Source organism: Burkholderia sp. 567, from assembly GCF_040545115.1.
Lineage (GTDB): Bacteria > Pseudomonadota > Gammaproteobacteria > Burkholderiales > Burkholderiaceae > Burkholderia > Burkholderia ambifaria.
On record NZ_JBEPLG010000002.1, the window covers coordinates 57,672 to 115,342 of the forward strand.

Genomic DNA, 57,671 nt, shown 5'->3' on the forward strand with positions numbered 1-57,671 from the left:
CGGTCAAATCGAACATCGGCCATTGCGAAAGCGCGGCAGGCGTCGCGGGCGTCACGAAGGTGCTGCTGCAGATGAAGCATCGCGAGCTCGTGCCGACGCTGCACGCGGACGAGCCGAACCCCGACATCGATTTCGCGCAATCGCCGTTCGTGCTGCAACGCACGCTCGCGCCGTGGCCGAAGCCGGATCTCGACGGCTGGCCGCGGATCGCGGGCGTGTCGTCGTTCGGCGCGGGCGGCGCGAATGCGCACATCGTGCTCGAAGAGTTTGTCGAGTCGCGCGTCGCGACCGGCGACGACCACGCCGGCCCCGCGATCGTCGTGCTGTCCGCCGCGACCGACGACGCGCTGCGCCGGCGCGCGCAACAATTGCGCGCGGTGCTCGCTGACGGCGAAGTCGATGATGACCACCTGCACGATCTCGCCTACACGCTGCAGCTCGGGCGCGACGCGATGGCTTCGCGTTTCGGCTGCGTCGTCGCGTCGGTCGGCGAGTTGCACGCGATGCTCGGCGCGTTCGTCGAAGGCGATGCATCGCGCGGCTGGCACGCGCACCGGCTCGCCGGCGACCGCCACGGCCTCACCGATCTCGACGCCGATCCCGAATTGCGCGCGTCGCTCGTCGATCAATGCATCGCGACCGGCAAGCTCGACAGGCTCGCGGCACTCTGGTGCAAGGGGCTCGGTGTCGACTGGTCGGCGCTGCATCGCGGCTGCACGCGCCGGCGCGTGCATCTGCCGACTTACCCGTTCGAAGGCCCGCGCTACTGTCTCCGCGACGATGCGACGTTCGCGGCCGAACCCGTGCGCGAATCGACGGCCGATAGCGCGCTTACAACGCACGTCACGAACGCCACCTTGCCGGGTTCGTCGACGCCCGATGTCGCCGCGCTCGTGCGCCGGACGGTCGCGCAGTTGCTTGGCTATCCGGACGTCGATATGAGCGAGTCGTTCCTGTCGCTCGGCGGCGACTCGATCCGCGCGGCGCGCGTGCACCGGTTGCTGCAACAGTCGCTCGGCGTGAAGATCCCGCTCAGCCTGATGCTCGAAGCGCAGACGCTCGCCGAATGCGCGCAAGCGATCGATGCGTTGCTGACGGAGAAGGGACGCTCGACTGCGACCGGCATCTCGTCGGACAGTGCATCGTCAAACCGCATGCCGATCGAGGGCGCGCCCACGCGAGCAACCGCGCCGACGCAGCACCTGGCCCCCGCGCCACGCGATGCTCGCCCGCGCGTGCACACGCTGTCGTCGAACCAGCAGCAGTTCTTCTTCCTCGACCACCTGAACCCCGCGAACCCGGCGTTCAACCTGCCGGGCGCGCTGCGCGTGCGCGGCGAATGGCACGGCGACGCGCTCGAAGCCGCGTATCAGGCGCTCGTCGATTCGCACGACGTGCTGCGCACCCGCTTCGTCGTGCGCGGCGGCGAGCCGTGCGCGGAGGTCGCGCCGCACCGCACGGCGACGATCTGCCGTCACGATCTGTCGGCGCTGTTGCCGAAGCATCAGGTCGCACGCGTCGCCGAGTGCCTGACCGAAGCGAGCCGCGAAGGCTTCGCGCTCGACCAGGGCGAGCCGAGCCGGCTGACCGTGCTCGAATTGCGCGACGACGACCACGTCATCCTGCTGAACCTGCATCACATCGTCGGAGACGCGGTGTCCGTCGTCGTGCTGCTCGACGCGCTCGCGCGCGCCGCGCTGACGGGGCAAGCGTGCGTGCCGAACCCTGCGCAGCCGCAATATGCGCAATGGGCCGCGCGCGAACGCGAAGCCTTGCCGGCAACGGTCGAACGCGAACTGCCGTACTGGCTCGAGCGGCTGCGCGACGTGCCGCCTCCCTTGCCGCTGCCGTGCGACCGCGCGCGACCGTCCGTGCCCAGCTATCGCGGGCAGAGCGTGCCGCTCGCGTTCCCGGCGGAACTGACCGCGCAGCTCGACGCATACTGCAAGACCCACCGGCTGTCGCGCTTCGTCGTGCTGCTCACCTCGTTCAAGGTCGCGCTGCGCGTGCTGTCGGGTCGCGACGACGTCGTCGTCGGCAGCCCTTACGCGAATCGCGCCGACGCCGACACGGCCGACATGATCGGCAGCCTCGCCTACGCGCTCGTGCTGCGCACGCGGCTCGGCGAGGCCGAGACGTTCGCCGACGCCCTCTCGCTCGTGCGGCGCACCGTACACAGCGCGTTCGATCATCTCGGCGTCCCGTATCCGCGGCTCGTCGAAGCGCTGAAACCGGCGCGGCACGGCGGCGCAAATCCGCTCTACCAGATCATGTTCAACGTGATCCCGATGCCGGTGCTGCCCGACGGCGTCGAGCCCGTCGAAGTCGAATCCGGCTGGCTCGACTACGACATGTTCGTGCGACTGCGCGCGTCGGATCGCGCGATCGAGGGCGTGCTGCAATTCAGCGCCGACCTCTTCGATCGAACGACCGCCGAGGCCATCGCCACCTATTACGTCGAACTGCTGCGCACGCTGCTCGCGCATCCGTCGCTGCCGCTCGCCGGTCTCGTGCTGCCCGCCGAACTCGCGCGCGAACGGACGATCGCCGGCGCGATGCCGCCGCTGCGCATCGAGATCGCATCGACGTTCACCGACCGCCCGCTCGCCGGCACGTTGCGCTACTGGGGCACCGCGACCGGCCAGCCGATCGAGCCCAACTTCGCGCCATACGGCCAACTGTTCCAGACGCTCTACGATCCGTCGACGCCGTTCCATGCGAATCGTCACGGCATGAACGTCGTGCTCGTCCGACCATGCGACTGGCTGCGCTATGACGACGCGGACGATGCCGACGCCGGCGACGTCGGCGGCGTGAAAGCCGGACGGATCGCGCGCCATGTCGACGAACTCGCCGACGCGCTGAACGACGCGGCGCCGTCGCTTGCGGTGCAGGTCCTCGTGCTGGTGCTGCCGGACGACGCCGCGTCGCTCGCCGCGCACGATGAACGCATCGACGCGCACGACGGAGACGCCGTGATCGACTCGTCGCTCGCCCCTTACCTCGCGCTCACTGCGGCACTCGCGGATCGGCCGTCGATCACGGTCGTGCACTGGCGCGACGTCGCCGCGATCTATCCGGTTGCCGCCGTGTTCGATCCGCACGCGGACGCGACGGGCCACGTGCCGTTCACGAGCGAGTACTACGCGGCGCTCGCGAGCTACATCGCACGCGTCGCATACCAGCACGCGTCGGTACCGCTCGACGACGCATGGAACCGGCTCGCCGCGCAGATCCGCGACGACGCCGAGCACCTGCTTGCCGCGCCTGCCGATAGCGCACACGCAGGTCGCGCGCCGTACGCGCCGCCGACGAACGAAGCAGAAGCGACGCTCGTGCCGATCTTCTCGGCCGCGCTGAAGCTCGACGCACTCGGCATCGACGACAACTTCTTCGACTGCGGCGGCCACTCGATTCTCGCGATCGGCGTCGTCTACCAGATCAACGCGGCATTCGGCACGTCGCTGTCGGTCGCGGACATCTTCATGGCGCCGACCGTGCGCCGCCTTGCCGAGCGGATGCGCGACGCGCCGGACGGCCCGGAGTACGTCGACCTCGCGAGCGCGGCCGTGTTGCCCGACGACATCGCGCCGCTGCCGGCGCCGGCGGCCGAGACGCCGCACGCGCTGCTGCTGACGGGCGCGACGGGCTTCGTCGGCCGCCATCTGCTGCGCGAGCTGATCGACCGCACCGACGCGACGATCTACTGCCTCGTGCGCTCGCCGGACGCTGCGCAGGGCCTCGCACGCATCCGTGCGACGCTCGAACGATGGTCGATGTGGCGCGACGGCGACGACGCGCGCGTGGTCGCGGTGCCGGGCGATCTCGGCCGCCCGCGGATCGGCCTGTCGGCAGCCGATCGCGCGCGGCTCGTCGCCGAGGTCGACGCGATCTATCACAACGGCACCAGCATGAACCATCTCGAATCGTTCGAGATGGCGCGCGTGGCGAACGTCGACGGCGTGGTCGAGCTACTGCGGATCGCGACCGAAGGTAGGCCGAAGACGTTCAATTACGTGTCGACGCTCGCGGTGTTCAGCATGCGCGAGCGCACAGGAACGCACGTGTTCGCCGAATCCTCGCCGATCGACGCAGAAAGGCACCCGTCCGACCAGGGTTACACGACCAGCAAATGGGTCGGCGAGCAACTTACGCACCTCGCGGCCGCGCGTGGCGTGCCGTGCAACGTGTTCCGCCTCGGCCTCGTGACTGGCGACGTGCGGCACGGCCATTACGACGAGCAGCAGGCGTACTACCGGCTGCTGAAGAGTTGCATGCTGATGGGCGCCGCATTCGACGATTTTCGCTACGACCTGGTGATCACGCCGGTCGACTACGTCGCGCGCGCGCTCGCACATCTCGGCGCGAAACATCCGCGCGGTGGCGGCGTATTCCATCTGTCGACGATGCAGGTCACGCCGATGCGCACGGTGTTCGAGATGATGAACGCGCATCTGGCGACGCCGATGCGCATGCTCACGCACCGCGCGTGGATCGACGAGCTGCGCGTGCGCTACCGGCGCGGCGACGTGCAATCGATCGTGCCCGTCGTGCAATGGATGATGAACATGAGCGACGCGGAACTCGCGAAGCTCGCGCGCGAGCGCGAGGAAACGACGTTCATCTACGACTGCACGGCGACGCATCGCGAGCTCGCAGAAGCCGGCATCGTCGTGCCCGTGTTCGACGACGCACTGCTGCAGCGTTACCTGCGCGGCATGTTCGACGACGACGCGGACCTGCGCGCGCCCGCCAACCGTCCGGACGACGGCGAGCGCGCATCTCCCCTTCACTCCCATACGTGACAACCATGAACGATCTCATCTATCAAGACGAACATGCATCGCTGCAGTCGCTCGAAGGTCTCAACGTGAGCGTGATCGGCTACGGCATCCAGGGCCGCGCGTTCGCCGCGAACCTGCGCGACAGCGGCATCTCCGTGCGCGTCGGCAACGTCGACGACCATTACGGCGAGCTCGCGCGTGCGGAAGGCCATCGCGTGACGAGCATCGCCGAAGCGGTCGCGCACGCGGACATCGTGCTGCTGCTGATCCCGGACGAAGCGCACGGCGGGGTGTTCGACGTCGACATCGCGCCGAACCTGCGCGAAGGCGCGCTGCTGTGCGTCGCGCACGGGCACTCGCTCGTGCAAGGCGAAGTGCGCCCGCTCGCCGGACGCGACCTCGCAATGCTCGCCCCGCGCATGTACGGCGACCCGATCCGTCGCTACTACCTCGCCGGGCAAGGCGCGCCCGCGTATTTCGACATCGTCGCCAACCACACCGGCCGCGCGCGCGACAAGGTGCTCGCGATCGCGCGCGCGGTCGGCTTCACGCGCGCGGGCGTGATGGCGCTGAGCTACCGGCAGGAGACGTTCCTCGACCTGTTCCAGGAGCAGTTCCTCGCGCCGGCGCTCGTCGATCTCGTCGAGATGGGCTTCCAGGTGCTCGTCGAGCGCGGCTTCAGCCCGAAGGCCGCGCTGCTCGAAGTCTACGGCTCGGGCGAAATGGGCAAGATGATGCTCGACGGCGCGGACATCGGGCTCGACGAAGTCGTCGCGCTGCAAGGCTCGCCGACCTGCCAGGTCGGCTATCACCGCTGGCGTGGGCGCACGCTGCCCACCGCCGTGCGCGAGCTCGCCGCGCGCGTGCTCGACCAGATCGACAGCGGCGAATTCTCGGCATACCTTAAGGAACACGCGTCTAACGACTACGCGTCGCTCGACGAGGCGCGACGCGCGGTGCTGAAGCGGCCGCTCAACGTCGCCCACGCGGAAGTCCGCGCGGCGTTCCGGTTCCCGACCGAGGCCGCGGGCGAGCTCTACCAGGCGCCGGCAAAGGCCGCCGATGCCGAACCGGAGGTCGTGCGATGAGCGCCCGGCGCCTATACGTCGGCGCGACGTTCACGGCGTCGCCGCTCGATCCGCTGTTGCGCGCGCGGGGCTTCGAGGAGGTCGCGTTCACGCGCTACAACCAGTTGCTGCAAGCGCTGCTCGCGCCCGATCCCCAGCACGCGGACGACGCGACACTGCTGCTCGTGCGGCTCGCCGACTTCGTGCGCCACGAAGCGAACGACCACGCGCAAACGCCGGACGCACTCGCCGCTCTGCTCGCGCAACGCGCGGATGCGTGGCTCGAAGCGCTATCGTCGTTCGCCGCCGGCCGGGCGACGCCGCCCCGCATCGTCGTGCTGCCGTCGGCCACGCTCGACGCGCGCGGCGCGGCGCTCGCCGACTCTTGCCGGCGGGTCGAACGCGCGCTGCTCGACCTGCCCGGCTTGCGCGTGCTCGATTGGACCGACTTCGTCGCGTCGAGCGCGATCGCACAGCCGTTCGATCCGGTCGCGGACAAGCTCGGCCACGTGCCGCTGACGATCGACGGCTTCGCGGCGTTCGCGCGATGGCTCGCCGAGTGCTTTCGCAGCGAAGCCAGTGCGGTCGGCACGTCGATCGGCACACCGCCCGGTACCGCGGCGCCTGCAACGCCCACGCCGTCGCTCGCCCGCTTCTTCGAGCGCCTGAAATTGCGCATCACGAGCGTTCCGCTCGACGACGAAGCGGCGCTCGCGAAAAGCGCACGCCTGAGCCATACGGCCGCGACATTCCATCTAAGCGGCCATGCGTATCTCGAATCCGACCTGCTCGATGTGACTTCGCGCGATGCGTGCGGACTCGCGCTGACCGTCGCCGACCGCTTCGGCCAATACGGCTACAGCGGCTTCGCGCTCGTGCGCTCCGACGCCGGCCTGCCCATCCTCGCCGAATTCGTGCTGAGCTGCACGGTGCTCGGCAAGCAGGTCGAGCACGCCGTGCTGCTCGCGCTCGCGCTCGCGGCGCAATGCGCCGCACTGCCGGCCATCGCGCTCGACACCATCCGCACGGGCAGTAATCAGCCGGCCGTCGACTTCATTGACGCGATCGCCGCGCAAGCGTGCGTCGCCGTCGATCGAAGCGGCCAGCGTGCGCCGCTACGCATCGCGCCGGCCGCACTCGCCGATGCGGTACTCGCGTGCGCCAAGGCGCCGCAAGCGCTCGCGGCAACCGCGCAGGCACTCGATCTCGCGCCACTCTTCTCCCGCTCAACCGCTTCCTTGGCCACCCATCGATGAACGCAAACCTCGACGCCTTCACGCCCTCCTACACCGCGCCCACCGCCGACTGGTGGGCGCGCGACCGGCTGCACTACCGCGACGGCGTGCTGCATTTCTGCGGCCGCGACGTCGCCGAGCTCGCGGCCGCGTTCGCCGATCCGGTGTTCCTGTACGACCCGCAGCGCGCGGTCGACAACGTCGCGCGCCTGCAACGCGCGCTCGGCGGCCTGCAACGCGGTGACTTCCGCATCCTTTACGCGATGAAGGCGAATCGCTTCCGTCCGTTGCTGTCGGAGCTGCGGCGTTCGCCGATCTTCGGCATCGACGTTTGTTCGCCCGAGGAGTTGTGCGAGGCGCTCGCGTGCGGCTTCGCGCCAGCGCGAATCTCGTACACCTCGCACGGGATAATGCCGGACGAGGCCGAGTTCCTCGCCGCGCTGCCGGACGTGCACGTGAACTGCGACACGCTGAGCGCGATCGCGCTGCTCGGCAGCCGCTCGCCCGGACGCGAGATCGGCATTCGCGTGAATCCCGGCGTCGGCATCGGCTACGGCGACAGCGAGCGCCTGACCTATGCGGGCGCGACCGTCACGAAGTTCGGCATCTACGCGGAGCAGTTCGGCGCGGCGCTCGACCTTGCCGCGCGTTACGGCCTGACCGTGACGTGGCTACATTGCCACGCAGGCTGCGGCTATCTCGATCCGCAGCTCGAGTCGTTCGAGCGCGTGCTCGATGCGCTCGACGCGTTCGTCGCGCGCGTGCCGGGGCTGCGCGGCATCAATCTCGGCGGCGGGCTCGGCCTGCCGCATCGCGCGACCGACCGGCCGCTCGACCTCGAACGCTGGCGCGCGGCCGTGCACGCACGCTTCGGCGCGCGGCCGCTCGCGCTCGCGATCGAGCCCGGCGACTTCATCGCGAAGGACGGCGGCATGCTCGTGCTGCGTGTCGCATACGTCGAGCTCAAGCGCGACCTCCGCTTCGTCGGGCTGAACGGCGGCTTCAATCTCGCTATCGAGCCCGCGTTCTACGACCTGCCGTGCGAACCCGTCCCGTGCGTGCGCCGGCCGGGCGCCGCGCAATCGGTGTGTCTCGCCGGCAACATTAACGAGGCGCTCGATCTGTGGAGCAAGGACGTGAGCCTGCCGCCCGTCGAGCCGGGCGACTTCGTCGCGCTGCTGAACGCGGGCGGCTATGCGTCGTCGATGAGCTCGAACCATTGCCTGCGCGGACAGTTTCGTGAGCTCGCACTGTTCGACGCCGCTCCGCACTGACCCCAACCTCAACGACAAGGAACCCCAGCGTGTCCTCCTTATCAACTCAATTGAGCGCTCTCGGCAGCCGGATCTTCACGAGCGCGCCGTTCGCCCCCGGCGTGTCGATGCAGAATCTCGCCGAATGGTCGTCGCTCGCGCACGTCCAGCTGCTCGGCAAGGTCGCCGCCGAGTTCGGCGTCGACATCGACATCGAAGAAGCCTATCGGCTCGACAGCTTCGAGCGGCTGTTGCAGTACATCGAGCGGCAACGCGGGCCGAGCGGCGACGCGCCGCAGGCATCCGCGGCGCCGGACGCGGAGGCCGGCGCAGAACCCGACACGATCGGCGCGCTGCTGCGCGCGCGCGCCGACACGCTGCCCGACCAGCCGTTCCTGCTCTTCCCGGCCGACGATCGCAGCTACACGTATCGTGCGTTTTACGGGCTCGCACGCGCGGCCGCCGAAACGCTGCGCGAGCACGGGCTGCGGCGCAGTGACCGCCTGTCGGTCGTGCTGCCGAACGGCCCCGAGTTTCTCGCGTACTACTTCGGCGCGCATTTGCTCGGCATCGTGTCGGTGCCGATCAATCCGGCGTTGAGCGCGGCCGAGTGCGCGTACATCGTTCGCAACAGCGGCGCGAAGCTCGTCGTGTTCGACCGGCGAATGACCCATCTGCGAGATGCGGTGCGCGCCGAACTCGGCTGTGGCAATGGCGCCGATAGCGTCACGCGCGTCGCCAGTGCGGACGCCGCCTCCGGCTTCGGTGTCGAAGCGCTCGCGGCCGCGGCCGCACATGCGTCGATCTCGCCCGATCCCGATCTCGCGGCCGATGATGACGCGAGCATCCTCTACACGTCCGGCACGACGGGCCACCCGAAGGGCGTCGTGCTGTCGCACCGCAACCTCCTGTCCGACGCGCGCGCGCTCGTCGACTGGTTCGCGTTCGTGCCCGGCACGCGGACAATGTGCATCCTGCCGCTGTTCCACAACAACGGCCAGGTGATCACGCTGCTGTCGCCGCTGATCGCGGGCGGCAGCTCGGTAATCCTCGAAGGCAAGTCGGCGCTGCCGTCGTTCTGGAAGCTGGTCGACACGTTTCGCGTGAACTGGACGAGCGTGATGCCCGCGTTCCTGTCCGCGTTCCTCGAATACGGGCTGAAGCGCACCGACGACACGCTGCGCGGCATCGTCTGCGGCGGCCAGGTATTGCTCGACGAAGTCCGCAACCGCTTCGAGAGCGAATACCGCGTGCCGGTGTTCGAAGGCTTCGGGCTTACCGAGACGACGTCGTTCGCGACGATGAACCGCCATCCCGCCGAGCGCCGCCGCTTCGGCTCGATCGGCGTCGCGCTGCCGTGCAACGCGCTGCGGATCGTCGATGCGGACGGCCGCGAGGCTGCGGCGGGCGAAACGGGCGAGATTCTGATCCGCGGCGAGAACGTCGCGACGCGCTACCACGCGCGCGCCGAGCTGAGCGCCGAGCGCTTTCGCGACGGCTGGCTGCATACCGGCGACTACGGCTACTGCGACGACAAAGGCAACTACTTCTTCGCGACGCGCGTCGACGACCTCATCATCAAGGGCGGCGAGAACATCTACCCGGCCGAGATCGAGAACGTGCTGCACGGCTGCGACGACGTCGTCGAATGCGCGGCGCTCGGCGTGCCCGATCCAATCCTCGGGCAGGACGTGTGCGTGTACGTGAAGCTGCGCGCGTCGTCGACGCTCGGCCAGGACGACGTTCGCCGCCTGTGCGAAGGCCGCATCGCGAATTACAAGTGCCCGCGACACGTCGTGCTGCTGAACGGGCTCGACGATCTGCCCGAGCTGCCGAAGGGCCCGACGCGCAAGATTCTCCGCCGCAAGCTGCTCGAGCATTTCGCGACGCTGCGCGAACGGGAGCATGTGTTGTCCGGCGACGCCGTCCGATCATGAAGGAGACGCCATGAAGCTCGTACTGTTCCTGCATCTGGTTTTCGTCGCCGCGTGGATGAGCTGCGTGATCGTCGAAGGCATCTTCGAACACGCGATCGATCAGAGCCCGGAGCAGCGTACGTTCATCTCGAACCTGCACTGGGCCACCGACAAGTACGTCGAGATTCCGGCATTCACGATCGTGCTCGTCTCGGGCGCGATCATGCTCGCTCATCGCATGCCGACGCCGCTGTTGCTGACGAAGGTCGGGTTCGGCACGCTAGCGATCGCGTTGAACTCGGCGTGCGTGTGGATCGTCGTGCGGCGCCGCCACTACGCGGCGCGCGACGACTACGCCGCGTGGGAGCGTATCGATCGCGTGCAGCACAAGCTCGGCGGGATCGTCGCGGTTACGATGCTCGCCGCGCTCGGCATCGGTGGCTACATGTTCGCGGGAGCATAAATGAAGGCATTGATTTTTCCCGGCCAGGGCGCGCAGGCGGCAGGCATGGGCGAGGGCCTCTTCGAGCGTTATCCGGCGCTCATCGAAACGGCGGACGACGTGATGGGCCTGTCGGTCGAGCGGCTTTGCCTCGACGATCCGGACGGCCTGCTCGCCGACACCCGCTATGCGCAGCCCGCGATCTTCGTCGTCAACGCGCTGCACCTCACCGCTTGGCGCGACGCGCACGACGACGCCGACGTCTGGCTCGCCGGCCACAGCCTCGGCGAATACAGCGCACTCTTCGCCGCGGGTGCGTTCGACTTCCGCACCGGGCTCGAGATAGTCAAGCGGCGCGGCGAGCTGTTCGCGTCGGTGAACGGCGGCGCGATGGCGGCCGTCGTCGGCGTCACGGCGGCCGAGCTTGGCCGCCGGCTGCACGCCGCCGGCCTCGACGACGTCGATCTCGCGAACTTCAACAGCGCCGAGCAGACCGTGATTGCGGGTCCGGCAGCATCGATCGACGACGCCGCGCGCATGCTCAACGCATGCGGCGACGTCACTGTGCTTCCGTTGAATGTGAGCGGTGCCTTTCACTCGCGCTGCATGACGCCGCTCAAGCCAGCGTTCGAAGCATTCGTCGCGCGCTTCGCGCTCGACCGGCCCGCGCGGCCCGTCGTGTCGAACGTGACAGCGCGCCCCTACCAGCCGCCCGGCACGCCCGCCGACTATCTCGTCGAGCAGCTCGACCAGCCGGTGCGATGGCGCGACAGCGTCCGCACCATGCTGCGCGCGGGCATCGACGAATGGGTCGAGCTCGGCCCCGGCCGCCGAATTCTCACGCGCCTGGTCGACGCGATCCGGCGCGAACCATCCGGGCGCCCCGCCGCGCTGCAACCTATCCCCCTTTGAAGAGGCTCGATCCGACATGTCATCCATTCAGTCCGCCCTCGCCACCTGCCGCTCGCTGACCACGCCGCCGCCGCTCGCGCCCGCAACCCATTTCGCCGACGTGCTGCGCTTTCGCGCCGAGACGACGCCCGACGAGTTCGCGTACGGCTACCTCGGCTTCGGCCGCATGCCCGATCGCGTGATGCGCTACGGCGACATGCATCGCCGCGCGCTCGCAATCGCGCGCGAGATCGTCGCGCATGGCCGTCCGGGCGATCTCGTACTGCTGATCTTCCCGTCCGCAGCCGACTTCATCGAAGCGTTCTTCGGCTGCCTGTACGCGGGCCGCATCGCCGTTCCGGCGCTGCCGCCTCGCACCGAGAAGGAGCGCCGCCGGCTGATCTCGATCTGGCGCGACTGCGCGCCGTCGTTCGCGATATGCGGCAACGGCGAGATGGACGCCGTGCGCGCCGAGCTGAGCGCGGCAGGCGTTGTCGCGCCGCCGTGCCGTGAAGTGGGCGCGATTCCCAACGACATCGGCGACACCGCGCCCGCGCTGCCCGCCCTCGCGCCCGACAGGATCGCGTTCCTCCAGTACACGTCCGGCTCGACGTCCGATCCGAAGGGCGTGATGGTCGGCGATGACAATCTGCTCGCGAACGAGCGACTGCTGTACCGGCATTGCGGAAGCGACCGCGATCGCTGGCTGATCGTGTCGTGGCTGCCGCATTATCACGACATGGGGCTGATTTGCGGGATCCTGCAGCCGATCTATGCGGGGCGGCCCGCGGTATTCATGTCGCCGCAGGATTTCCTGCAACGGCCAGCGCGCTGGCTACATGCGGTGTCCGACTATGGGGCAACCTGCAGCGGCGGACCTAGCTTTGCCTACGATCTTTGCCAAAGACGCGCAGATCGCATGGATGTCCAGGCGCTCGACCTTTCTTCTTGGGAAAATGCGTTCAACGGTGCGGAGCCTGTACAACCGCGAATCATGCGCAAATTTGCCGACTCGTTTGCGTCCGCCGGCTTTCGCTACGACGCATTCGCGCCGTGTTATGGGCTCGCGGAGCTGACGCTCGTCGCGACATCGACGCAGATCGACGCGCCCGTCGTGATCCGCCGCGCGCACTACGCGGCGCTCGCCGACGGACGCTTCGAGCCGCACGAAGGCGACGGCCGGTCGATCGACGTCGTGTCGGTCGGTGCGCTCGCGGATGCGGACCAGACGTTCCGCATCGTCGATCCCGCGACGGGCGAAACGCAGGTTGCGGCCAGGATCGGCGAGATCTGCGTGGCAAGCGACAGCGTCTGCCACGGCTACTTCGGCCGCCCGGAAGCGACCGACGCGACGTTCCGCGCGTACCGCTCGGATGCGTTTCCGAACGGCATGCTGCGCACGGGCGACCTCGGCTTCGTCGACGATCGCGGCCACCTGTTCATCACGGGGCGGATCAAGGACCTGCTTATCCTGAACGGCGTGAACTACTATCCGCAGGACATCGAAGGCGCGGTGCTGAACGTGTCCGACCGGATTCGCCCGAACCGGCTCGCGGCGATCATGGTCGAGCGCGACGGGCAGGCGGGGGTCGTCGTCGTGCTCGAGACGATCGGCCGGTTCGACCTCACCGCGCTCGCGCCGGAAATCAGCCGGGAAGTGTGGGACGCGTGCCAGTTGACGCTGAGCGGCGTCATCCGCGTGAAGAAGGGAGAGATCCATACGACGTCGAGCGGCAAGATCCAGCGTGCGACCTGCGCGAAGATGCTCGCGGACGGCACGTACACGATCGAGGATACGTATCTGCACGACGCCGCGCGGACATGGCTCGCGCCCGTGATCGAACGGTGCACGTCGGCCACGCTCTGATCGTGCGCATCCTCGCATCGCGCGCGCTGCCGGGGTATAGTCCGGCGGGGCGCGGGACCGTTCAATCGCCTTGAACGGTCCCGATTGAAATGGCCCGAAGAAATCAGGCAGGTCAGCCCGAACACGCCCGCGCGAAGTTCGCTATTCGGCTAGTGCCAGAAATCGTCGCCCGCAACTATTGGCATGAACTGCCGTTCTACCATGTGCGCCGGATGGTCATTTCGCACTCTACAACAGTTGGCGTTTACGATAAGAGACTTGCGTGGTGAAGATCGCCAAGCGAGACTGTCTAACAAGCCATCCAATTCCCAAATCTGACCGTATGACTGCTCCCAAATCGTTACCGTTTGATCTTTCGAAGTTCCCGCGTAGTCCTTTACTGGAAGCGGTCACTCCCATTCAGCCCCTTCCTCGCCTTAGTGCTCGCCTCGGCGGCCCAGACATCTTTGTCAAGCGCGAGGATCTCAACGGGATTGGTGCTGGTGGCAACAAGTTGAGGAAGCTGGAGTTTCTCATCGGAGAGGCGTTGGCGGCGGGCGCAGACACCATTATTACCGTTGGTGCTCGACAGTCCAACCATGCACGTCTTACTGCGGCTTCAGCGGCGCGCGTCGGCCTGAAGTGCGAACTTGTCTTGACGCGGGCCGTTCCCCGATTTGACGACGACTACATTAATAATGGAAACATCTTGCTTGATGCGCTGTTTGATGCGCACGTGCATGATCTACCGGGCTCGACTAACGCGCTCGAATTCGCCGAAGACCGTGCCAATGAGCTGCGTAGGCAGGGCCGGCGCGTATATGTGTGTCCATTGGGCGGCTCGAGCCCTATCGGCTGCTTGGGATATGCTGAATGTGCGAGGGAGATCGTGGCCCAATCCGACGCCTCTGGATTGATGTTTGATCGCATCATGCTCGCTAATGGGAGTGGCGGCATGCACGCGGGGCTCGTCGCCGGATATGTAGCGCTTGGGCTTGACCCAGCTCTAATAATCGGCTTCGCTGTTTACGGAAGCGCCCTAAAGTCGACCGAGATTACGGTCGACAAGGCCAATCAGACTGCGCGCCTAATCGATGATGAGCTGAAAGTGGAGGCCAGCTCCATTTCAATCGATGACTCGCAATTGGGTCCCGGTTATGGAGTACCAACGAAAAGTATGCTGGCGGCTGTTCGCCTTATGGCGTCAACAGAAGGAATTCTGCTCGATCCGGTTTACAGCGGGAAGGCGTTTGCCGGCCTCGTAGATAGCGTTCGGGCGGGAAAGTACGTTGCGGGTCAGAAGTTACTATTCGTGATGTCAGGCGGACTCCCGGGGCTATTCGCGTACCGAGCCGAATTTTGAGTTTACAGCATCGTCCATAGGCTGGCCGCCGCTCCGATCACCAGAGACAAGCGGCAATTGAATGGTTCAACGCGGAATTCCGCGGAACGCGGCGCGGATCTTGAGGAAGAAGTACTCCTCGTCGCGGTACCCGTAAGCCCTGCGCTTGATGACCTTGATGGTTTTGTTGATGCCTTCGACAACGCTGGTATTGAGCGGATGGCGGCAGCGGGTCACGATCCCGTGCCAGTAGCCCTGCAAGCGTTCGGCGAACTTTTGCAAGGCAGCGATCCCGCTTTGCTGAGCCCGTTCGAACCATTGCCCTCAAGCCTTGTCCGCCCAGGCTGACTTTCGGTAGAACCAGAGCCGTCTGAGCTCGTCGCGTAGCACGTAGACGCATAACAGCGACTGATTGGCGGCCAGCAACTCCTTAAACTGCACAGCCTGTTCTGGCTTCAGATTGTGCCGGTTGCGCAGAAACAGCCAGCGGCTGGACTTCAGAACCTTCCGGGCCGGCTTGTCATGTCAGAATTGATTGGCCTGATCCACACGTACCCGGTCGATCACTTCGCGGCCGTACTTGGCCACGACGTGGTACAGGTCAAAGACGATTTCCGCTTGCGGGCAATGCTCCTTGATCTCAAGCTCATAGGCCGTGGTCATGTCGATGGCGACCGCTTCGATGCGCTCGGCAACGCCTTCTGGCAACTGTTCGAAGAAGGTTCGAGCCGTCTCGCGCGAGCGTCCAGGGCCCACCCAGAGCACATGTCGGCCGATCGGATCGACCACCACCGTGGCGTAGCGGTGGCCCTTATGCAGCGCAAACTCGTCCATCGCCAGATAGCGGATCGTCGACCAGTCCGGCTCGGCCACGCGCGCCCGCAGGCGCATCTTGTCTATCGATTTGACCGTGTGCCAGCCCAGGTCGTAGAAGGCCGCCACCGCCTGCACGCTGGCGGCCTGCAGCAGCTTCTCGCACGCCTTGGCGAACCGCTCAGTTACTCGCTGGTAGCGGCCCAGCCACGCCAGCTTCTCCAGTCGCGGACCACCGTAGTGTTCGCACCAGACCCGGCGACGAGGCACATGCAACACCACCCGGCATTCGAACAGCGGCAGATCGCACACTCGACGAACCGTCGTCTCGTGGATCTGCTGGCAGCGTGCACCGCATTGCTCGCGGCACATGACCTGCTGATCAGCTTCAGGTGCAGCGATAGCGTGCGGCCTTCGCCTTCCGGCCATTCCACACGCTCTAACCGATAACCCGTCCAGCAACCCAGTGCCTGAAGCGCCTTGCGATCGAGCAATTCTTCCTCCTGACCTCCTTAAAGTCGGGCGTCAGGTTACGCAATCGCTCTCAAACTCTCCACGGTTTTCCGCGATGAACCAATTGAATTGGGTGCGCCTGCCGGTGAGGCAGCATGATGCGTAGCCGTGCGAGCGTTCGAGCGCTCGGACCCACCCGGTCGGCCCATTCGTCGAGCGTGCGCTGTTCAGACTGATCTTCAACAAGCCCATTCGCAATCGCACCGATCCGACGTTCGCGCGGCATCGGCAAATATAACGGCGAGGCGGGCGCCGTCTCGAGTTCGTCGAGCAAGACACGCACCAGCCGTGTTCGGGCTTCGGTCAGCGCGTCATCGGTTGGCCACTCTGCGACACACACGATAAGCTCGCGCAACAACTGGCTCACCTCAATAATGACGGCTGCCCGTGGCAGATCACGGTATGCCTGCACATCGAAATAGAGGCTTCGATATGCGAAGCGGCCCTGCATGACTGCGCGATGCCGCACCCCTTCGGGTAACCAGATCGCCTGCAGCGGTTCGAGGTGGCCAATCCGATCGGCCGTTAGCAGCGTGATCGCGCCTTCGGTCAGATACAGCAGCTGCGTTCGCTGATGGGCGTGCCATTGGGAATCGTGTTCCCTTGATTCGGATGCGATGCCGATGATGGGACACGACGCAGCATCGAGGTCGAACATATGATTCGACTCATAATGTGCCATGTCTGTTCTGCGATGTTTTATGTCATGACATCGCGGTTATCTTCGCTTATGCGTCGGTATGCTATCCACCTCAATTTGGAGGAAATCATGGCGCATCGACAGATCTCGACCCTCGGCGAAACGAGGCTGCTGCCAATATGGATTCTCTGGCCTTGGTGGCACTGCCGCAGATGGCCGAAAAGGTGCTTGCTTCAAGCCTGCCGAACATCGCTCGTGTTTTTCACATGAGCGCAGCCCGAACTCAATGGGCGATGAGCATTTTCTTTTTGGGTTTCACCGTCGGCGTTTTCCTTTGGGGACGCGTATCCGACCACGTCGGACGGCGTCCGGCGATGCTGTGCGGACTCGCGATTGGGATGGGCGGGACACCCTTTGCGGCCCGCGCGCCCAGTTTTGGCCTCGTTCTCGTGTGCGGCTTCGTCCAAGCGGTGGGCCTCGAGACATGTTCGGTCACCACGCAAACAATACTACGGGATTGCCTGAACGGTGCAGCACCCGCCGTTTCGTTACGGTCGCTATGGTCCTTGCCTGGTCACCCGCACCTCGACCGAGGAATTATGAATGTGCGCAGCTCCCTTAATGACGACGTCCATGAGAAGCTTTCTCTGACCAGCGTTTATCATAATCTCGTTCATCACTCTGCAGAGCAGTGAATCCGTTATGAAATCGGAGATACAGGTTCTATTGCAATAAGGAGCGAAGGTCGTGGCGACGGCTTACGGAGTGCGACTTCGTCCATTTCGAAATCGCGGATCGATTTTAGTTTGGCGACAGAAAATCGTCTGCGTCGTTCAGCGCACACAGAGTCAGGAAATCTGATATATGAGAAAACCGATTCTCCCCTTGTTCGCGGGGATCCACCGCGGGCGACTTGCGATTGGAATGTGCGTTGCGACCGTGCTGTCGCTGAGCGTGCATGCAGTGATGCTGCAATTGTTCCATGCGCCGTATCCGGGTGCGTCTCTGGGTTCAAAACTGCCGGCAGTCGTCAACGACGCGGTGATGATCTACGCGGCGTCGTGGCTCTATCGGTCCCTGTGCCTATCGCTCCCGTTGCGCTCGCCGCTTTGCCGCATCACCGTACTTTTCGTGATTCTCGCCTGCCTCAACGAGACTTTGCGCGGCTGGTTCATGAATGGATACTGCTCGACGCCTTGGACGACGAGCTGGCTTTACGAGACATTTACTAGCCTTCGAGGAATCGCGTACTACGCCGCTGCCTCAGTCATGAGTGCCGCCATCTACCGCTGCAGGCAACGCAGCGGGAGGATTGTCGCCGCAGTGTTGCTTGCGTTGCTATTGAATTTCGTTTTGATGTCGCGGTTGGCGTCCGTCCTCTCGATCGTCCTCGCCTACGTCGAAAGTTTGGCGCCGACGGGCGGCCGGTGTCAGATGCCGTATGGGCCGGAGGTCCTGATTCCAGCCTACCTAAGCTTCGTCGAACCAGCTATTGCCAGCCTCTTTTGCGTTGCGTTCACCTGGCGGTATTCGAGTGCACGGCGATGCGCGTTCGCATGGCAATTCGCGGTGCTTGTGCTCGCACTCAAGAAGCAGCTATTGATGGCGTATGTCTACGCAATTTACGCGCCAATGCCCGCTTGGACTGCCCTCGCAAGCATGGGGCAATTCACGTTGGAGGCGGCGGCGCTGGGGCTCCTGACCGCGGTGGCGTGGCAGTTTGCAAAGGACGGCCCGCCTTGCGGATGAAAGGGCGCGCAGGAAATTCGAGGGTGCCGAAGTGAGGCTGGCCCAATTTCCGTCCCGGTCTTAGTTGGAAAATTCCGGCTCTTCGGGGCGGGCCGAATCGGCCCGATCGGTGCACTGGCGGGCGAATTCCGCCGGCGTCATCCACTGCAGCGCAGAGTGAGGACGCGCCTCGTTATAGTACTCGCGCCAGACCTCGATTTTGCGTCTGGCGTCCTCCAGCGACAAGAACCAATGCGCGTTGAGGCATTCCTCCCGGAAGCGTCCGTTGAAGGATTCGTTCTTCGCGTTGTCGGTCGGCTTGCCAGGACGTGAGAAGTCAATCTCCACGCCGTTCTCGTACGCCCATTTGTCGAGCGCCTTCGAAATGAACTCGCTGCCATAGTACATGCAGAATGTCAGCCATCAGGGGTAACGGGCATCCTTTGGATTTCCCGTTCACCGCCCGCCGGAGGAAACCGAAATGGCCGACTTGCTCGAAGGTGCGCTGCCCCTGAACCTTGTGGCGATCGACGTCGCCCGTTATTCGAATGCCGTGTTGATCGAGTTGTCGGACGGGAAGCGTCAGCGCTTCCGGATGACCAACAACGCTTCTGACTTTGACCGGCTGTTGAGTTACCTTCAAGCGCTACCCGGCAATTGCCGGGTAGCGCTTGAGCCGACCGGTGACTACCATCGCCCGCTGGCTCACCGTCTACTCACGGCCGGGCACGAGGTAGTCAGCATCAATTCCGTGGCACAGGCGCGGTATCGCGAAGCCATGTTCAACTCTTGGGACAAGAACGATCCGAAGGACGCACAGGTCATCCTGGAAATGCTCAGGCGTGGCACATATCAGCGTTACGTGGACCCGCAGATCGCCGGCCATCATGACCTGCAGGAACTTGCAAAGACCTACTACCAGGTTTCTCGCGCACGCACCAAGGTGCAGCACTCACTGATCAATCACTGCCTGCCCCTGTATTTCCCGGAAATGCACCGCTATTGGTGCACCACCCGCAACGAGTGGTTCGTGCGCTTTCTGCTCGAGTTTCCGACACCGACGCACGTACGCGCTCTAGATCGCGAAAGCTTTGTGGCTGCTGCATGGGATCTGGTCGGTCGCAAGGTGAACAAACGCGCCAAACTCGAAGAGATATGGGAAACAGCGGCACACACCGCTGCCTTGCCTCACGCGCTGGATTGCTTGGCTGTCGAGACATTCCGCATTACGCTGCGCCGGTACCAGGAGCTCAACGTGCTGCGAGAGGCAATCGAGGCGCGCGCCGAGGTGGAGCTTCACGATAATGCCGACTTCGCTCATCTAAAGACACTGCCGGGCATTGGCTCGGTGATCGCCATGACTATCCTCGCCGAGGCCGGCGACCTGCGCCGTTTCGGTCACCACCGTCAGTTCCTGAAGTACTGCGGGTTCGACCTGGCGAAGATACAGTCGGGCACCCAGCGGGGACGTGAGCAACTCTCCAAGCGCGGCAATGCGCGGTTGCGGCTAGCCTTCTGGATGGCAGGCATGGCTGCCGTGCGCATGAAGGAGAACTCCTTCCGCTCGAAATATGAACGTTACGTCCACGCTAATCCGGACGACGCTGACCTCAAGCGCAAGGCATTGACCGCCGTGGCAGCGAAGATGGCTCGCGTGGCTTACAGCATGATCAAGAAGAACCAGCCTTACAGGCAGTTCTTCGAACTCGGTTTACCCAGTGGATCGATCCCTCTCTCGGCTGCCGTAGGGGCGCAGGCGACCCCGTAGATAATGCTCGGACCTTCCGCTGGGGCTTCTATGCTGTTTTAGGTACGGTGAAGATCACGTCGTGTGCGATGAATCTTGTGTCCACTATGGTCAGCAAGCCTCCCCGATGCCGCGGAAGACCACTGGTTGGTTGTCATTCGCTCTTTGACAGCTCGCGCGCTGCATCTGGCCGTGCGCGCGGCCCCGCTTTGCCTAGCGTTGCACATTCTGTTTGCATTTAGAACGTTGTCTGCCTTGATATAGCGTGGAAGCGGGCGATGCTGCGCAAGCCGGGTCAGCGCGGCGACAACGTGTTCGCCACGCAATGAGCCGTCGACTTCAATCGCCAAGCATTCCCGCGTGTAGTTGTCCACGATCGTGAGCGTGCGCAAGCGTCGACCATCAAACAACGCATCAGCGACGAAGTCCATACTCCAGATTTCATTGATTGCGCTCACTGACTGCTTTGGCTGTCGGCGCCGGGCAGACTTGTTTCGACGAGGTCGCTTGTGGCGCAACGAAAGGCCCAGTTCGCGATACACGCGTTCTACTCTCTTATGGTTGTCCCTCCAGCCTTCCCGGCGAAGCATCACGTACACGCGGGGCGCACCATAATGCACCCGCACTTCCGTGATCTCCTTGATGCGCATCTCCAGCGCGCTTTGATCCCGCGCGACCGACTCGTAACGGTAGACCGTGCGGGACAGTTGCAACAACGCGCAGGTCTGCCGCTGGCTTGCGCCGAAACGCTGCATCAAGTCCGTGACAAGCTCACGGCGCCGAGAAGGCTTCAGAGCTAATAGGATGGTCCGCCCCTCCCCGAGGGGGGAAACTTAACCCCCGAAACCGTCGGAGAATGATCATGCGTATCGTTCCTCACAGCTGCGCCGTCTACGGCGTCGACCTGGGCAAGACGACGTTTCACATCGCCGGAGCCGACCAGGTTGGACGGCTCACCCTGAGAATCAAGCTTCGTCGAGACGCCTTGCTACAGTTCTTTGCGACAGCATCTCCCGCGCGTGTTGGCATGGAAGCCTGTCCGGGAGCGCATTGGCTGGCAAGGAAACTGATCGCGTTCGGCCACGACGTCAAGTTGATACCAGCGCAATTCGTAAAGCCCTACCTGAAGTCGAACAAGAACGACACGCTCGACGCCGAGGCAATCGCCGAAGCTGTAACGCGCCCAACGATGCGATTCGTCCCTGTCAAACGCCACGAGCAACTTGACATGCAAGCGCTACATCGCGTGCGTGCCCAATTCGTTCACCAGCGCACGGCCATCGTGAGTCAGTTTCGCTGCTTTCTGCTCGAATACGGCATCGCCATCCACACCGGTATCGGCATGTTCCGACGCGATGCCACTCGCATTCTTGCGGACGATTCCAACGATCTGACGCCGACTATGCGACAGCTGTTGACGGATCTGTGGTCGGATTTCCTGCGCATCGACGAGCGCGTCACCACACTTTCCGGTCAGATCGAAGCCTCCGCCAAGCACGATGACGTTGTACAGCGCCTCACGACGATTCCGGGAATTGGCCCGCTTGGGGCAAGCGCTTTATGCGCAGCCATTGGAAATGGCAAGCAGTTCCGCAGCGGACGCGACTTGGCTGCATGGATCGGCCTCGTTCCGCGTCAGCATACGACCGGCGGCAAGCCAACGCTCTTGGGCATCAGCAAACGCGGCAATACGTACCTGCGTCGCTTACTTGTATTAGGCGCTCAGTCCTGTCTGATGCATCTGGATCGCTCAAGAGATCGGCTCGGACGATGGCTCGATACGCTTGAGAGCAGGATGCATCACAACAAGGTCGTGATAGCGCTGGCGAACAAACTTGCTCGCGTCGCCTGGGTTGTGCTCACGCGCCCGGGAGCCCTGTACGAAAAAATGGATCCTCGCTTTTAAAACCGCATCGACCTCAAGTTTGCAGGGACGTGGAATCGAGATGACGCAACAGTTGACTGGCGTGCTGTAAGCCTTGGTCAAAAAAGCGGGCCAGGAAGCCCGAGCCAACTTATTAGGAACGGTACGCGCAGATCTCATCATGGCCTGAACGCCAAAAGCGTTCGACTCGCGAGAGGCCGGATACATTTACGCAAACTGACATGCGTCGGATCGACAACGCTCGCCTTGCAAAGCCGGGGCGGACCATACATTTTTTGACAGCACGTCCTGCAGCATGGCCTTGTCCAGCGACAAATCTGCTACGAGCCGCTTGAGCTTCGCGTTCTCTTCTTCAAGCTGCTTCAGCCGGCGCAGCTGCGATGGCGACAGCCCGCCGTACTTCGTGCGCCAGTTGTAAAACGTCGCGTCGCTGATCCCCATCTTGCGGCAGACCTCCGCGACAGGCGTGCCCAACTCGGCCTGCTTCAACGCGTATGCGATCTGCTCTTCGGTGAACTTGCTCTTCTTCACGGCATGACCTCCAAGTCTCGATGACATCGTCATGCCGGAATTTTCCACTTCCAAGTGGGACAGTTTTGTGGGCTAGGGTCAGACGAGGTGCGCAATTCACACAGTTCGCCGAGCCGAACGTCGACGCCCGTCACACGCACCAACGTACCAATGACTTCGAGCACTTTGCCGCGCGTCTCCACATGCGGCAGCTGGAGCGCTCCGCAGTGAAATTGCGTCGATAAGCGGAATTTGAAAAAGCCGATTTGTCTAAGGTTTCACTTGAATCTTGGGGGGGCCAGGTCTATAAAAGATCTATTCGTCCCTCACGGGATGTGCGGCGGCCCCCGGGAGAGTAAAACAAAGAATGTCCTCTCGGTATTTATTCCCTTTAGGTCGCGCAAGCATTACTAATATTTATTCCTCTATTACCGACCCACTTCGCAGTCGGTCCGATTCTTCCGGGATTAATTCGGGTACGTGGCTGCCCGGTCCTCGGTATGCCCTCAGCGCCACACGCAAACCGAATTTATTTTGAGCAGCATCGATTTTTCGGTGCTACGGAGCAATTGTGCGAAAGCGAACAATGAACAAACCTTACCCAAAAACTTGACCATACAGCGGCGTTGTCGTCGCACTGGGGTTGAAAATGAATCGCATACCGAGTTTCGTGAAACGGCTGAGCTGGTTGTCAGCCGTGTTCCTCATCGTGTTGGCAGCAGGGTGCGGTGGTTCTTCACATAGTCAACCGGCTTCCGCGCCGGGTGGAACTCAGGACACGACCCGTCCCATTGTCAGCGCGGCAGTGCCCGCGCCAGGCGCTACGGGTGTCGGAGTAACGACGAAGATCGTCGTCACTTTCAGTAAAGACATGGCCCCGGCGACGATTTCCGCGTCGAGCTTTACCGTCAGCGGTCCAGGCGCCACCCCGATTGCCGGCACGGTGACCTATAACGTTGCCTCGCGAGCCGCTGTATTCACATCCACGAATACTTCGCTGCCGGTTGGATCGGTTCTCACGGCAACGATAACCACTGCCGCGAAAGACGCCTCGGGTAACGCGCTGCAGAGCAATTTTGTGTGGACCTTCACCACGGCGGCCGCTCCGGATGTGACTCCGCCGACGGTGACGCTTAGCGTGCCTGCCGCAGGTGCCACCAACGTTGCCCTGAATACCCACATTGCAGCGACCTTCAGCGAAGACATGGATCCGTCGACGATCACGGCGACCAGCTTCACACTGACCGGCCCGGGCAGCGCGCCAGTTGCGGGTACGGTGTCGTACGCGGCCGGGGCAAAAAGTGCCATCTTCACACCGACCACGCCCGCGGTCCTGAGTGCGGCAACCACCTACAACGCAACGGTTACGACCGCTGCCCATGATCTTTCCGGCAACGCGATAGCGAGCGAGTTCGTGTGGACGTTCACCACGGGAACCACCACGGACACGACGCCTCCTTCGATCGTATCGGCCAACCCGGCCAATGCTGCGACCGGTGTTTGCACCAACAAGTCGGCCAACGTTACCTTCAGCGAGGCGATGGACCCGTCGACCATTACCGGAGCCACGTTCACCGTCGCGGCGTCGAACACGCCCACCATCCTGCTCTCAGGGACTGTTGCCTACGATGTGCCGAGTAAGGTGGCAACCTTTACCGCGACCAACGCGCTGGTAGCTAACACGAGCTACAACGTCACGGTCACGACCGGGGTGAAAGATCTCGCGGGCAATGCTCTGGCATCGGCTTCGGTGACGACATTCACGACGAATTCGTCCCTATGCACGACGGCACCGGCACTGGGAGCCGCCCAGTCCTTTGGTTCGTTCGGGGGAAATGCAACGGTCACCAACGCCGGATTGAATACAGTAATTCATGGCGACCTGGGTGTGAATGCCGCTTCGACGAAGATAACGGGGCTGACCGATTCGAGCGGCACCCAATTTACGACTACCCCCAGCAATAACGGACTCGTAACGGGGCTGGTGTACACACTCACTGCGCCTGCCAATTCGGTCCCTGGGCTCGCGGTCACTCAGGCAAGTCATGACGCCACAATCGCGTTCAATTCTCTGTCACCGGCTTCGTTGCCGGGCGGTATCGATGTTTCGAGCCTGGCCCAATGTCCGAGCTGTGGCGGCACTGGAGGAGGCGCGGACGAACTCGCAGGCCGTACGCTTCCGCCGGGCATCTATTTGTCCAGCACGGGCACGTTCGATATTGGTGGTGTTGGCCGCACAACAGCCAATCTGACGCTCGATGCGGGTGGCGACGCCAATGCAGTCTGGGTCTTCCAGACAGCAGCCGGTACAGGCACCTTGAATGTTGGCCTCACCGGACCCGCGACACCTGCGGTGCCGATCCAGGTATTGCTCGTCAATGGAGCCCAGGCGAAGAACGTGTTTTGGTACGTACCGGCCGGCGCTGTTATCGGCACGGGGTCCACGATGACCGGAACGATGCTGGCCAATGCGGCGATCACTTTGTCGACGGTCGGCGGGACGCCTCCGACAGCCGTCATCACCACGCTCAACGGCCGGGCAATCGCGTTGACCGCCGCGGTGACGATGGTCAATACGGTTATCAATCTGCCTTCACAGTAGGACTGTCCGTGCCAGTGGAGTACCCGGCGGTAGCCGGGTACTCACTGCCCGGCCGCCGAGCACGACTGACTGCTCGCGGAACGCCTCTACCTTCGCGCGATTGCATCGATCCGGCGCCATGCTGTCTGCACGTCGGGCTGCCATACGAATCGGCCGTCGAAAGACGTGAACGTGCTGCGATTGATCGCGTCGCGGATTGCGGCCTAAGGCTTGCCCATCGCTACTCGCGCTCGTCACACACACCATAGACGTTAGTCCCGCCACGCAAGCCAATGGCGTCCATGGAAAATTCACATAGTCCTGCTTACGGGGTTGCCTACCAGCAGGCAGGAACATTTGCCGCATCGCTGGCGTCCACTCAGCGGCGTGAACGATCAGGGCTCGGACCATTTCGGCCCGGAATTGCGGGTACGCCGCCATGATCCGGGCGGCCATCCTCGCGCAGAGAGCCGATGCCGCAATCGTCGCATTGGTCGTCGTGAACAAGCGCTCGTCGGGCACGTTGTGCGTAGTGAGCAGATTGAGAGCGGGAACTCCGGAAGCACCCAGCTTGTCCTTGCCGACATTGCCCCCTTCGAAAACCACGCCGGGGTTCAAGGGCCACGCGCTGTCCCATGTACGCGACATCGTGGTGAAGGGGCTGAGGCCGTCTTCCGCAGCAATCGCCGCCAGGCCCGCGATTTCAGTGTCAATCTTGCGCGTGCAGGCGCCGACGGTCGGTGCATTCCAAGCTTGTCCCGGGTCGTGCACGACGTTCGTCGCCAAGCTATCGGGATACGTCATCCAAGCGTCGTGACTGCGGGTGTTGCCAGATGCCAGAACGAACAGCCGCGGGGTTTCTCCTCCGCCATCGACATCTGACGCAAGGCGCTCAAGCATCGCCGACCACGAGGAGGGGCGACCGCAATCTCGGTAGTCGGATGCGGTGACCGCCGTCGCGAAAACCCGCGCACGGTCGGGATGGGTGATCTCCGGTCGGCTGACAGCCTCGGCGAACAGTTAGGCACGGTGCCGGACGTCACCTGCGTTGTCGCCCTCTTCGGAAACGAGCTTCACAGACACACTCCAGTCGATGCGTCACCGTGACTGGCACGACCTGTTCCATGGCCGCGATGAGTTCGCCGTAGGTAGCCAGACCTGCCAGGCCAGTCCCGTGATTGGCTGTGTCGTCGACTCCCCAGGCGAGGTTGACAGTGTGCTGGTCGGTCCATTCCAGCAGCGGCGCCAGCATCGGATGACCACGATTGACCCCGGGGTCGATGAGGCAGACATGCGGCGCGTCGGCAGCAGGCCAAACGGCGTGCGCCAGCATGTCGTCCATCCACGCGCGTTGCTCTTCAACACCCATCCCATCGAAGAAGTCAGCCGTGTCCTTCGCCTTGCGAAGTTCGGCAACGCAATTGAGTAGCAGCACCAGCTTTCCTGCTCTCATAATCGATGTCCGTTTACGAAAGGCGGCCGTTAGGCTCTCCATGCAAGGCAATGAGCAAACGTCAGCTTCTGGCCGACCTGAGTCAGACAATCTGACGCTGTCTGTTTGGTCTAGTCCAGCCTTATACAGGCGGGTCGAACGCGAGACACTTCATGCGTCCACGCCGCCGGCGAATGTCGTCGCGCGGCACGGCACGCACGGGCGTCCGTGACGCCGATACATTGGGCTAAAAGCCTTCGCGTGCCCCTACGTCCCTTCCTGCAATCCGCGATACGCGGGTAACGCCAGACTGCGGCGATTGTGCCGCGATCGGATGCCGCGGTATTGCAGCGTCCCAGTGTCGCGACTGACACGGCGATCAATGCGTCTTCTTCGCCTGATTTTTGATTGCTTCCTTGGCGTCGCCGTACTTCTTCTGCACTTCGCCGACTGCTTGCTGGACATCGCCTTTGACTTCCTGCTTCGTGTCGCCAGTGGCTCGACCAACCACCTCATTGACCTTGCCCTTTGCCTTCTCTGCGACACCCTTGACTTGATCCTTGTTCATGATGAATGCTCCGGTCACACCTGCTGGCTGGATAACCTGCCGCCCGTCGAGATCAGCGCGTTGACCGGTGCACGCGATACGGCAGAATCTGAAAAAGCAGCAATCGCTCACCGCATTCCGCGGTCACGCTGCCGCGTGTATGGCGGAAAGCCGGCCGCGCCTCTTGCTGACGTGTCACTACATCGGCGGCGTGTTACCCGAATGAAGCGCCCACCCCCATTGCGAATCCGCCATCGCAGGCCAATGGTCCTTGTCGAATCCGGAGGCGCTCTTCATCCGCTCTTCCGTTGCGTCGAGCCGGAAGCATTTCTCGTCCGTATCCAGGGTGAACGCTCCCCAAGGCACGGCAAAAAGTTTGTCGCCCATCCCGAGAAAGCCACCATACGACAGCACGACGTACGCAATCCGGCCGCTGCATACGTCCAGCATGATGTCAACAACCTTTCCGATCTCCTTGCCATCGGACGATAGAACCTTGTCGCCAGTCAGCGTGGTGGCCGCCATGACGTTGGGGCCGGCCCCGCCTGTGCTGGTTGCGTGACCGATGATCCGGGCGCCGCTGCTGTTGCTCGGCGGCTGATTGCTGGGAGAAACGAGTGTCATGACCTGCTCCTTTGTTCATTGACCGAAATGCCGGCGCGCGTCGCCGGCTAGCGTGACGGTGCGAAGCGCGCGCCGATCCGGCTCTGTTTCGAGCCAGCACGCCGCGCGCTTCGCCTGTCATCGCCCGCCGTCATGCGGGCCGAAAAACATGCTCGATTCGAGTGTTTCGTGCGGGCATGCGCGCGGGATGCCGTGACATGCTCACAGCCTGAGCATCGCTTTGAGCGCCATCGTTTCGCAGCCGCGGTATCCGTTGCTGTCGAGGCGATGACATTGGAAGTGCGGCGCATCAACGATGCTCGTCGAGGCGCCCTGCCAAGGGGGCCGGCGCCGATGCGTGCACTGTTCGCATAGCGCGCATGAGGCATGGGGAACACTTCCGAACGGGCGCGACATGCGTTCCTATCAGGTCAACCAACCCTATGCGCGACCAGCCCTGAAGTCGGTACGCTGCCGTACCCATGCGGGAGCGGCTGCGAGGCGATCGCGGGCGCCTGTCGCGACCTCAAGCGTCGATTGCAAATGGCAAGCCGATTTTCGAAGCATGCGGGCATCGCGAATGGCGAACACGCCTCTGCCCGTCGAATGCCGGAGTCTCTCCAAATTTTTCGGGAACGGTAATTCGGTGACTTAACTGAAGCGATTCTGCGATCGGGGGCTGGAAATCGTGTTGCCAGTCAGCCCCTGTCGATGCACATCGCGAGAAATCATGCCGTCCTCCAGGACCGCGCACATCGCGCCGAACAACATGATCGCGATTGCCATAAGGCCGGCGCAGCCGATGATCCTGAGCGTCTTCATTTCGCCTCCTGCCATAAACGATGGCTGTCGCGATCCGGATCATCTTGCGGCTTCACTGCCGCGGATGAGATCGCCGTCGTTGACCAGTCATCGCGTGACGAGCACGTGAACGAGACGCCCTATCTCAATCCGAAATAGCCGAGGACGAACAGAACGATGACCACGGCGCCAACGAGCCAGACTACGTTGTACATGACAAGTCTCCTCAAGTGAGACACTGACCTGCTCAGTTGCGCGACCGGTGGGCCACTGACCCACACGGACGGAACTTGCAGCGAAACCCGGCGTTGTGCCGCAACAAAGGCTTGCTCGATTGCGACAGTTATCGGTTCGAATGCGCGCCTCGCGACCAGGACCTGGTGCGCGAAGGACACGCCGTCACGTTCTCGCATGCGGCAGCGCATGTCTGTACGGTAGTAGAAGTGAGGTCCCGATGCGTTCCGTGCAATATGCATTCGCTAACTCCGCTTGCGGGCATCCCACGCTAGGTATACGAATCCAAGTGACCGTGACCGCCGGCCGGCTGCGTCAATGGGGCATGCGGCGCTCGTCGACAAGGCACATTCGCGAGTGGTGCCTGGTCCCGCTGCCGTTGTCGAGCCACGGGCTTCTATTTTCATTCTTCCGATTCGCGTCGCGATGTCCGATCGCACACCGCCGACCCCATGCCAGTTAGATGTAACCCGTTGCGTGAAGCACGGTGCGAGGGGGAATGGCCCCCCCCGTGACGCCTTCGTGTTCAATCAGGTTTTTTTGACAGATTCCTTCGCGTCGCCAAGATTCTTTCGGGCCTGGCCGGCCGCTTGCTGGAGATCGCCTTTGACTTCCTGTTTCGTGTTGTGCGTGGCCCGGCCGATGGCTTCATTCACCTTGCCTTTTACCTTTTCCGCAGTTCCCTTGACTTGATCCTTGTTCATGGTAGAGCTCCAATACGTAACTGGTTCGTGGATGACGCAGCGACCTTCTGCCGTCAGGTGATGACACGGTCCGACCGATGGATCGGTATTTGATGAAAATCCTCTGTTATCCAGATCGTTCGCCCGGCTTGGCGAGTGCGCTTCAGTGTTCCGGCGGACGATTCGTGACAACGTCGCGCGTCGCCAGCCAGTACGGCTGCCGATTGTAGAACTGATGAAGCGACGACCCCCACTGCTCATCCGCCATCGAGGGCCAATGGTCCTTGTCGAACGCGGGGGCATTTTTTACGTGGTCCGCGGTAACGTCGAGCCGGAAGCATTTTTCGTCCGTATCCAGGGTCAGCGCATTCCACGGGATGGCGTAAAGTTTGCCGCCGATGCCGAGAAAGCCCCCGCTTGACAGCACGGCATAGGCGATCCGACCGCTGCGTACGTCCAGCATGATGTCTGAAATCTTCCCGATCTCCACCCGGTCAGACGTGAAGAGCTTATTGCCCTTGAGCGTATCGGCCTCCATCACGTTGGGGCCTGGTCCCTCGCCGGTCCCGCTGCCGACAATCGAGGCACCTGTATCGCTGGTCGATGGCCGATGGGTCTGGTCTGGTATCGTCATGATTCCCTCCTGGGTACGTTTCGCGGGACGCCTGCGCGGATCGCCGGCTCGCCGCAATGGACGGCACACACACCGGTCACGCGATATGCATCGCATGACCGCCGTTCGCGTCGCCTGCCCAATGCCCGCCACTACGCGGGCAAAGTCGAGTGTTACGTTCAAGCAGCCTTTCCGCAGCGGCATGCGCTACCGGAGCAGTCGTTGCCCCTCCGCCCGGTTCGCAGACCTGTCGTTGACGACGGCATCAGAATTCGCCAGCTGCCGCGGCCGTGATGGCGTCAGGTACACATAATGCCGACGGTTACGTGTCGTACAGGCATCGCATCTCGCCGCTTATCCGTTGCGCGCCCGCCGTTCACGCGGGAGATTCAGGACATTGAGGATGGAGAGCGAACTTGCTCCGGAGACCTATTTCCCCGCGACAACGAGCTCCCCGGTATTCACATGCCTGACGCCCTTCACGCTTCGGGCAATATTCTTGATGTGATCGATCGCATGCTGGCTTGCCAAGGAGCCTTTCAGCGTCACCACGCCGTGTGTCGTCATCACGCTCACATCGAAGCCCTTGCTGAAGCTGTCCGAAAGAATCTTTGATTTCACCTTGGTGGTGATCCAGCTATCGGACACCGCGCGCTCCGTCTTCGCGACGGCGCCATGTTCGGCCAGTGAGCCAGCACCCGTCGGCACCTCGAGGTTGTCACTGACACGCTGAACCCCGTCGACCGACCGGGCCGCCGATTCGGCCACCGACTTCGCATGCAAGCTGCTTGCCACCCCGTCGAGGGTGACCACGCCGTCGATGGTGGTGACGCTGATATCGGATTTTCCGAGACCCTCTTCACCCATCAGCTTGGCTTTAACCTTCGCCGTGATAGCGGTGTCATCGATCGTGGTGCCGACGTTGCTGGCAGTTTTGGATATCGAACTGTCGCCTGTGGCGAAGCAGGTCGTGCCGATGCCCAACCCGGCCACCAGCCCGATCGCAATCAGTGCGGTGCGAATCGACGTATGACTCAACAAGATTCTTTTCATTCGCTTTCTCCAATGCGTCATATGAACGACTTGATCTGAACAACGTGCGCGATCCCGGTATCGAAACGTACGGTTCAATCGGCATCGGATGTGCAACGATGCCGCAGCCCGTTGGTGGGCGGCGAAATCTTCGCGGATCTCCTGACGACAGAATCGCATCATTGCCCGCCAATCTCGGCCCGGTCGGGTAGTTATGCGCGGGATGTACGGGCTCAGTCTGTCCGATGCCGGACAGTTTGCTCGCGCGCGTGGCGCGCGGAACCGGAGCGGCCTCTGTATTCGCTCGGGCCGGCCATGCGCGACTGCTCGCGCCACCCGGATGCGTCGCGATCACCGCCGGCCGGTCGGCGACGCGACGCCGCGAACGTTCTCGTCTCGCGACGTCCTGGATCTTGTGATGGATCTCGATCGCACTCTCGGTGTGACTTTTCGATCGGGCATATGCTGATCCGTGCCCGGCGGCACGACACGCTGGCTGAGCGCCTATGCGCGGCCGGGCGAATTCGGGCGCAACCAGGTCTGACAGTCATCCTCCATCGAGGAGTGACGCGTAACAGGCACCGAGGGCAGCAGATGAACGGCGACAGGGGCGAACGCAATGTCGACGAGGCGGTCGAAGGGACGTTTCCCGCCAGCGGTCCGCCGTCGATAGGCGGCGTCACCAGGATGATTTCCAAACCGGTCCGTCGAAAGCATCAACGCAAGCCGTCGCACATCAAGCACCGTTAGCGCGGGTTGCGCGGCGCTAGTCTCAAGGCCTTGCACAAACGACGGCAGTGAGGATGAATGGAATGACCTGATGCGCGACAGCCTTGCTGCCTGCAAGCCGAGAATGCGCTTCGACCGATTCGATCGGCGCCTTGACGACGACGCCGTAAATCGACCCCGGCAGAGGTTGGCCGGTCCCCGGTCTGAACAGCGCGTCATACTGCGCATAGGCGAACACGGCATAGACGTTGAAGCCAAACACCGTGAGCGCGGCGTTGCGGGTAGGCCGGAACGCGTTGACCGAATTCTGTTCGACCCGCATCGGCTCGCGATCGATATAGCCGTGACTGAACAGGCGCACGATGAATGCGTGCGCGTCGGTTTTGCAGTCGAACTGCGCGTCCAGCGCATAGGCGTGGCTCGGCGCCGGGGCAAGCCCGACTCCGCCTGCGAAGAATGCGGCCAGCATATTGAGGAGGGTTTTTCTCATCACAGTTTGCGCGAACCTGATAAGTCCGCCATGCTCGTTACCCGTGCCACCTGCCCCGCCGCCTTGCGTCGGGATCGATTGCGGGCGATCTGCGCAAGGCGGCGCTTGCCGCGTCATACCAGGCAACCGCAAGCGCGAGCGCCGGATTCAGGTTGTCTATCTTCGACCTCAGGATCAGGATCGTCGCGCCGCGCGCCTTCGTCGTTTCATGGGCGATGTTCATCGCCCACAACTGAAGCGCGCCTACCCGGTGTTACGGATGCGCGCCGGTCGCCCGTTTCGAGACGCAGCGGTACGGCAACGATGATCCACGAAGGGGCCTTTACCGACAGGAATCTCGTGTCTATATCCGATCCAGCAGGACCAGCACAATCACGACGATCAGCACCACGCCGAGCAAGCCGCTGGGCATATAGCCCCACGAACGGCTGTGCGACCAGGTCGGTATCGCACCGATCAATACGAGTATCAGCACGACGATCAATATTGTTCCCAACATGGACCTTCTCCTTTCTACTCCGTGTTTCGATGAACCCGTCGCCGCTCGCGCACCAGGGACCCTGAATCTTCCAGGCGTTGCACAAGGTCTTTCCGCAAAGTTCAATTTGATGTCGTTGAACATCCGCGATGCGTCTGAGAAACCTTCCCGGCAAAGTGAAACTGACATTGATTCGCCTCGCAGTCGGTACGGTGGAGGACATCGAGATCTCCTTAGAGACGGTTTCAAAAAGAACCAACCGGTTTGAACAGTGTCCTTCACTTTTTCAGCATTCTGTTAGCCGTGACCGTCGTGACAGACGGGCCGAGGAGATGGGCGAGCCAATCATCGATAACGGAATGAGGGCGCTAATCGAACCACTGCTACCTCCGCCCAAGCCGCGCCGCATCAAGTATCCCGGGCGCAAGCCAGTCGCGGACCGCGCGGCGTTGACAGGCATCCTGTTTGTGCTGAAGACGGGCCTTCGCCGGCGCGATTTACCGTCCGAAATGGGATGCGGCTCGGGCGTGAGTTGTTGGCGCAGGCTACGCGATTGGCAGCAAGCCGGCGTGTGGAACCAACTGAACTCAGTGTTGCTGGCGAAGCTGCGCGCGGCCGAGAAGATCCACTTCTCCCGCGTGCTCGTTGACTCATCGCCGATTCGTGCGGTTGGGACGGGCGACAAACTGGCCCTCCCACCGATCGAACGCGACCCGGTTCGAAGCACCTCATCGGCTCCGACGCCAACCGAACGGCGACAGGGGCAATCCTGACCGGCGCCAATCGTAACGACGTCACCCAACTGATTCCGCTGATCGAGGCCATCGTTCCGATCGGCGGCATGCGTGGACGGCCTCTGAGCCGTCCGGCCCGCGTTTATGTCGATCGTGGTTGCGACCACGACAAATCGTTCACGAGTGAATCAGCCCCACCAGCATCGCGCGGCGCGATCACCGTATCCGGTATGGTGAGCAGTTGACCAGTTAGGTATCGAACTCAATTTCCCGCGGCAATACCGCAGTGAATTCGACACCACGCGTCGCCAGAGTACCCTGGGCATGACTGTGTCGTTGGCACAGCTTGATTGGAATCGCAGGTCAGGCTGCCGCCACGATGACGAGAAGGGAGACTGCCCGAAGCCGGGTACGGCACCGTACCGACTTCAATCCTCGTTGTGAGCAACGTATGCCGTACGCCTCGAAATGCTCGTTTTGGCACGTTCGATACGCACCGCCCGTCACCCACCTCACTGGGGAAATCCATGAAGAAGGCAATCGTTCTAGCCGCTGCGCGCTTGGCGACCGCTGCAATATCAAGCCTTACCTTTGCAGAACAACCCTATCGCGACAATCATGGGCACCATGATGTGCGCGCTCCGCCGCGCCGTGTTTACTTTCATCACCATCGCCACGCCGCACCACATGACATGCACGAGAGCAATCGCTGACGCAACGCGCCGATTGCCCGTCACAGTACCTGAATCGACCGGCTGATCGCCAATGGGGTCGGCACGTCGAGTTTTTCGGCTTGCATGTGGACGCATCCGCACCGGTCCGAAAGCACCCACCAGAATGGACGATATCGAGGGCATTAGCCGTCATGTTCGATTTCAAGGAATCGCGCCCCGCGAGACCAGCGGCGCGCATCGAGCCTCCTGAAACACCCGGCGTGCAGGGTTTAATTACGCTTGCCGTTGGCGTCACGGTCGTCGCGGCCCTCTATTTTGCGCGCGAGATCCTGATCCCGGTCACGCTCGCGATTCTGCTCAGCTTCCTGGTCGCTCCGCTGGCCAATCTTCTTGGCCGCATCAAGCTTGGCCATGTGGTCTCGGTTCTCCTTGCGGTGACGATGTCGCTCTCGGTGATCGTGGTCCTTGGGGGAGTGATCGCCGCCCAAATCACGGATCTCGCCGTTGGCATCCCCCGCTATCAGGCAAGTATCGACAACAAGATCTCCGCCGTGCATGGACTCACGGTTGAAAAATTGAACCGGCTGGCGGGTGCCGCGGGCCAGGCGCTTCAACGAGCAACCGTGGATCAGCCGCAAGCGACGCGCAAATCGGCGCCATCCGCGTCCGGCGTCCAACAGCCCGCGGTGCTTCCCGTCGAGGTGCGCGAGCCATCCCAGACACCATTCCAGCTTGCACGGCGCGTACTATCCCCCGTCGTCCGTCCGCTCGAGACGGCTTTCATCGTATTTGTCGTCACCATCGTCATTCTGTTGCAGCGCGACGATCTTCGGGACCGCGCTATCCGGTTGTTTGGTTCGCGAGATCTCCATCGGACCACCACCGCAATGGACGAAGCCGCGCGACGCCTCAGCCGATATTTCGTTTCGCAACTCGGCGTAAACGCAGGCGTGGGCATCGTAATCGGGATCGGGCTGTCCATTATTGGCGTACCGGGCCCAGTGCTGTGGGGGATTCTGGCCGCGCTGTTGCGTCTTGTTCCCTACGTCGGAATCTGGATCTCCGCCATTCTGGCTACCGCGCTCGCCGCGGCCGTCAGTCCGGAGTGGTCGATGGCGATCTGGTCGCTGGTGCTTTTCCTGATCGTCGAGTTGCTGGTCGGTCAGGTCGTCGAGCCGCTGCTGTACGGCCATAGCACTGGCCTTTCCCCATTTTCGGTCGTCGTAGCTGCGATTTTCTGGAGCTGGATATGGGGGCCAATTGGGCTCATTCTGTCCACTCCGCTGACACTTTGCCTGCTGGTCCTCGGTCGCCACGTTACGCGGCTCGAATTTCTCGACGTGCTGCTTGGCGACCAGCCCGCGCTGACTCCGGTCGAAAACTTTTACCAGCGAGCGCTCGCCGGCGACCCGGATGACGCAATAGAGCAAGCCAGGATACTGCTTCGCGACCGGCCGCTCTCTTCCTATTACGATGAAATCGTCCTCAAGGGTTTGCAGCTTGCGGCCGACGACGTCTCGCGTGGCGGCGTATCGCCGGCACAACTGGCGCGAATCGAGACCACGGTCAGCGACCTCATCGAGGGCCTGGATGGCTTCGCGGATGCTGATCCGGCTGTCGACGCAGCAGCGCCCGACTGGGACGCACTGGCTCCGCCTGCTGCCGGACAAAAAGCATCGGGCCAATCGGCTTCGAATGCTTCTTCGCCGAGCATCGAAGCGCCCCCGGTTCGGCATGCCGACAATCAGGTCCTTTGCATAGCAGGCCGGGGGCCCCTCGACGAGCTGGCATCGGCCATTCTCGTCCAGCTTCTCGGCAAGCACGATCTCGATTGCCGGGTGGTCAACCATGACGCGGCCTCGCGCATCCGGATCGACGGTCTGGACGTCACCGCAGTGACAACAGTGTGTATTTTTTATCTCCGCATCAATGGAATCCCGTCCCACCTTCGTTACCTTTTGCGACGCGTGCGGCAACGCTTGCCGGACGCGTTGATCGTCGTCGGCCTCTGGCCGGCAGGCGATACCGATCCATGGGGCAAAGATCTCCAGAGTGCGATCGGCGCCGATCACTATGCCACTTCGATCAGGGACATGGTCAACGCATGCATTGTCTCGACCGGCACGGCAAGCGCGTTCGGCCCTGAACCGAAGCCTGACGCCGTTTGAGCGTAACGGGCATACGGTGACAAGGACGTTTGGGTGCTTGCATTTGCAACACAGGCACCAGTCCTCGAGTTGAGTCACTTGCTGTTCCCTCGATTCAGTCGTGCAACGCCCGCGCGCAAGCGTCCGGCACCGGACAGACGTCGGTCGGGAGCCAGCGCACAGATGATCCATTCGATCGAACTCGCCCGCATGACGGCAATCCCCTCGTGAGTCCGTCGAGTTCCTTTGGAGATCGATCATGAGACGCATTGCCCCGCCATTCTGACCGCGAGTTGCACCGACACTCGCGATAGCGGTTTTTCTCGCGATAACGACACTCGCCAATCCTGCGAGCGCTGCCTCCCCCGCGCACACTCAAGCACCTGCAAGCGCGATGACCGTTGCGACCCACGACCGGATCGAGACGCGCATCAACAACCTTCACGACAGGCTTCAGATCACCGCGGCGCAGGAAGGACTTTGGCACAAGGTCGCGCAGGTCATGCGCGACAATGCGGGCGCGATGGACTCGCTCAGACAGGCGCGAACCAGTCATGCCAACACCATGAGCGCGGTCGACGATCTCAAGTCCTACGGCCAGGTCGCCGACGCTCATGCGGACGGCATCAGAAAGCTCACTCCTGCGTTTCAGACGCTGTACGACAGCATGTCCGACGCTCAGAAGAAGAATGCCAATCTGATTTTCCGGACTGACCATCACCACTCTGCAAAGAAGGGGTGATCTCGAGACACCCGCGGCAGAAAGCAGACCGGTGCCGCACGCAGGTCCCAGATCTCGGACAGGAGAACATCATGAAAACCCCAGAAGTACGCGCCGCGCTCATAGGCTCGATAATGACCAAAGTATCACGACGACGGTCAGCTTGGCCTTGGCTATCGGCGGCATGTCTATGGCGCCGGCGTTCGGCGCAGACTACGGCAATTACGAGCGCCAACAGCAGTATGGCGCGAACGATGGCTATTGGCGTGACGAAAACCATCCACAGCACCATCGCATGGGTAACGGTTATCTGCAGAACCACAGGCATCAGTGGGATCACGGCAATCGGCAGGCTTATCGACATCCGGGCAATGACTACCGTCGCGGCGAGTACTACGACAATCAGGACTATGTGTATGCGCCACCACCTGTGGTCTATGCCCCTCAGTCGACGCCAGGCATCAGCCTGTTCATACCGCTTCAGTTCCGATAGGGTGCGAGATTGCACGGGGTTTTGTCCGCTGGGTCGGATGGCAACGAAACCGGGAGAGACCGCTGTTCGGGCTGTTTTCGGTTTCTTTGCTTCTCGATTGCTGTGCAACCAGCCTTTTGTCATGACCTTACTGCGGTTCAATTCTATTCTGATTGTGCGACCGCGCGCGGAGGCGCAACATGCATAAACCTGCGGAGCTTTCCGAAAAATTCTTTGGCATACCATATGAATCATTGGACGAGCGCACGAAGAATGTTGCACGTCTTGTCTCGGAACGAAAGCACATAGCGAGAGACGCCACGAAAGAGCTGGACGCAGCGGCGACGCGCGGCCAGCGCGCAGCGGATGCCGTTGCCGCCTTCGGCGGGTCGTGGATATTCATCACGTGCTTCATTGTCGTCATGGTCGTCTGGGTCAGCCTGAATTCGCTGAGTCTGGCAACGTACAGCAAAGCCTTTGATCCTTACCCGTATATCTTGCTCAACCTGTTTCTCTCGATGCTGGCAGCTATCCAGGCACCCATTATCCTGATGGCGCAGAACCGGCAGTCATACAAGGATCGGGTCTCTGCCGAGCATGACTACGAAATCAATCTGAAGGCCGAACTCGAGATCATGTTGCTCCATGAAAAGCTGGACGGGTTGCGCGAGGAGCAATGGAATGAATTGTTGAACATGCAGAAGGAACAGATGGCGGCGCTGAAGAACCTGCTCGAGTCTGGCAGGACGTAGGCGACGGGGCATCAGGGTCGCCCGCTTCGCGAAACGACGCGATCGAATCACGACGACGCGTGCCGGAAGGACGCTGACCGGCCATTTTCATGTGATGACAGCAGCCGACTTACCATCCTTCCCGTTGCCCCGGCCTATGCGCCCCCTGGTCATCGGGATGCCAGGAACGATTCATGTGATCGCGGGACGTGTCGCCTCGATTCCATCCACTTTCGTGACCACCGCCATACGCGCCGCCATACCCCCCGTTTCGATCACCACGGTAGCCGTCGCCGGGTATACCCAAAGGCATCCCGCAAGCACGGTCGCAATAGCCGCAAGACAGACATAAATGGACGTACGCATGTTGCTCTCCTTGCCAATCGCGTTCGAGTGCGGTGCTTCGTTCGATCGACCAGGGACGAATGACGGAATCATTCACCGCTGATGTGAACCACGTCGATGTTCGGGAAAAGATCACGCACGAATGGATGGTTGCAGGAAACATCCTCATTTCAACGAGATTGCGTGTCTGTACGGTGAAAGACGGTTGTGGAGGCGGACAGGTGCAAGATCCGGGTCGCCATCGTGAATCTCCGCAATTTAATTTTGCATACGTTGCCGGACCGGCTGCGCGGCATCGACGGGTTGAGTCCGCAACCCATAGAACACGCACGTGCTGCGAAGCTGAGCGAGACACGGGCCGCTGATGTCGCGTCTTCGTACGCTGTCGTACCGCGTCCGCGGCCGGCCTGGCGTAGCTTCGAAAGCTCCACGAACAACCAGGAGACGATGATGCTGCGAAGAACATTTCTGTGGGGGACGCCGGGATCCATCCTTGCCATTTCCCTCGCGGTTTCAGGTTGCACGATGACCGGAACATCCGATGCCAGCGGCCACCAGATCGACAAGCGCCACACTATCGACGCAGGTGTCGACTCGACCCTCGCGCGTCTTTACTCCAGCGCCAACGGCTCGCATGAACTCGTCGGCAAGGCGCGCGGCGTGCTGGTGTTCCCGTCGGTCATCGCGGCCGGCTTCTGGATTGGCGGCCAATACGGCGAAGGCTCGCTGCGCGTTGCCGGCAACACGGTCTGCTACTACAGCACCACGACCGGCTCGATCGGGCTGCAGATCGGCGCGCAATCGAAAGCCATCATTTTCCTGTTCATGACCCAGGACGCGCTTGACCGGTTCCGTAGCAGCGAAGGCTGGTCGGTGGGCGGCGATGCATCGGTGGCAGTACTGAAAGTAGGCGCGAACGGCAATGTCGACACCAGCACCGCGACCGCGCCGATCGAAGCGTTCGTGCTGACGAACAGCGGGTTGATGGCGGGTGTGACGCTTGAGGGAACGAAGATCACGAAGCTGACGACGCTGTAGTGCTCGAAGCCGGCCGGGCGAGCAAGTCGGCCAACGCAGCGATTCAACGGTGCGGTGGCAGATCTGAACTGAACTCGCCTGATCCGCACGTCGGCGTGCCCGTGCCCGGCGCTTGTCCGCCAACGTACCGAACGCACGCGAATCATCGCTTCGCATCATTCCGTGGTCGACGCCGCGTAGGCCTGGCCACCTCGATTTCTCGTCAATAGCGCCGCGAAATATCGGCTCCGTATCGAGCGCGCGGGATTGCGCACACCTTGATGAGACATGTGCCGGCACTATAATTTTCGAAGGGTGATTCGCATTCGGACGGTCATTTCGAACTCGTCGGGAAAAAGGGACATATTTCCGCCACCATCCGGTCTGGTCATCGGATCGGGAAGGTATGATGGTTGACCCTCTCGCCGATTCCCGCCTGCGCCCACATCGGCCGGATTCTCCATCGTCAGCCGAGCGCAAGCGTAGGAGCCATGCATGCATGGGACAACCCGCCCCTTACCGAAAATCACCTGCTTGCCGCGCTGCCGGAAAACGAACGCGCGCACGTCGCTGCGCACCTGACGCTCGTCGAGATGCCGCTGGGAAAAGTGCTGTACGAGTCGGGCGGCCAGCTTCATCACGTCTTTTTTCCGACCACGTCGATCGTTTCCCTGCTTTATGTGATGGAGGACGGCTCGTCCGCCGAAATCGCGATCGTCGGGCATGAAGGCATGATCGGCGTATCGCTGTTCATGGGCGGCGAGACGACACCAAGTCGGGCCGTCGTGCAAAGCGCGGGGCATGCCTACCGGCTCGACGCGCGCATTCTGAAAGAAGAATTCCGGCGCGGCAATGCGATGCAACGCCTATTGTTGCGCTATACCCAGGCGCTCATCACGCAGATGGCTCAGACCGCGGTGTGCAACCGGCATCACTCGATCGATCAGCAACTGTGCCGCTGGCTGCTGCTCAGCCTCGACCGCCTGCCTTCGAACCAGCTGCGCATGACGCAGGAGCTGATCGCCAACATGCTGGGCGTGCGCCGATCGGGCGTGACAGAAGCTGCATTGAAGCTGCAGGACGCGGGCCTCATCCGCTACAACTACGGCCATATCGAGGTGCTGGATCGGCCGGGGCTCGAAAAACACGTGTGCGAATGCTACAGCGTGGCCAAACGTGAATTCGACCGCCTGCTTCCCGATCTGAAGCGGCTCTAGCCGCTACCGCGCCGCATCGTACCGGCCTTTGCCGCAGATGCCCTTGACGCCTGCGAAGGCGTGCAAGCGGCGGATCGACATGTATTGGCCGGAACTCGATCTGACAGGTCAGTCGGGCCTGCAAAGAACGAGCCGTCAACGGGGATGAATTTCTCCTTGGACAAGATCCGGGAATATTCATCTCGTGCACGGTGTCGACATCGAAAACGGTCCTCGGCGCACGATAAAACGCTGCGCGCACCGGCGTCGGAAATCGGTACGGTTCCATACCTGGGGGCACGTCGGAAATATCGTCTTGCCTTCGCTCCGATCGATACCCCCGGCGTCCAGCGATATCGCCGAATACCGGCGACGACTCGATGGATCGCGGTCACTCAGGGCGCTGACCCGCGCCGCGCAACCTGCGCTAACGGTGCTTGATGTGCGACGACCTCCGGTCATGCTTTCGGTGGGCCGGTCTGGAAATCATCCTGGTGACACCGCCGATCGACGGCGGATCGCTGGCGGGGAACGTCCCCTCCACCGCGTCGTCGACATTGCGCTCGCTCTTCCCGCCGTTCGTATGCTGCTCCCGATACCTGCTGCGCATAACCGCCTCCATGGCGCTGATGATCAGACCGGACTGGCCCGGATTCGACTGTCCGGCGTGGGTACGGCACGCGCGTATAAGGCCGTCGGTCACAACCAGCATAGACGCGATTCGGACATCCCGCCGGCACGAGCGCGATTCGCTGCAAAACGCCGGACATGGCGAGACGAGCACGCCGATGACGTCGAAATCAAGGTCGGGACCAGGGCAATCACGCGCGCATGACGCATCCGGGCGCTCGCCACTACGACCTTCACCGGTATGGAAGCAACGGCTATTGCGGCGGCGAGGAGGATGCCTATGGCGCGCCTCCGATGGTGTACGTGCCGGCGCCGGTGCCGAGCCTGTCGCTGTGCGTACCACTGCGACTGCGTTGAGGCGCGAACCGAATCCGGCCGCCCCGTTTACCCGGCAGCCCGTCGACAGGGGCGATCCACACTGCTTCGCGATCCTGATGACGATGCTCGGGAGGATGTCTCGCGACATGCCGGGAGGGAGGCGTCCGATCGCCCCCCTTGCGCGCTTTGTACGGTTTCGTACCGCATCGGCAATTCGTCGCGTGTAGCGTTTCAACCATGCCGGCCATCCGAGGGGACGCGATCGGCAGGAATCGTTCCGCATCGGCGGACGAACGGCTGGATGCCACCGCACGGCAGGCATGTCAGCAGAATCACCGACGTGCCGGGCATAGATCTGGCGAGGACATCATGTTGCGAAGCATCCGAAGGTTGCATGGAGACACGATTCGAGCGAAGGACGGCGATATCGGGCGCATCCATCAGGCTTACTTCGACGACGACAACTGGTGCATCCGTTACCTCGTCGTCGAGACGGGGGACTGGCTGCACGACAGGCAGGTACTGATCTCGCCGTATTCCGTCACGCATGCCGATCCCGAAACGCGCACGCTATACGTCAGCCTCACGCAACAGCAGGTGAGAGACAGCCCGAATCTGGACACGCACAAGCCGGTATCGCGCCAGCACGAGATCGAGTACCTGCGGTACTACAACTACCCGACCTACTGGGGCGGCCCGAACCTTTGGGGGATGGGCGCGTACCCGGCTTTCGATCCCGCGGGGCCGTCGCAGGACCCTGAAGCAGGCGACCCGCTTTTCTCGCACACCGAGCCGGCCAGCGCACCGGCGGATACGCATCTGCGCAGCACCGGCGAGGTCGACGGATATCGGCTCGAAGCCACGGACGGGCATATCGGTCACGTGTCCGACTTCATTTACGACGATGAAGCGTGGGTGATCCGCTATCTGGCGATCGACACGTCGAGCTGGTGGTCGACCGGCAAGGAAGTGCTGATCGCGACTCATTGGCTCGACCAGGTGGACTGGTCGACGAAAACGGTATCGACCACGCTCACGCGCGATGCTATCCGCCGGAGCCCTCTATACGACGACTCGCAGCTCGTTCATCGAAGCTACGAAATCGAGTTGCATGAGTTCTACGGCAAGCACGGATATTGGAACGGAGACCGATAACGGAGACTGATAACGCAGGCCCGCGCAATCGACAGCCAACGCAACCCGATCCCGTGCGGGATATGGCGTGACCGGACGCCTAGGAGCATCTGCATGACCTCAACCTGTTTCCCGTCGACCGAAGATTCGACACTCGATGCGCTCTGTGTCAATACGCTGCGCTTCCTGTCGATCGATGCCGTGCAGAAAGCGGCGAGCGGCCATCCGGGCTTGCCGCTCGGCGCCGCGCCGATGGCCTATGCGTTATGGACGCGCCATCTCAAGCATCACCCCGCCAATCCCGCATGGCTCGATCGCGATCGCTTCATCCTGTCGGCCGGACATGGTTCCATGCTATTGTACAGCTTGCTTCACCTGACTGGCTACGATCTGGCACTCGACCAGATCGAGCGCTTCCGACAATCGGGCAGCCTCACGCCCGGTCATCCGGAGCGCGGCCTCACGCCGGGTGTCGAGACGACGACCGGCCCGCTCGGCCAGGGCTTCGCCAACGCCGTCGGCATGGCGATAGCGGAAGCGCAGCTCGCCGCGCGCTACAACCGTCCCGGCTTCGAGATTGTGGATCACCACACCTACGCACTCGTCAGCGATGGCGACTTGATGGAAGGCGTCGCGGCAGAGGCGGCATCGCTTGCCGGCCATCTGCAGCTCGGCAAGCTGATCTGCCTGTACGACGACAATCGGGTCACGCTGTCCGCCGGCACCGCGATCACCTTTACCGAAGATCGCGCGCGACGGTTCGACGCCTACGGCTGGCATACCGAAACGGTCGACGACGGCAACGACCTGGCCGCCATCGACGCGGCGCTGGTCAACGCACGTGCCGAGCAGTTGCGTCCATCGTTGATCCTCGTGCGCACGCATCTCGGCTATGGCTCGCCCAACCGGCAAGACACGCACCAGGCACACGGATCGCCGCTCGGCGACGCCGAGGTGCGCCTGACCAAGCACAACCTCGGCTGGCCGCCCGATCCCGCGTTTCATATCCCCGCACCGGCGCTCGCGCATTTTCGTCGCGCGCTGACGGAGGGACTAGTACGGGAAGAGCACTGGAACGCGCGGTTCGCAGCCTATGCGCGTGCGTTTCCCGAGTTGGCGGAGATGCTGGTGAATACGGCGCGCGGCACGCTGCCCGACAGGTGGGACCGCGATATCCCGGTCTTTCCGGCCGATCCGAAAGGCATTGCGACGCGGGTTGCCTCCGGCAGGGTGCTGAATGCCCTCGCCTCCCGCGTCCCTTCGCTGGTCGGCGGCTCCGCCGATCTGAATCCCTCCACCTTCACCGCGCTGACCGGGCACGGCGATTTCGAGGCCGCCGGCATGAACGCGCTCGACCGGCAAGGTTCCGACGGCGGCGGCTGGAGCCGCGCAGCGGCCGCAATCTGCATTTCGGCGTGCGCGAGCATGCGATGGGCGCGATCCTGAACGGCCTGGCGGCCCACGGCGGCATCCTGCCGTTCGGCGCGACCTTCCTGATCTTTTCCGACTACATGCGTCCGCCGATCCGGCTCGCCGCGTTGATGCGCCTGCAGGTGATCTATGTGTTCACGCACGACAGCCTAGCCGTCGGCGAGGACGGCGCGACGCATCAGCCGGTAGAGCAGCTCGCCGGCCTGCGCGCAATCCCGGGCCTGCTGGTGATTCGACCGGCGGATGCCAACGAGACGGCCGTCGCGTGGCGTGTGGCGCTCGAAGCCCGCGAGCGGCCGACCGCGCTGGTCCTGACTCGCCAGGACGTGCCGACCATCGATCGCCTCCGGTTCGCGCCGGCCGAAGGCTTGCAGCGCGGCGGCTACGTGCTGGCCGATGCCCCCGATGGACGACCCACGCTGATCCTGATCGCGACGGGCTCGGAAGTCGGGCTCGCGCTGGCGGCGCACGCCGAGCTGCTCGCGCGCGGCGTGGCGGTTCGGGTCGTGTCGCTGCCCTGCTGGAGATTATTCGACGCTCAGCCGCAGCCGTATCAGGACGCCGTGCTGCCGCCGTCGGTCGGTGCGCGGCTGGCGATCGAAGCGGGCGTGTCGCAAGGCTGGCACCGCTATGTCGGCGATCGTGGCGACGTGCTCGGCGTCGCATGCTTCGGGGCGTCGTCCCCGGGCGCCGATCTGATGCGCGATTTCGGCTTCACCGTCGAGAACGTCTGCGACCGCGCGCTGAAACTGCACGCGTGATCCGCGGGCGCCGGTGCGCATATCAGGCGCTCGGGCCGCCGCCGGCACGGCGCGTACCGGCTTCGAGCACCGCGTCGACCATCGACTGCGCATCGGACACGATGCGCGCCACGTGAGCGTTTCGCTTCAATCGTGCGCATCGACACGATTCCGTCGACCTCGCCAACGGCACCGCGTTACTCGACCATTTTCGAACATGGCGCTCCGCAAACGGCGGCGCTCGCACTCGACCTGGCGTAGACCGAAGCAAAGTTGTCAACGTTTGCGAAGAAAAAATGTCAATTCAGAGATCGACAACGACGCAGAATCGGAAAATTTCCAAGAAATCATAGACTTGCATACCGAGAAATAAATTCGTCACCGCGCGTGGTGTCGCGAAGACCGGCGTCAATTCCCTCAGCGCTAGCAGTCGCAGCCACGCGATGTACAACTCTCAGGTTTGAACAGATGATCGTTGATCGCGCGTGCAACTTGCGGATCTGCGCCTTATCCCAGGTGACGTTCGTAATAGCGTCGCGTCAACGCCTCGCGGTACGTAGACTTCATCGGACGAGCCTTGTCTGGCGACCAACCGCCGCCTCCGTAACTGCCACCACAGAGCGCGCATCGATACGGCGACTCGAGCAGGCGGACATTCACGATGTAGGGGGCCTCGTAGCCGCAGCGGCGGCACGCAGTTTCCAACTGCCGATAACGCGCCGGACAGGTGTTGAATTTCAGCATCTGGTGAACCACGCTATGGTAGCCGCGCGCGATGCAGCCGCAGCAGTGACGAAACAGTGGGCTGTACTGGCGCCGCTGACTCGGGTGCAGCAGCCCGATCTCGAGCGACGCATAAGGAATGCCGAGGACGTCGGTGCGCGCTAACCTTCGCTATGCGCGAATCTCGACGACAAGGCACTGTCATCACGACTCGCGTCTATCATCAAGTCGGGCGCGTGCCGCTGCAATCGATTGGTGCAGCTTCGCCTGCAACGTCTCGCGTGGCGGTAGCACCGTGAGGTACTCAGCGACGTGGATGCCGCTTTTGCCGAGTTCAAGCAATTCAATCTGCTCTTGCTTTTTCCCCGCACACAAGATGATGTCGATCGGCGGGGCCTCATCGGGCTCCTGTTCGTGCTTCGCGAGCCATCGCAAGTACAACTCCATCTGACTCTTGTACTCTGCCTTGAAGGAACCGAGCTTCAGTTCGATGGCAACAAGACGCTTGAGCTTGCGGTTGTAGAACAACAGGTCGAGATAGAAGTCGTCGTCGTCGATTGGCAACCGCTTTTGGCGCGCGACGAACGTGAAGCCCGCTCCGAGCTCCAGTAGGAACTGTTCCATCTCGCGCAGGATCGCATCCTCGAGATCGCGCTCGAGGTAGTGATCGTTGAGGCCAAGAAAGTCGAGTATGTACGGATCTTTCAGCACGAGGTCAGGCGTCATCTGCTGAGCGTCGCGCAGGTGCGCCACTTCGCGCCGGATCACTTCGTCGGGTTGCCGCGACAGCGCGCTGCGCTCGAACAGCATCGACTGCATCCGCTCCTGCAACTGCCGCGACGACCAGCGCTCCAGGCGACAGAGTTCAATGTAGAAGTCGCGCTTGAGCGGGTCTTCGACGTACATCAACATCTTCAGATGGGTCCAGCTCAATTCTCTCCGCAGTGCGGAGAGAATTGACTCGTCCGGAAACACTTCGGCCGCGCGGATGCAGTGGCGCAATTGCTGCTCGCTCCAACCCCGGCCGTATTCGACTCTCAGCTGCCGGGCGAGCGCCGGGAGGATCTGTTGTCCGTAGCCCGCGCGCTCACCGCCCAGCACATCATCCCGAATGCGACAACCAACCTGCCAATAAGTAGGGTCAGTTCAGCATTGACGGCCGCCGCCGCTTGGGCGCGCGCCGAATCAATCATGCGGCGGAGGTCGGTCAATAGGGATGCGGGGACGAGTTCGGTCATCTTGTCAGGAATGGAGGAATCGGTGGGCTGGGGCGCGCCAGCAGTGGCCACGTTACCGGATTCACGGCAACTGCGGAACCCTACCGGGCGTTCCCCCAATTCTCTCCGCACCGCGGAGAGAATTCAGCCACCTCCCCGCCGAAGTCCTCGCCTGTCAGCGTACCAAATGCGGGGGCTCGCAATTGAACTTCAGCCCCCTAAGACAAAGCAGCCCCGCCCGGATCGAAGGACCTCCAGACCCACGTGCGGCGCAATGCCCAATGAACCCGCCCACCGGCACGTCGTCACCCGCGCCAGAAATACGGAGGCACCGAAACGCTGACGCCACCGATTTTCGATCGCCGAAGTGGGAGCGCTCAATCGCCTCTGGGGAGTGCCATGAATGCGAGGGCTTCCCCGATGTCCCGAAATGAAGGGTAACATAGTCCTTACTATCGCCCCCTTCAGTTCATCTGAGTCCCCCCGCACTTTGAATTCCGTCGATTTTTCGACCCGCCAAATTGCACGCACGTTGGTCGGTCTGAGCGCGAGCGTCCCCTATCGGCCGGTTCGCCACACGCTCCGCCACCAGACCATCTGTGCCCCGTGTAAACGAAACAAATGCTTACGCGCTCCGCCCACTGGGCAATGGAGAATGCATATGTCTCGCACTGCCTGCCACTGCCTTCGGAGACTCGCTCTGAACGACCGCGCTCGCTGTGCTCGCCGAAGCATGCTGGCCCAACCAGCAGTACACGATTTCGCCAAATCGTATCGGTCCGCAAGGTGCGGTGCGCGGCTACGATCGCGAGTTCGCTAAGTGGCGCTCCTCCCGCAGATCAAGGGCTTCGGCGACTGCGAGTTCGCATACGCACATCGCAGCCGTTTCAGGGTATATGCCGTACCCTTTAACCCTGAGAGGTCCGCCTTCGGGCCTGTCTCGAGGACTGGACTTCCTCATCAACATCGACTGGTCGCCCCAGCAGGGGTTAACCGGCTTCGAGCTTCCCTGACGATCTATGCGAGCACATATGGTAAGTGACGGCACCGAGCTGCACGGGTTGATCCGCCAACAGCGACGCTTCCGAACGACAGTGACATCAACGATATCGCGGCCCGTGGATCGGGAGAGCGGTCGTTATGATCCGGAGGGGCAGGAACTTGTCCAGGTACACGGCACCGGGCGGGTTGAGCGGCACATCGCGGAACAGCGATTCGATGATCGCGCACTCGAACGGCTTCTCGCCATTCCGCGTTTGGGCGGCGCTCCGTCCGGCAGGGCAAGGGGTGCAAACCGCGCATTCCCCCAGCTCTGCACGAAATCAGCTGTCGTCGTGCCATCCGGATGCGTACAGCGGTGACGTTCTCTCGGGTAATCGACACCTCCATGAAAGCTTCTGCCACGCCCCGAGGCGGACAGACCAGCCATCAGGCAACGTACTCACCATGTAGGCGCCGCGCGGCATCGACAATGTCGTCACGCCGATCAAGGGCATCCAAAGGCGCAACAGGCTGTCCCTCACGCTCGCCGGTGCCCGCGATCCATCCATTCGGGAAGTGGAACCAGGCCGCAATCTGCCAAGTATCGCTCACCGGCCTAAGTGCCTCCAGAATTGCCTTGATGACCGGCAGCGGCTGGCACATCGCGTCGAACTGATAGCCTGGAAAGTATTCCTTTCCGCCGAAGGTCACACCAAAGATCCGACCACGCCGTTTCCAATCGCTCGCAGGCTGAGCCTTGTTGGCGGGCGGCGCGACTTGCAGTGCATTGATCTGCTCGGCCGCGAGCCAGTCTCCTCGCTCGAACACCAGGCGCATGGTTTCCCGGCGCCGGATCCGCTCCTCGATCAAGGAGGTGTCCGGTGCCACCAAGCGGATGAACGCGGCGGCGAGATCGTCCGCACGGTCGAGAATGCTTTGATTGAACGACGGACGGGTCAGGACGAGCGCCACCAAATCCTCAATCCCCCGCTGCAAGGACGCCACGATGGCCGGATTGAGCCCGGCAGGCAAAGACACGCGCAGTTCGAAATCCGAGGTTTGCTTATCCGTGGTCGGCTTGTCACGAACGCTGATCATGGCGACCTCACCTTGTTGCGACATTGCCGTCATTCTATTCCTTGTCGTCAATTTCGCAATCTAACCGACGAAACTTGCCGATTTCCTGCCCGAGTACGTTGGTCGCACACCCTTCCATGATTGCCATAACTACCAATCGAGCAATTTGGTTATTTTTCCAATCAGACTAGTGTAGTAACCATTTAGCTCATATTGTGACCATTAATGACGACGCCCACCACTCACGGCGCCGACATCCAGCGGACTCGCGAAAAGCAAGTGGCATGAGCGCAAGCGATCTCACAAAGCAGTCAGCCGCTCCGCCGCGTGACCTTCACCAGTCACCGACGAATCGCGCCGCGCCCGATTCGCTAAAAATCCGCGCCAGCGGCCCGCAACACTAGATGATGCTCGTAGCACGCAAGAGATTTAGTAAATCATCATACTATTGGCCGACTGCCGCTGGGCGTCACCACGGACGGCAGCGTCGTCGAAGTGGCAGGAGCACGGGTTGCCAGAATGCAGCGCAATCGGCGACGCACCGTCCTCTCTCACGCAAAATTTGGTGAATGTCCGCGCGGAGGCCGACGCATGACTTCGCTTCCTGTGAGGAAATGGCCATCCACCTTTTCGCACGAATTCTTACTGGCATGCATTCGATCCTCCGGAATCTATAAACTTACGGGCGAATAGGCAATAAGCACGTCCACATTCAAAATATTTCAACTCACTTAAATGGCGTCACCCGGATGCACTCACTTCAAAGACGTCCCCATAAAGCCACACCGCGCAGTCCGATTCCTTCGCTTGCAAACATTCTGTCCCACTTCGCCCCTCCTCCACCAGCGAAAATCGCAAAAAATCACCCCCAATCCAAACCACAAGTTTTCAAAAAAAGATATCAATTAATCGCACCCACCATTAAAATTCAATACTCTCACATTATTCATTTCGCAACTTCGCTTCAAGAAGTATGCCAGCCGAATTCATAACGAAATTTGACTAACTCAATTTCATTCAGTACGTTGATACGCAGATACCTAATCCCATTGCGCGCCAGCGACGTAGGCACGCCCTTCCTCCGAACGTCGTGCCCCATGAAGACCGGGTTCTTGTACCCGGAGCGCATCGACAGGTTTGCGCGGGACCCGTTGTAGTTCACCGCCGATCGTCGTTCGCAGCGGTACACCAGCGGTATCCGGAATCGCGGCCTGCCGATCTGGTCTCGGCGGTCAGTGTGCAGAACGGAATTGGCCGCATAGCCCGCTCGTTCAGTGAGTGGCAACGATCGCATGTCGCCTGTGTCGGCGACAATCGGCGTCCAGGTCGCGCGCATCGACAGACCCCACGACATCAAATAGGAATCCCCAATGACGACATAGCCTCTTGTTCACCCCGGAAAAGAAAAAGCCCGGATGTTGACGCATCCAGGCTTTTGGGGAACATACAATTTGTTCCGGTGTTACGTGTGAGTAACTCCATTCTAGCGGTTGCGGTCACGCTGTCAACCCTAGCCTCGTTTTGTTCCCTTGCTCCGCTCCGGCACCAATGCGGGGTATCGGAGGGTGTCTGACGGCCGTTGGCCGAGTGGACGCCGATACCTCGCTGTTTCCAAGATTTCAGTGCTATTTCCGCACGCGCTTTTTGGCGAACGGTACGCCGCTGAAGCAGGAGTACGAAATGATTCCCTTTGACAGAGACGAACTCCCTCGTCTCTTCGCCCGCCATAACATTCCACAGCTCACGCAATCGATGATCGAGCGAGCCTTTATAGAACCCACGCGACGTGTGGAACCGACCTTGAAGAGTTCGCCTGAAATCGGCGCGTGTCCCAAGATGGGGCTCGTCATTCAAGCGGCCAATCGAACGGTTGAGCGTCCGGCGGTCCTTCACTACATGTTCGACGATTCCGTGTCCGGATACTTGGATCGACCATTCGAATTGAATTTGGCGTACCGGTCGCGCTCGAACCGGACGATTCGCCGAAACCACTACCCGCAGTTTTTATGGTTTGGCCCGCAAGGATTTTTCGTGGACGACTGGGTATCCCCGCAGCTACGTCAAAATCTCTTGAAACATGCCCCTGGCCTCTACACCCAGGTCGATCGTCAGATCCGATGCGCGCCTGCCGAACACGCCGCTGCCGAGCTGGGTTTGCAATATCGGCTGCGCTGTTCCGACGAGCTTGCCGGAACAGGTCATCGAAATCGGGAATTCCTCAAAAGTTATCTCTGGTCGCAACCCCATCGGAGCGACACGGATCTCAAGTTCGTTCTGGAATATGTGTCGCGCAATGGGGTCTGCACGCTACAGGAACTCCTCGGCGCGAAGCGCGACGTCAATCGAGACCAGATTTATTTGGCATTGGCGCACAGCCTTGTGGTCGCCGACTTCGACCGATCATTTGTTCAAGATGTGAGCGAATTTCTACTCTTTCGTGACGCCGCGGCCCGCGATCTCTACTACCGCGATCACTTCTCGAATCGACCCCGGTCGTTCGGACAAGGGTGGAGTCCAGAATTGTTCCGCCCGGGACACCAGCTCTACTACGCAGGGGCCAGCTTCACGATCATCGCAAGCAGTAATTTGCACCTGATCATCAAGCCCGAGAACGGTGATCCGTTCGAAATGACGCATGAGCTGGTGGCACAGAAATATCGCTCCGGGCTGCTGGTTCCCGACGGCGCGTGTGAATCCGTCGTCGATCCGCTTGTGCTGGACAGCCCATTGCGGTATGCGACCCCCAAAGCGGTTCAGCATGCATCGGATATGCTCAACCTGTATGAAAAATGGAAAGATGGCGAGCGATCGGCTGACGTTCAGAAATATTCGGATCGTACGTGGCGCAGTTACGCGCGCAGGGAATCCGATGCGGTAAGCCGCGGGCAGGATCCCCTGATAGCGTTCCTCCCCCGATGGCATCTGCGCGGCAATCACACGTCAAAAGTTGACAGCGGGACTGATGACATCATTCAAAAAGCGATCCAAGAGCACTACGAAACGCTCATCGGCCCAAGTAAATGGAATACCTACGGATCGATACGAGCGGCACTAGAATTAGCCGGTCTTCGCGTGGTATCCAAGAACACATTTCTAAAAAGGATTAAAAAGATTCTGACCTGCCACTCGATTGGGAAGCGCCGTGGCCACAAGGCAGCTTATCAGGAGGCACCATTTTATTGGGTGTTGGAACGCAACACGCCAACCCATGGCGATTACCCGATGCAAATAACCCACATAGACCATACAGAGCTTGAAATTATTGTCATTTCGAAGTTGACAGGTGAAGAACTCGGTCGACCATGGTTAACACTCATAATATGCGCCTTCAGTCGTCGGATTCTCGGATTCCATATCTCACTCCGAAATCCAAGATATCGAAGTTGCATGTGCGCTTTGTTTGATATGATTCGACGATATGGAAGAGTGCCTGACCAGATCGTCATCGATGGCGGTTCGGATCTTGGCTCAATCGACTTCGAACAACTTTGCGCTTTTCTCCGCATCGATATTCTGATGCGACCAAAATCGGCACCACGAGCAGGGAGCGTACTTGAGCGGATGTTCGGCACCACCCAATCCGAATTTATCTACAATCTCTGGGGTAACACCAAGCTCCTCCGAAATGTGCGGGAAATTACACCGCAGAGTGATCCAGAAAATCTCGCAAGGCTCACCCTCGAGGACATATACGAAGGATTGTCCGAATTCTTTTTCTCGATCTATGACACCACTCGGCATCCGGCCCTGCTGGTTAGCCCAGCATCGCGATTCGAAATTGGCCTCGCTGCAAGCGGTCGCCGGCTCCATCGCCTCAGACGTGAGGCCGACATGATTCCCGTCGCCTTCCCATCGGTTCGAGGACGCACACGAAAAATAGATTGTCAACGCGGGATCTGGGTGAATTATCAATATTACCGCAACCCACGCCTTGAAAAACGCGAATTCGATGGCCTGGAGGTTGTTGTCAAACCGCATCTCCTCTATCCGGATATCGCGTATGCGCTCGTCAATCACGAATGGTTCCCACTTTACTCTACCAAATTTGGCTCACTTGACAAGTTATCCGATTATAAACGGCGCAGCTTAAATGACGAATATTTAACCCTTCAGCGTTACGTAGAAGAATCTCAACAAGATAGTGCCGAGCAACTTGCCTCATTGACAAATCGAATCAACAGTCGGGACGCACGAATTCCAGATGAACCCATCGTTTCAATACCATTTGAGACGGACAAGACTGTCGATCCACTCACCGACGAAGATGTCAACACCGAGGAGGAGCTCAAACAAAAATTCTCTCACATTTTTGAAGAGTTGAAAAAGGAGAATTTCCGTGGACACGAACTCTAGCACGACAACTGGTATCAGCAAGGACATGCTCGCCAACGCCTCGCCTGAATTCAGGTCGGCTTATTTTTGCGACCTCAGAATTAGGCACCCAAAGCTTACGGAGACAATCGACGAACTGATGCGACGCATCAATAACGGTAACGACAGAAGGATGATCATCCTCACCGGCCCCGCGGGGGTTGGCAAGTCGGTCGCCTGTGAATATATCATTCAAAGTCTCATTAAAACCTATTTCCAAAATTTTCCGGATGATACTCAAACCATTCCCGCGATTATGGTGGAAGCCGAAGGATCGCGCTCTGATCGCTTCGACTGGTACGAACTTGATGAAGCGATACTCGATGCACTCCACGTACCGCTGATCGACGCAACGTTGCCAATGGTCACGCGTACGCTTGATGGCCGGTTGATCGACGTGCCAATGGTTGAGTCTCGCAGTCACCCGACCTCCCGATCGCTACGGGCCCGATTTCGTGTCGCGCTCGATCAGCGCAAACCGTCAGTGGTTGCGATCGATGAAGCATCCAACATCTTGGCGGGCCCGAAAGCGTCAGATTCAAAACGTCAAGCCAACGTTTTGAAAACAATTATCAATAAAAACAAAACAAGATTGATTCTGACTGGGGCTTATGACCTCTACAAACTTGCGACCAAGAGTGGCCAACTTGCGCGCAGAAGTCAAATCGTCCACTTCGAACCTTATCGCGACCACAGCCTCAAGGGGTTCGCCGAGGCGCTTTCCACCTTTCAGGACCATCTTCCCTTTAGCGAACCTTTTCCGCTTACGTCGTACAGCGCTGAGCTATTTGAGCAATCACTCGGGTGCATTGGTCTTCTGAAGGATATCCTCGACGCCACGGTGAACGTCGCCATCAGCGAAGCGAAAAAGACTATTACGATCGGCATGCTTCGACGCAATTACTTCCGTCGCCTGCAGCTTAAGATCCTCATCGATGAAATTTTAGAGGGATATCGACTCATCGAAGGGCGCGAGTACTCCAACCTGCCTGCGTTTCTCGACAGCAATCCATCAATGAAAGCCCGAGGCAAAAAAAATCGCCCGGGCGTGCGCTCCCCAGGCCGAGACGTCGCATGAAGGTACCGCCATGTCACCACATCACACCCTGATGCCAACACGGACGCCGTTTCCGAACTTGGAGCCGATGGGGCTGCGAACCCCATACGTTGAGAAACTGACGAGTTACCTCATCCGGGTGGCAACGCACTCCCACATAAGGTTGAGCGCGCTCGTCAAGAATTATATTCATTCTCCCAATAGAATCGAATACGATTGCACAATATTCGTAGTTCCACAGAAGCGGTTGATTAATGCGCATGGCGCAATGGCAGGCGCGTGGGTAACCAGCGCGAACCGAATGGTGGGTCGTGACGACCTTTACCTTCTCACGCTATTGCCATGGTCCAGCATATTTTCCCCCTATTGTCAGTTGATCAGTCCGGCACGCCGATGGTGCCCAGACTGTCTTGACGAGGATCGCCAAGGACGTATCCCGGTCTACGAACGCCTCATCTGGTCGATACAGCATGTTCATATATGTCCGCGTCACCATCGTCACTTCGTGGCCCGTTGCCCAAGCTGTGCACGCGAACAGGTGTCGGATTTCACCGCTCGGCAATTAAATGGGTTCTGTTCGGTATGCGGTGCGTGGCTCGGCACCCCGCGCCACGCACCGCCCCAACCACTGGCCAAGGCGATACCAGACTGTCAAATGTGGGTCACGGAAGTCCTTGCTGACCTGCTGCATCATCCATCATCGGCAAAATTTGACACCCATCGTGACCGCGTTGTGGCGGTCATGGACGCGTTGTGCGAACAGATCTTCGGTGGAGATATGGCCGCACTTTGTCGGCATTTGGGGATTCGCCAGTCGGATATATCCGACTGGCGCCACGCGCGCACCTACCCCAGCGCGAAATTCCTTCTCGCGCTCTCGTATTGCTTTCGGATAACTCTGAGAAATCTGTTGGACGGACAATGCCATCTTCGCGTTGATCGTGAAATCCGCCCCCTGCCGCACAAGGCGCCCGCGAAAAGGAACCAGCGACGCACCACGAGGGAATGGGAGAAGATCAGGTTATTGCTCCAACAGATCATCGCCGGCCAATGTCAAGTTCCCAGTCTGGCGTCTGCAGCCACATTATTAGGAGTGCGCCCTCAACAGTTGCGCAACCACTTCCCCAGCGCCTGCAGCGAGGTGTCAAGGATTGCCGAGACAGTTCGCACGACATCCCGAGAAGAAGCCCGTGCAATGCGAGACACGTTGCTATCCACATATATCTCCGCCCAGGTACGCGATATGGTCGATGCCGGACAGCCGCCAACCATTTGCCATCTCCTGGCCCTCGCCAAAGCACGCCGACTCGCAACGGGGTCGAACGAGGACATACGTCGCATCAATCAGATTCGACGCAGTGTTCTACGTGACGACCCGCTGCCATGCCTTGAACCTCGAAAATATCGAAGGAAGCACCATTGAACGCAGAACTGGGAGATATTGATTTACGGACCGGCCTCATCACGGCGACTGGATCAGCGGTGAAGTGCGCCAGCCGACCATGCGACAGGCGAATGTGAGAATGCTCTAAGAACAGAAGCACTCCGCGCGAACAATCTGGGACGGTCAAATTGAAAAGTGTCGCCGAGTCTCCGTGATTGAAGGGGTTTATCGTCCAGATGAACCCCGCTCTTTGAAAATGATGCATCGACAGAAATGTGAAGAACCATGCAACAAGCTCGGATCCACTCTGCAACCAGCGATCGCGCAGAAAGGAATTACTGTGTCGCCGCATGAAAGCATGATCCCGCCGCGCACGCTGTTTCCCAATCTCGAACCGATGGGCCTTCGGACCGCCGATGTCGAGAAATTGACCAGCTATCTGACCCGTTTGGCGGCGCAATCGCACATTACGTTGGGCTCACTGGTCGAGAAATATTTTGAATCCGGTCGAGAACTCAAATATCCACAGATAGGAAGCGGCTATCATCCCGCCAAGCAACGGATTAACGCGCAAGGCGCGACAGCATATGCGTGGGTGATCCGTGCAAACCAGTTGGTCGACCGAGGAGACTTGAGCCTTCTCACGCTACTCCCGTGGTCGAACGCGTTTTCCGAAAGAAGTCAATTGACGAGTGCTGCGCGTCGTTGGTGTCCCCTTTGTCTTGCCCAGGATCATACGGCCGGCACTCCCGTCTACGAGCGCCTGATTTGGTCACTACAGTATGTCGAATTGTGCCCGCGGCACCACTGCTACCTGGAAGACCAATGCCCGACATGTCGTCGCAGATGCATGCCCGAATTCAACCGCCGACAGTTATGTGGCTTTTGCTCGAGTTGCGGCGCGTGGCTCGGTTCCACCACGCCGACATGCCTCCAACCATTTGACGAAGCAGTTCTATCCTATCAGGCGTGGGCAGCAGAATGCTTTGCCGATCTGCTCGCCAATCCCCCACGGTCGACATCGGCGGAACACCGCGAACGGATTGTGCGTGTAATCGATACCTGCACGGAGCGACTCTTTCTGGGAGACCGTACCGCCAGCAGTCAGCACCACGGAGCCCTCCGATCCGATACCACCGAATGGCTTCGTGGCCGGCGTTACCCCAATCCGAGGATGCTGCTCAATATTTCTTACGGCCTGCAGATCAGTTTGCGTGACCTATTTGCCGGCAACATCGCGCGTTGCAGTAACGCGTCTTTGCCTCCGCTTCCGTTCACCACGCCGCCTCCCCCGCGCCTTCCCCCGCCGCCCACGACGGACTGGGCGAAAGTCGAGCACGTCCTCCGGGAGGTCGCTTCTGGCACGCGGCCCTTTACTAGTCTCGCATGTGCCGCCAAATCTTTCGGAATGCGGCCGGCCTTGGTGAGTGCACGCTTTCCATCCCTCTGCACCGAGGTAGGCGACGCCGCTCGAGCTTTGCGCGCGAAAATCGATGACGAACGGCGTCGACAGCGGGACACGCTGCTCGCGGAGTACATTTCCACCAAAACGCGCCAAATGCTCGATGCGGGCGAGTATCCGAGTGTGCGGAAACTGTCCCTCCTCGCGAGGGCGCAAGGGCTCGCCTCCAGCAAAGACGCATATCGCATCCGGGAGATACAACTGGCTGCCCTACAAAGCGCCCCGCGTCCGAATCATCATTTCAAACAAGCGCGTGGATAGGACGTGCGCAAGT

Annotated in this window: 41 protein-coding genes and 8 pseudogenes (1 of these 49 only partly in view); 28 read left to right on the forward strand and 21 right to left on the reverse strand. The window is 61.4% G+C overall.

The window, feature by feature from the left end; all coding sequences use genetic code 11:
- The 9 genes from ABIC50_RS05720 to ABIC50_RS05760 all read left to right on the forward strand — a co-directional run.
- Positions 1–4,805, forward strand: partial view of a thioester reductase domain-containing protein gene (locus ABIC50_RS05720; RefSeq protein WP_354162244.1) — the final stretch only. It extends 6,871 nt beyond the left edge of the window; only the last 4,805 of its 11,676 coding nucleotides appear in the window; its start codon lies off the left edge, out of view; it ends in the stop codon at positions 4,803–4,805.
- A 5-nt stretch (positions 4,806–4,810) separates the two neighbouring features.
- On the forward strand, positions 4,811–5,872 hold the full coding sequence (locus tag ABIC50_RS05725; RefSeq protein WP_354162247.1) for an NAD(P)-binding domain-containing protein: 1,062 nt from the start codon (positions 4,811–4,813) through the stop codon (positions 5,870–5,872).
- The gene (locus tag ABIC50_RS05730; RefSeq protein ID WP_354162250.1) at positions 5,869–7,107 is read left to right on the forward strand and encodes a fkbH domain protein; all 1,239 of its coding nucleotides are present in this window, start codon (positions 5,869–5,871) and stop codon (positions 7,105–7,107) included. The genes ABIC50_RS05725 and ABIC50_RS05730 overlap by 4 nt, the downstream gene beginning before the upstream one ends.
- Complete coding sequence (locus ABIC50_RS05735; RefSeq protein ID WP_175742582.1) at positions 7,104–8,360, forward strand: type III PLP-dependent enzyme domain-containing protein; 1,257 nt, start codon at positions 7,104–7,106, stop codon at positions 8,358–8,360. The genes ABIC50_RS05730 and ABIC50_RS05735 overlap by 4 nt, the downstream gene beginning before the upstream one ends.
- Before the next feature lie 29 nt (positions 8,361–8,389).
- A complete protein-coding gene (locus ABIC50_RS05740; RefSeq protein ID WP_175742584.1) occupies positions 8,390–10,276 on the forward strand; it encodes an AMP-binding protein in 1,887 nt (628 codons plus the stop codon).
- Between the two features lie 10 nt (positions 10,277–10,286).
- Positions 10,287–10,718: a hypothetical protein gene (locus ABIC50_RS05745; protein WP_175742586.1), complete on the forward strand. Its 432-nt coding sequence runs from the start codon at positions 10,287–10,289 to the stop codon at positions 10,716–10,718.
- Complete coding sequence (gene fabD / locus ABIC50_RS05750; RefSeq protein WP_354162252.1) at positions 10,719–11,609, forward strand: ACP S-malonyltransferase; 891 nt, start codon at positions 10,719–10,721, stop codon at positions 11,607–11,609.
- 16 nt (positions 11,610–11,625) lie between these two features.
- On the forward strand, positions 11,626–13,455 hold the full coding sequence (locus ABIC50_RS05755) for a fatty acyl-AMP ligase (protein WP_354162255.1): 1,830 nt from the start codon (positions 11,626–11,628) through the stop codon (positions 13,453–13,455).
- A 322-nt stretch (positions 13,456–13,777) separates the two neighbouring features.
- Positions 13,778–14,797, forward strand: a complete 1,020-nt coding sequence (locus ABIC50_RS05760) for a D-cysteine desulfhydrase family protein (protein ID WP_175742622.1) — start codon at positions 13,778–13,780, stop codon at positions 14,795–14,797.
- A 66-nt stretch (positions 14,798–14,863) separates the two neighbouring features.
- Here ABIC50_RS05760 and ABIC50_RS05765 read toward each other — a convergent pair.
- Both ABIC50_RS05765 and ABIC50_RS05770 read right to left on the reverse strand, forming a co-directional pair.
- A pseudogene (locus ABIC50_RS05765) lies at positions 14,864–16,083 on the reverse strand (ISL3 family transposase).
- A gap of 50 nt (positions 16,084–16,133) precedes the next feature.
- Positions 16,134–16,760 carry an AraC family ligand binding domain-containing protein gene (locus tag ABIC50_RS05770; protein WP_244110108.1) on the reverse strand — a complete coding sequence of 209 codons (627 nt, stop codon included), beginning with the start codon at positions 16,758–16,760 and terminating at the stop codon, positions 16,134–16,136.
- 161 nt (positions 16,761–16,921) lie between these two features.
- Between ABIC50_RS05770 and ABIC50_RS05775 the strand changes: the two genes are divergently transcribed.
- Together ABIC50_RS05775 and ABIC50_RS05780 are read left to right on the forward strand one after the other, a co-directional pair.
- The gene (locus tag ABIC50_RS05775) at positions 16,922–17,437 is read left to right on the forward strand and encodes an MFS transporter (protein ID WP_175742624.1); all 516 of its coding nucleotides are present in this window, start codon (positions 16,922–16,924) and stop codon (positions 17,435–17,437) included.
- 169 nt (positions 17,438–17,606) lie between these two features.
- Positions 17,607–18,491, forward strand: a complete 885-nt coding sequence (locus tag ABIC50_RS05780) for a hypothetical protein (RefSeq protein WP_175742594.1) — start codon at positions 17,607–17,609, stop codon at positions 18,489–18,491.
- 60 nt (positions 18,492–18,551) lie between these two features.
- On the opposite strand, the pseudogene ABIC50_RS05785 reads toward ABIC50_RS05780, so the two are convergent.
- Positions 18,552–18,869, reverse strand: a pseudogene (locus ABIC50_RS05785) (integrase core domain-containing protein); the annotation flags it as partial.
- 82 nt (positions 18,870–18,951) lie between these two features.
- Here ABIC50_RS05785 and ABIC50_RS05790 point away from each other — a divergent pair.
- A complete protein-coding gene (locus ABIC50_RS05790) occupies positions 18,952–20,238 on the forward strand; it encodes an IS110 family RNA-guided transposase (protein WP_354162258.1) in 1,287 nt (428 codons plus the stop codon).
- 224 nt (positions 20,239–20,462) lie between these two features.
- On the opposite strand, the pseudogene ABIC50_RS05795 reads toward ABIC50_RS05790, so the two are convergent.
- Positions 20,463–21,014, reverse strand: a pseudogene (locus ABIC50_RS05795) (IS3-like element ISBcen15 family transposase); the annotation flags it as partial.
- 65 nt (positions 21,015–21,079) lie between these two features.
- Between ABIC50_RS05795 and ABIC50_RS05800 the strand changes: the two are divergent.
- Positions 21,080–22,123 carry an IS110 family RNA-guided transposase gene (locus ABIC50_RS05800; RefSeq protein WP_354162261.1) on the forward strand — a complete coding sequence of 348 codons (1,044 nt, stop codon included), beginning with the start codon at positions 21,080–21,082 and terminating at the stop codon, positions 22,121–22,123.
- A gap of 252 nt (positions 22,124–22,375) precedes the next feature.
- On the opposite strand, the pseudogene ABIC50_RS05805 reads toward ABIC50_RS05800, so the two are convergent.
- A pseudogene (locus ABIC50_RS05805) lies at positions 22,376–22,633 on the reverse strand (transposase); the annotation flags it as partial.
- A 649-nt stretch (positions 22,634–23,282) separates the two neighbouring features.
- Here ABIC50_RS05805 and ABIC50_RS05815 point away from each other — a divergent pair.
- Positions 23,283–25,214, forward strand: coding sequence for an Ig-like domain-containing protein (locus tag ABIC50_RS05815; RefSeq protein WP_244110109.1), 1,932 nt, complete (start codon positions 23,283–23,285; stop codon positions 25,212–25,214).
- Here the strand turns inward: ABIC50_RS05815 and ABIC50_RS05820 are convergent.
- The 11 genes and pseudogenes from ABIC50_RS05820 to ABIC50_RS05870 form a co-directional block, all read right to left on the reverse strand.
- Positions 25,206–26,213, reverse strand: coding sequence for a S8 family peptidase (locus tag ABIC50_RS05820; RefSeq protein ID WP_341771783.1), 1,008 nt, complete (start codon positions 26,211–26,213; stop codon positions 25,206–25,208). The genes ABIC50_RS05815 and ABIC50_RS05820 overlap by 9 nt on opposite strands.
- Before the next feature lie 19 nt (positions 26,214–26,232).
- A complete protein-coding gene (locus ABIC50_RS05825) occupies positions 26,233–26,628 on the reverse strand; it encodes a S8 family serine peptidase (RefSeq protein WP_208450836.1) in 396 nt (131 codons plus the stop codon).
- 376 nt (positions 26,629–27,004) lie between these two features.
- On the reverse strand, positions 27,005–27,193 hold the full coding sequence (locus ABIC50_RS05830) for a CsbD family protein (protein ID WP_175742599.1): 189 nt from the start codon (positions 27,191–27,193) through the stop codon (positions 27,005–27,007).
- 177 nt (positions 27,194–27,370) lie between these two features.
- Entirely contained in the window at positions 27,371–27,796 is a 426-nt protein-coding gene (locus ABIC50_RS05835) for a PRC-barrel domain-containing protein (protein WP_175742601.1), read from the reverse strand.
- A 630-nt stretch (positions 27,797–28,426) separates the two neighbouring features.
- Positions 28,427–28,597, reverse strand: coding sequence for a hypothetical protein (locus ABIC50_RS05840; protein WP_175742604.1), 171 nt, complete (start codon positions 28,595–28,597; stop codon positions 28,427–28,429).
- Positions 28,598–29,340: 743 nt separating this feature from the next.
- Entirely contained in the window at positions 29,341–29,514 is a 174-nt protein-coding gene (locus tag ABIC50_RS05845) for a CsbD family protein (protein WP_006749231.1), read from the reverse strand.
- Positions 29,515–29,656: 142 nt separating this feature from the next.
- Entirely contained in the window at positions 29,657–30,127 is a 471-nt protein-coding gene (locus ABIC50_RS05850; RefSeq protein ID WP_175742606.1) for a PRC-barrel domain-containing protein, read from the reverse strand.
- A gap of 408 nt (positions 30,128–30,535) precedes the next feature.
- A complete protein-coding gene (locus ABIC50_RS05855; RefSeq protein WP_354162264.1) occupies positions 30,536–31,159 on the reverse strand; it encodes a BON domain-containing protein in 624 nt (207 codons plus the stop codon).
- Between the two features lie 751 nt (positions 31,160–31,910).
- Entirely contained in the window at positions 31,911–32,357 is a 447-nt protein-coding gene (locus tag ABIC50_RS05860) for a hypothetical protein (protein ID WP_175742610.1), read from the reverse strand.
- 37 nt (positions 32,358–32,394) lie between these two features.
- Positions 32,395–32,601 (reverse strand): annotated as a pseudogene (locus ABIC50_RS05865) (hypothetical protein); the annotation flags it as partial.
- 99 nt (positions 32,602–32,700) lie between these two features.
- Positions 32,701–32,856, reverse strand: coding sequence for a DUF3309 family protein (locus ABIC50_RS05870; RefSeq protein WP_175742612.1), 156 nt, complete (start codon positions 32,854–32,856; stop codon positions 32,701–32,703).
- 311 nt (positions 32,857–33,167) lie between these two features.
- On the opposite strand from ABIC50_RS05870, the pseudogene ABIC50_RS05875 reads away from it, so the two are divergent.
- From ABIC50_RS05875 to ABIC50_RS05900, 6 genes and pseudogenes are all read left to right on the forward strand, one after another.
- Positions 33,168–33,742 (forward strand): annotated as a pseudogene (locus tag ABIC50_RS05875) (IS5 family transposase); the annotation flags it as partial.
- 354 nt (positions 33,743–34,096) lie between these two features.
- Positions 34,097–34,282 carry a hypothetical protein gene (locus tag ABIC50_RS05880; RefSeq protein WP_175742614.1) on the forward strand — a complete coding sequence of 62 codons (186 nt, stop codon included), beginning with the start codon at positions 34,097–34,099 and terminating at the stop codon, positions 34,280–34,282.
- A gap of 152 nt (positions 34,283–34,434) precedes the next feature.
- The gene (locus tag ABIC50_RS05885; RefSeq protein ID WP_354162267.1) at positions 34,435–36,411 is read left to right on the forward strand and encodes an AI-2E family transporter; all 1,977 of its coding nucleotides are present in this window, start codon (positions 34,435–34,437) and stop codon (positions 36,409–36,411) included.
- A 373-nt stretch (positions 36,412–36,784) separates the two neighbouring features.
- The gene (locus ABIC50_RS05890) at positions 36,785–37,132 is read left to right on the forward strand and encodes a Spy/CpxP family protein refolding chaperone (protein ID WP_175739183.1); all 348 of its coding nucleotides are present in this window, start codon (positions 36,785–36,787) and stop codon (positions 37,130–37,132) included.
- A 142-nt stretch (positions 37,133–37,274) separates the two neighbouring features.
- Complete coding sequence (locus tag ABIC50_RS05895; protein ID WP_244109832.1) at positions 37,275–37,604, forward strand: hypothetical protein; 330 nt, start codon at positions 37,275–37,277, stop codon at positions 37,602–37,604.
- 179 nt (positions 37,605–37,783) lie between these two features.
- Complete coding sequence (locus tag ABIC50_RS05900; RefSeq protein ID WP_354162270.1) at positions 37,784–38,335, forward strand: DUF1003 domain-containing protein; 552 nt, start codon at positions 37,784–37,786, stop codon at positions 38,333–38,335.
- Between the two features lie 171 nt (positions 38,336–38,506).
- Here the strand turns inward: ABIC50_RS05900 and ABIC50_RS05905 are convergent, their stop codons facing one another.
- Positions 38,507–38,680, reverse strand: a complete 174-nt coding sequence (locus ABIC50_RS05905) for a hypothetical protein (protein ID WP_175739186.1) — start codon at positions 38,678–38,680, stop codon at positions 38,507–38,509.
- A gap of 429 nt (positions 38,681–39,109) precedes the next feature.
- On the opposite strand from ABIC50_RS05905, the gene ABIC50_RS05910 reads away from it, so the two are divergent.
- Together ABIC50_RS05910 and ABIC50_RS05915 are read left to right on the forward strand one after the other, a co-directional pair.
- Positions 39,110–39,697: a BPSL1445 family SYLF domain-containing lipoprotein gene (locus tag ABIC50_RS05910; protein WP_175739438.1), complete on the forward strand. Its 588-nt coding sequence runs from the start codon at positions 39,110–39,112 to the stop codon at positions 39,695–39,697.
- A gap of 470 nt (positions 39,698–40,167) precedes the next feature.
- Complete coding sequence (locus ABIC50_RS05915) at positions 40,168–40,893, forward strand: Crp/Fnr family transcriptional regulator (protein WP_175739440.1); 726 nt, start codon at positions 40,168–40,170, stop codon at positions 40,891–40,893.
- A gap of 406 nt (positions 40,894–41,299) precedes the next feature.
- Here the strand turns inward: ABIC50_RS05915 and ABIC50_RS05920 are convergent, their stop codons facing one another.
- Positions 41,300–41,584 carry a hypothetical protein gene (locus ABIC50_RS05920; RefSeq protein WP_244109834.1) on the reverse strand — a complete coding sequence of 95 codons (285 nt, stop codon included), beginning with the start codon at positions 41,582–41,584 and terminating at the stop codon, positions 41,300–41,302.
- A 605-nt stretch (positions 41,585–42,189) separates the two neighbouring features.
- Between ABIC50_RS05920 and ABIC50_RS05925 the strand changes: the two genes are divergently transcribed.
- Both ABIC50_RS05925 and tkt read left to right on the forward strand, forming a co-directional pair.
- The gene (locus tag ABIC50_RS05925; protein ID WP_175739188.1) at positions 42,190–42,975 is read left to right on the forward strand and encodes a PRC-barrel domain-containing protein; all 786 of its coding nucleotides are present in this window, start codon (positions 42,190–42,192) and stop codon (positions 42,973–42,975) included.
- A gap of 93 nt (positions 42,976–43,068) precedes the next feature.
- A pseudogene (gene tkt, locus ABIC50_RS05930) lies at positions 43,069–45,146 on the forward strand (transketolase).
- A gap of 906 nt (positions 45,147–46,052) precedes the next feature.
- On the opposite strand, the pseudogene ABIC50_RS05935 reads toward tkt, so the two are convergent.
- From ABIC50_RS05935 to ABIC50_RS05945, 3 genes and pseudogenes are all read right to left on the reverse strand, one after another.
- Positions 46,053–47,086: pseudogene (locus tag ABIC50_RS05935) on the reverse strand (PDDEXK nuclease domain-containing protein).
- Between the two features lie 1,407 nt (positions 47,087–48,493).
- On the reverse strand, positions 48,494–49,177 hold the full coding sequence (locus ABIC50_RS05940; RefSeq protein ID WP_228909682.1) for a hypothetical protein: 684 nt from the start codon (positions 49,175–49,177) through the stop codon (positions 48,494–48,496).
- A gap of 910 nt (positions 49,178–50,087) precedes the next feature.
- The gene (locus ABIC50_RS05945; protein ID WP_175760006.1) at positions 50,088–50,477 is read right to left on the reverse strand and encodes a hypothetical protein; all 390 of its coding nucleotides are present in this window, start codon (positions 50,475–50,477) and stop codon (positions 50,088–50,090) included.
- A gap of 233 nt (positions 50,478–50,710) precedes the next feature.
- Between ABIC50_RS05945 and ABIC50_RS05950 the strand changes: the two genes are divergently transcribed.
- From ABIC50_RS05950 to ABIC50_RS05965, 4 genes are all read left to right on the forward strand, one after another.
- On the forward strand, positions 50,711–53,476 hold the full coding sequence (locus ABIC50_RS05950; RefSeq protein WP_175760004.1) for an integrase catalytic domain-containing protein: 2,766 nt from the start codon (positions 50,711–50,713) through the stop codon (positions 53,474–53,476).
- Complete coding sequence (locus ABIC50_RS05955) at positions 53,460–54,572, forward strand: ATP-binding protein (protein ID WP_175760002.1); 1,113 nt, start codon at positions 53,460–53,462, stop codon at positions 54,570–54,572. The genes ABIC50_RS05950 and ABIC50_RS05955 overlap by 17 nt, the downstream gene beginning before the upstream one ends.
- Before the next feature lie 67 nt (positions 54,573–54,639).
- Positions 54,640–55,974, forward strand: coding sequence for a TniQ family protein (locus ABIC50_RS05960; RefSeq protein WP_354163635.1), 1,335 nt, complete (start codon positions 54,640–54,642; stop codon positions 55,972–55,974).
- A 172-nt stretch (positions 55,975–56,146) separates the two neighbouring features.
- The gene (locus ABIC50_RS05965) at positions 56,147–57,658 is read left to right on the forward strand and encodes a TniQ family protein (RefSeq protein ID WP_175759998.1); all 1,512 of its coding nucleotides are present in this window, start codon (positions 56,147–56,149) and stop codon (positions 57,656–57,658) included.
- Positions 57,659–57,671: the final 13 nt, after the last annotated feature.

Bases quoted from the DNA above. Each gene is read 5' to 3' on its own strand.
- ABIC50_RS05920 (WP_244109834.1), bottom strand. From the start codon at position 41,584: ATGCTGGTTGTGACCGACGGCCTTATACGCGCGTGCCGTACCCACGCC.
- ABIC50_RS05745 (WP_175742586.1), top strand. From the start codon at position 10,287: ATGAAGCTCGTACTGTTCCTGCATCTGGTTTTCGTCGCCGCGTGGATG.
- ABIC50_RS05760 (WP_175742622.1), top strand. From the start codon at position 13,778: ATGACTGCTCCCAAATCGTTACCGTTTGATCTTTCGAAGTTCCCGCGT.
- ABIC50_RS05890 (WP_175739183.1), top strand. From the start codon at position 36,785: ATGACCGTTGCGACCCACGACCGGATCGAGACGCGCATCAACAACCTT.
- ABIC50_RS05790 (WP_354162258.1), top strand. From the start codon at position 18,952: ATGGCCGACTTGCTCGAAGGTGCGCTGCCCCTGAACCTTGTGGCGATC.
- ABIC50_RS05840 (WP_175742604.1), bottom strand. From the start codon at position 28,597: ATGAAGACGCTCAGGATCATCGGCTGCGCCGGCCTTATGGCAATCGCG.
- ABIC50_RS05735 (WP_175742582.1), top strand. From the start codon at position 7,104: ATGAACGCAAACCTCGACGCCTTCACGCCCTCCTACACCGCGCCCACC.
- ABIC50_RS05940 (WP_228909682.1), bottom strand. From the start codon at position 49,177: ATGACGGCAATGTCGCAACAAGGTGAGGTCGCCATGATCAGCGTTCGT.
- ABIC50_RS05830 (WP_175742599.1), bottom strand. From the start codon at position 27,193: ATGAACAAGGATCAAGTCAAGGGTGTCGCAGAGAAGGCAAAGGGCAAG.
- ABIC50_RS05725 (WP_354162247.1), top strand. From the start codon at position 4,811: ATGAACGATCTCATCTATCAAGACGAACATGCATCGCTGCAGTCGCTC.
- ABIC50_RS05880 (WP_175742614.1), top strand. From the start codon at position 34,097: ATGAAGAAGGCAATCGTTCTAGCCGCTGCGCGCTTGGCGACCGCTGCA.
- ABIC50_RS05835 (WP_175742601.1), bottom strand. From the start codon at position 27,796: ATGACACTCGTTTCTCCCAGCAATCAGCCGCCGAGCAACAGCAGCGGC.
- ABIC50_RS05915 (WP_175739440.1), top strand. From the start codon at position 40,168: ATGCATGCATGGGACAACCCGCCCCTTACCGAAAATCACCTGCTTGCC.
- ABIC50_RS05770 (WP_244110108.1), bottom strand. From the start codon at position 16,760: ATGTTCGACCTCGATGCTGCGTCGTGTCCCATCATCGGCATCGCATCC.
- ABIC50_RS05730 (WP_354162250.1), top strand. From the start codon at position 5,869: ATGAGCGCCCGGCGCCTATACGTCGGCGCGACGTTCACGGCGTCGCCG.
- ABIC50_RS05945 (WP_175760006.1), bottom strand. From the start codon at position 50,477: ATGTCGTGGGGTCTGTCGATGCGCGCGACCTGGACGCCGATTGTCGCC.
- ABIC50_RS05905 (WP_175739186.1), bottom strand. From the start codon at position 38,680: ATGCGTACGTCCATTTATGTCTGTCTTGCGGCTATTGCGACCGTGCTT.
- ABIC50_RS05780 (WP_175742594.1), top strand. From the start codon at position 17,607: ATGAGAAAACCGATTCTCCCCTTGTTCGCGGGGATCCACCGCGGGCGA.
- ABIC50_RS05900 (WP_354162270.1), top strand. From the start codon at position 37,784: ATGCATAAACCTGCGGAGCTTTCCGAAAAATTCTTTGGCATACCATAT.
- ABIC50_RS05910 (WP_175739438.1), top strand. From the start codon at position 39,110: ATGCTGCGAAGAACATTTCTGTGGGGGACGCCGGGATCCATCCTTGCC.
- ABIC50_RS05755 (WP_354162255.1), top strand. From the start codon at position 11,626: ATGTCATCCATTCAGTCCGCCCTCGCCACCTGCCGCTCGCTGACCACG.
- ABIC50_RS05960 (WP_354163635.1), top strand. From the start codon at position 54,640: ATGGGGCTGCGAACCCCATACGTTGAGAAACTGACGAGTTACCTCATC.
- ABIC50_RS05885 (WP_354162267.1), top strand. From the start codon at position 34,435: ATGTTCGATTTCAAGGAATCGCGCCCCGCGAGACCAGCGGCGCGCATC.
- ABIC50_RS05855 (WP_354162264.1), bottom strand. From the start codon at position 31,159: ATGAAAAGAATCTTGTTGAGTCATACGTCGATTCGCACCGCACTGATT.
- ABIC50_RS05860 (WP_175742610.1), bottom strand. From the start codon at position 32,357: ATGAGAAAAACCCTCCTCAATATGCTGGCCGCATTCTTCGCAGGCGGA.
- ABIC50_RS05850 (WP_175742606.1), bottom strand. From the start codon at position 30,127: ATGACGATACCAGACCAGACCCATCGGCCATCGACCAGCGATACAGGT.
- ABIC50_RS05800 (WP_354162261.1), top strand. From the start codon at position 21,080: ATGCGTATCGTTCCTCACAGCTGCGCCGTCTACGGCGTCGACCTGGGC.
- ABIC50_RS05925 (WP_175739188.1), top strand. From the start codon at position 42,190: ATGTTGCGAAGCATCCGAAGGTTGCATGGAGACACGATTCGAGCGAAG.
- ABIC50_RS05845 (WP_006749231.1), bottom strand. From the start codon at position 29,514: ATGAACAAGGATCAAGTCAAGGGAACTGCGGAAAAGGTAAAAGGCAAG.
- ABIC50_RS05870 (WP_175742612.1), bottom strand. From the start codon at position 32,856: ATGTTGGGAACAATATTGATCGTCGTGCTGATACTCGTATTGATCGGT.
- ABIC50_RS05775 (WP_175742624.1), top strand. From the start codon at position 16,922: ATGGATTCTCTGGCCTTGGTGGCACTGCCGCAGATGGCCGAAAAGGTG.
- fabD (WP_354162252.1), top strand. From the start codon at position 10,719: ATGAAGGCATTGATTTTTCCCGGCCAGGGCGCGCAGGCGGCAGGCATG.